This window comes from Paenibacillus pinisoli (genome assembly GCF_003605435.1).
GTDB classification, from domain to species: domain Bacteria; phylum Bacillota; class Bacilli; order Paenibacillales; family Paenibacillaceae; genus Pristimantibacillus; species Pristimantibacillus pinisoli.
On record NZ_QXQB01000002.1, the window covers coordinates 1,035,455 to 1,093,125 of the forward strand.

Annotated in this window: 51 protein-coding genes (2 of these 51 running past the window's edge); 21 read left to right on the forward strand and 30 right to left on the reverse strand. The window is 53.2% G+C overall.

Annotated elements, in window-relative coordinates:
- On the reverse strand, positions 1–142 hold the 5' end (the start) of the coding sequence (deoC, locus tag D3P09_RS11980; RefSeq protein WP_243644140.1) for a deoxyribose-phosphate aldolase. The gene continues 506 nt to the left of window position 1, outside the view; 142 of the gene's 648 nt are visible here — the first part of the coding sequence; the start codon lies at positions 140–142; its stop codon lies beyond the left edge, outside the window.
- Positions 143–424: 282 nt separating this feature from the next.
- Here deoC and D3P09_RS11985 point away from each other — a divergent pair, with 282 nt between their 5' ends.
- Positions 425–1,252, forward strand: coding sequence for a purine-nucleoside phosphorylase (locus tag D3P09_RS11985; protein ID WP_120110051.1), 828 nt, complete (start codon positions 425–427; stop codon positions 1,250–1,252).
- A gap of 386 nt (positions 1,253–1,638) precedes the next feature.
- Positions 1,639–3,414, forward strand: coding sequence for a 5'-nucleotidase C-terminal domain-containing protein (locus D3P09_RS11990; RefSeq protein WP_120110053.1), 1,776 nt, complete (start codon positions 1,639–1,641; stop codon positions 3,412–3,414).
- 122 nt (positions 3,415–3,536) lie between these two features.
- Here D3P09_RS11990 and D3P09_RS11995 read toward each other — a convergent pair whose 3' ends face one another.
- The 18 genes from D3P09_RS11995 to D3P09_RS12075 form a co-directional block, all read right to left on the reverse strand.
- Complete coding sequence (locus D3P09_RS11995; RefSeq protein WP_120110791.1) at positions 3,537–5,255, reverse strand: ABC transporter ATP-binding protein; 1,719 nt, start codon at positions 5,253–5,255, stop codon at positions 3,537–3,539.
- 90 nt (positions 5,256–5,345) lie between these two features.
- Complete coding sequence (gene fdhD / locus D3P09_RS12000; RefSeq protein WP_243644104.1) at positions 5,346–6,155, reverse strand: formate dehydrogenase accessory sulfurtransferase FdhD; 810 nt, start codon at positions 6,153–6,155, stop codon at positions 5,346–5,348.
- Between the two features lie 21 nt (positions 6,156–6,176).
- Entirely contained in the window at positions 6,177–8,534 is a 2,358-nt protein-coding gene (locus D3P09_RS12005) for an FdhF/YdeP family oxidoreductase (protein ID WP_120110055.1), read from the reverse strand.
- A gap of 306 nt (positions 8,535–8,840) precedes the next feature.
- A complete protein-coding gene (gene infC, locus D3P09_RS12010) occupies positions 8,841–9,338 on the reverse strand; it encodes a translation initiation factor IF-3 (protein ID WP_120110057.1) in 498 nt (165 codons plus the stop codon).
- 135 nt (positions 9,339–9,473) lie between these two features.
- Complete coding sequence (locus D3P09_RS12015; RefSeq protein WP_120110059.1) at positions 9,474–10,139, reverse strand: HAD family hydrolase; 666 nt, start codon at positions 10,137–10,139, stop codon at positions 9,474–9,476.
- A 1,115-nt stretch (positions 10,140–11,254) separates the two neighbouring features.
- Entirely contained in the window at positions 11,255–12,796 is a 1,542-nt protein-coding gene (locus D3P09_RS12020) for an MDR family MFS transporter (RefSeq protein WP_120110060.1), read from the reverse strand.
- 56 nt (positions 12,797–12,852) lie between these two features.
- Entirely contained in the window at positions 12,853–13,518 is a 666-nt protein-coding gene (locus D3P09_RS12025; protein ID WP_120110062.1) for a hypothetical protein, read from the reverse strand.
- Positions 13,511–14,227, reverse strand: coding sequence for a hypothetical protein (locus D3P09_RS12030; RefSeq protein ID WP_133304994.1), 717 nt, complete (start codon positions 14,225–14,227; stop codon positions 13,511–13,513). The genes D3P09_RS12025 and D3P09_RS12030 overlap by 8 nt, the downstream gene beginning before the upstream one ends.
- Before the next feature lie 16 nt (positions 14,228–14,243).
- On the reverse strand, positions 14,244–14,867 hold the full coding sequence (locus D3P09_RS12035; protein WP_120110065.1) for a YhbD family protein: 624 nt from the start codon (positions 14,865–14,867) through the stop codon (positions 14,244–14,246).
- A gap of 188 nt (positions 14,868–15,055) precedes the next feature.
- Positions 15,056–16,129, reverse strand: coding sequence for an ABC transporter substrate-binding protein (locus tag D3P09_RS12040; RefSeq protein ID WP_120110067.1), 1,074 nt, complete (start codon positions 16,127–16,129; stop codon positions 15,056–15,058).
- Positions 16,126–16,932 carry an ABC transporter permease gene (locus tag D3P09_RS12045; protein ID WP_120110069.1) on the reverse strand — a complete coding sequence of 269 codons (807 nt, stop codon included), beginning with the start codon at positions 16,930–16,932 and terminating at the stop codon, positions 16,126–16,128. Before D3P09_RS12045 ends, D3P09_RS12040 begins: the two co-directional genes overlap by 4 nt.
- Positions 16,919–17,737 (reverse strand): ABC transporter permease, encoded by an 819-nt coding sequence (locus tag D3P09_RS12050; protein WP_120110071.1) that lies wholly within the window; start codon positions 17,735–17,737, stop codon positions 16,919–16,921. Before D3P09_RS12050 ends, D3P09_RS12045 begins: the two co-directional genes overlap by 14 nt.
- Positions 17,727–18,845 (reverse strand): ABC transporter ATP-binding protein, encoded by a 1,119-nt coding sequence (locus D3P09_RS12055; protein WP_243644142.1) that lies wholly within the window; start codon positions 18,843–18,845, stop codon positions 17,727–17,729. The genes D3P09_RS12050 and D3P09_RS12055 overlap by 11 nt, the downstream gene beginning before the upstream one ends.
- A gap of 93 nt (positions 18,846–18,938) precedes the next feature.
- The gene (locus tag D3P09_RS12060) at positions 18,939–20,633 is read right to left on the reverse strand and encodes a putative bifunctional diguanylate cyclase/phosphodiesterase (RefSeq protein WP_165867407.1); all 1,695 of its coding nucleotides are present in this window, start codon (positions 20,631–20,633) and stop codon (positions 18,939–18,941) included.
- Between the two features lie 25 nt (positions 20,634–20,658).
- The gene (locus tag D3P09_RS27665) at positions 20,659–20,835 is read right to left on the reverse strand and encodes a hypothetical protein (protein ID WP_165867408.1); all 177 of its coding nucleotides are present in this window, start codon (positions 20,833–20,835) and stop codon (positions 20,659–20,661) included.
- 163 nt (positions 20,836–20,998) lie between these two features.
- Positions 20,999–23,026, reverse strand: a complete 2,028-nt coding sequence (locus D3P09_RS12065; RefSeq protein ID WP_243644106.1) for a YhgE/Pip family protein — start codon at positions 23,024–23,026, stop codon at positions 20,999–21,001.
- Positions 23,027–23,237: 211 nt separating this feature from the next.
- Positions 23,238–23,813 (reverse strand): TetR/AcrR family transcriptional regulator, encoded by a 576-nt coding sequence (locus tag D3P09_RS12070; protein WP_120110076.1) that lies wholly within the window; start codon positions 23,811–23,813, stop codon positions 23,238–23,240.
- Between the two features lie 132 nt (positions 23,814–23,945).
- The gene (locus D3P09_RS12075; protein WP_120110078.1) at positions 23,946–24,392 is read right to left on the reverse strand and encodes a GNAT family N-acetyltransferase; all 447 of its coding nucleotides are present in this window, start codon (positions 24,390–24,392) and stop codon (positions 23,946–23,948) included.
- A 155-nt stretch (positions 24,393–24,547) separates the two neighbouring features.
- Here D3P09_RS12075 and ytxJ point away from each other — a divergent pair, with 155 nt between their 5' ends.
- Together ytxJ and D3P09_RS12085 are read left to right on the forward strand one after the other, a co-directional pair.
- Positions 24,548–24,886 carry a bacillithiol system redox-active protein YtxJ gene (gene ytxJ / locus D3P09_RS12080; RefSeq protein WP_120110080.1) on the forward strand — a complete coding sequence of 113 codons (339 nt, stop codon included), beginning with the start codon at positions 24,548–24,550 and terminating at the stop codon, positions 24,884–24,886.
- A 318-nt stretch (positions 24,887–25,204) separates the two neighbouring features.
- A complete protein-coding gene (locus D3P09_RS12085) occupies positions 25,205–26,452 on the forward strand; it encodes an S-layer homology domain-containing protein (protein ID WP_120110082.1) in 1,248 nt (415 codons plus the stop codon).
- A 72-nt stretch (positions 26,453–26,524) separates the two neighbouring features.
- Here D3P09_RS12085 and D3P09_RS12090 read toward each other — a convergent pair whose 3' ends face one another.
- Positions 26,525–27,334, reverse strand: a complete 810-nt coding sequence (locus D3P09_RS12090; protein WP_165867409.1) for a YheC/YheD family protein — start codon at positions 27,332–27,334, stop codon at positions 26,525–26,527.
- A 239-nt stretch (positions 27,335–27,573) separates the two neighbouring features.
- Here D3P09_RS12090 and D3P09_RS12095 point away from each other — a divergent pair, with 239 nt between their 5' ends.
- The 4 genes from D3P09_RS12095 (at position 27,574) to D3P09_RS12110 (ending at position 31,378) form a co-directional block, all read left to right on the forward strand.
- Complete coding sequence (locus D3P09_RS12095) at positions 27,574–28,797, forward strand: phenylacetate--CoA ligase family protein (RefSeq protein WP_120110085.1); 1,224 nt, start codon at positions 27,574–27,576, stop codon at positions 28,795–28,797.
- 15 nt (positions 28,798–28,812) lie between these two features.
- A complete protein-coding gene (gene sbnA / locus D3P09_RS12100) occupies positions 28,813–29,802 on the forward strand; it encodes a 2,3-diaminopropionate biosynthesis protein SbnA (protein WP_120110797.1) in 990 nt (329 codons plus the stop codon).
- The gene (locus D3P09_RS12105) at positions 29,790–30,764 is read left to right on the forward strand and encodes a 2,3-diaminopropionate biosynthesis protein SbnB (protein WP_120110086.1); all 975 of its coding nucleotides are present in this window, start codon (positions 29,790–29,792) and stop codon (positions 30,762–30,764) included. Before sbnA ends, D3P09_RS12105 begins: the two co-directional genes overlap by 13 nt.
- A gap of 143 nt (positions 30,765–30,907) precedes the next feature.
- Positions 30,908–31,378: a MarR family winged helix-turn-helix transcriptional regulator gene (locus tag D3P09_RS12110; RefSeq protein ID WP_120110087.1), complete on the forward strand. Its 471-nt coding sequence runs from the start codon at positions 30,908–30,910 to the stop codon at positions 31,376–31,378.
- Positions 31,379–32,153: 775 nt separating this feature from the next.
- Here D3P09_RS12110 and D3P09_RS12115 read toward each other — a convergent pair.
- A complete protein-coding gene (locus tag D3P09_RS12115; protein WP_120110088.1) occupies positions 32,154–32,843 on the reverse strand; it encodes a class I SAM-dependent methyltransferase in 690 nt (229 codons plus the stop codon).
- A 137-nt stretch (positions 32,844–32,980) separates the two neighbouring features.
- Between D3P09_RS12115 and D3P09_RS12120 the strand changes: the two genes are divergently transcribed.
- Positions 32,981–33,610, forward strand: coding sequence for a TVP38/TMEM64 family protein (locus D3P09_RS12120; protein WP_120110089.1), 630 nt, complete (start codon positions 32,981–32,983; stop codon positions 33,608–33,610).
- A 115-nt stretch (positions 33,611–33,725) separates the two neighbouring features.
- Positions 33,726–34,490 carry a peptidylprolyl isomerase gene (locus D3P09_RS12125; RefSeq protein ID WP_120110091.1) on the forward strand — a complete coding sequence of 255 codons (765 nt, stop codon included), beginning with the start codon at positions 33,726–33,728 and terminating at the stop codon, positions 34,488–34,490.
- Between the two features lie 197 nt (positions 34,491–34,687).
- Here D3P09_RS12125 and D3P09_RS12130 read toward each other — a convergent pair whose 3' ends face one another.
- Together D3P09_RS12130 and D3P09_RS12135 are read right to left on the reverse strand one after the other, a co-directional pair.
- Positions 34,688–36,328: an AraC family transcriptional regulator gene (locus D3P09_RS12130; protein WP_165867410.1), complete on the reverse strand. Its 1,641-nt coding sequence runs from the start codon at positions 36,326–36,328 to the stop codon at positions 34,688–34,690.
- Complete coding sequence (locus D3P09_RS12135; protein WP_120110095.1) at positions 36,303–38,090, reverse strand: sensor histidine kinase; 1,788 nt, start codon at positions 38,088–38,090, stop codon at positions 36,303–36,305. Before D3P09_RS12135 ends, D3P09_RS12130 begins: the two co-directional genes overlap by 26 nt.
- A 205-nt stretch (positions 38,091–38,295) precedes the next feature.
- On the opposite strand from D3P09_RS12135, the gene D3P09_RS12140 reads away from it, so the two are divergent.
- The 6 genes from D3P09_RS12140 (at position 38,296) to D3P09_RS12165 (ending at position 44,685) form a co-directional block, all read left to right on the forward strand.
- Positions 38,296–39,717: an ABC transporter substrate-binding protein gene (locus tag D3P09_RS12140; protein ID WP_207892476.1), complete on the forward strand. Its 1,422-nt coding sequence runs from the start codon at positions 38,296–38,298 to the stop codon at positions 39,715–39,717.
- 72 nt (positions 39,718–39,789) lie between these two features.
- Entirely contained in the window at positions 39,790–40,731 is a 942-nt protein-coding gene (locus D3P09_RS12145; protein ID WP_120110096.1) for a carbohydrate ABC transporter permease, read from the forward strand.
- A 12-nt stretch (positions 40,732–40,743) separates the two neighbouring features.
- Complete coding sequence (locus tag D3P09_RS12150; RefSeq protein ID WP_120110098.1) at positions 40,744–41,586, forward strand: carbohydrate ABC transporter permease; 843 nt, start codon at positions 40,744–40,746, stop codon at positions 41,584–41,586.
- Positions 41,587–41,625: 39 nt separating this feature from the next.
- Positions 41,626–42,564, forward strand: a complete 939-nt coding sequence (locus D3P09_RS12155; RefSeq protein WP_165867411.1) for a dihydrodipicolinate synthase family protein — start codon at positions 41,626–41,628, stop codon at positions 42,562–42,564.
- Between the two features lie 364 nt (positions 42,565–42,928).
- Positions 42,929–44,176 (forward strand): lytic polysaccharide monooxygenase, encoded by a 1,248-nt coding sequence (locus D3P09_RS12160; protein WP_120110101.1) that lies wholly within the window; start codon positions 42,929–42,931, stop codon positions 44,174–44,176.
- Between the two features lie 86 nt (positions 44,177–44,262).
- A complete protein-coding gene (locus D3P09_RS12165; RefSeq protein WP_120110103.1) occupies positions 44,263–44,685 on the forward strand; it encodes a DUF4395 domain-containing protein in 423 nt (140 codons plus the stop codon).
- Between the two features lie 27 nt (positions 44,686–44,712).
- Here D3P09_RS12165 and D3P09_RS12170 read toward each other — a convergent pair whose 3' ends face one another.
- The 3 genes from D3P09_RS12170 to D3P09_RS12180 form a co-directional block, all read right to left on the reverse strand.
- A complete protein-coding gene (locus D3P09_RS12170) occupies positions 44,713–45,474 on the reverse strand; it encodes a protein-glutamine gamma-glutamyltransferase (protein ID WP_243644108.1) in 762 nt (253 codons plus the stop codon).
- A gap of 98 nt (positions 45,475–45,572) precedes the next feature.
- Positions 45,573–46,352 carry a Cof-type HAD-IIB family hydrolase gene (locus tag D3P09_RS12175; RefSeq protein ID WP_120110104.1) on the reverse strand — a complete coding sequence of 260 codons (780 nt, stop codon included), beginning with the start codon at positions 46,350–46,352 and terminating at the stop codon, positions 45,573–45,575.
- A 65-nt stretch (positions 46,353–46,417) separates the two neighbouring features.
- Positions 46,418–46,867 carry an SRPBCC family protein gene (locus D3P09_RS12180; RefSeq protein WP_120110106.1) on the reverse strand — a complete coding sequence of 150 codons (450 nt, stop codon included), beginning with the start codon at positions 46,865–46,867 and terminating at the stop codon, positions 46,418–46,420.
- A gap of 109 nt (positions 46,868–46,976) precedes the next feature.
- Between D3P09_RS12180 and D3P09_RS12185 the strand changes: the two genes are divergently transcribed.
- Together D3P09_RS12185 and D3P09_RS12190 are read left to right on the forward strand one after the other, a co-directional pair.
- Positions 46,977–47,786 (forward strand): AraC family transcriptional regulator, encoded by an 810-nt coding sequence (locus D3P09_RS12185; RefSeq protein ID WP_120110108.1) that lies wholly within the window; start codon positions 46,977–46,979, stop codon positions 47,784–47,786.
- A gap of 135 nt (positions 47,787–47,921) precedes the next feature.
- Positions 47,922–48,743, forward strand: a complete 822-nt coding sequence (locus D3P09_RS12190) for a hypothetical protein (RefSeq protein WP_120110109.1) — start codon at positions 47,922–47,924, stop codon at positions 48,741–48,743.
- A gap of 192 nt (positions 48,744–48,935) precedes the next feature.
- Here the strand turns inward: D3P09_RS12190 and D3P09_RS12195 are convergent, their stop codons facing one another.
- From D3P09_RS12195 to D3P09_RS12205, 3 genes are all read right to left on the reverse strand, one after another.
- Complete coding sequence (locus D3P09_RS12195) at positions 48,936–52,799, reverse strand: discoidin domain-containing protein (protein ID WP_120110111.1); 3,864 nt, start codon at positions 52,797–52,799, stop codon at positions 48,936–48,938.
- 220 nt (positions 52,800–53,019) lie between these two features.
- On the reverse strand, positions 53,020–53,412 hold the full coding sequence (locus D3P09_RS12200; RefSeq protein ID WP_120110112.1) for a hypothetical protein: 393 nt from the start codon (positions 53,410–53,412) through the stop codon (positions 53,020–53,022).
- A 309-nt stretch (positions 53,413–53,721) separates the two neighbouring features.
- Complete coding sequence (locus D3P09_RS12205; protein WP_120110114.1) at positions 53,722–54,000, reverse strand: hypothetical protein; 279 nt, start codon at positions 53,998–54,000, stop codon at positions 53,722–53,724.
- 243 nt (positions 54,001–54,243) lie between these two features.
- On the opposite strand from D3P09_RS12205, the gene D3P09_RS12210 reads away from it, so the two are divergent.
- Positions 54,244–55,854 carry a bifunctional metallophosphatase/5'-nucleotidase gene (locus tag D3P09_RS12210; protein WP_165867412.1) on the forward strand — a complete coding sequence of 537 codons (1,611 nt, stop codon included), beginning with the start codon at positions 54,244–54,246 and terminating at the stop codon, positions 55,852–55,854.
- A gap of 151 nt (positions 55,855–56,005) precedes the next feature.
- On the opposite strand, the gene D3P09_RS12215 is transcribed toward D3P09_RS12210, so the two are convergent.
- Positions 56,006–56,374, reverse strand: coding sequence for a DoxX family protein (locus tag D3P09_RS12215; RefSeq protein ID WP_120110118.1), 369 nt, complete (start codon positions 56,372–56,374; stop codon positions 56,006–56,008).
- 199 nt (positions 56,375–56,573) lie between these two features.
- Between D3P09_RS12215 and D3P09_RS12220 the strand changes: the two genes are divergently transcribed.
- Together D3P09_RS12220 and hflX are read left to right on the forward strand one after the other, a co-directional pair.
- Entirely contained in the window at positions 56,574–56,921 is a 348-nt protein-coding gene (locus D3P09_RS12220; RefSeq protein ID WP_120110120.1) for a winged helix-turn-helix transcriptional regulator, read from the forward strand.
- A gap of 573 nt (positions 56,922–57,494) precedes the next feature.
- On the forward strand, positions 57,495–57,671 hold the beginning of the coding sequence (gene hflX / locus D3P09_RS12225; RefSeq protein WP_120110121.1) for a GTPase HflX. Its footprint extends 1,110 nt past the window's final position; only the first 177 of its 1,287 coding nucleotides appear in the window; it begins with the start codon at positions 57,495–57,497; its stop codon lies beyond the right edge, outside the window.

A 57,671-nucleotide genomic window follows, 5' to 3' on the forward strand; every position in this document is an offset into this window, starting at 1 on the left:
ATCCCTTAAGCTCCTCCGCTGCAAGAGGTACCCAGCCCGCATTCACGCAGACCGTTGCAAACTGATGCTCCCTTGCTTCTTTGCAGATTGTGATGACCTCCGATTTGGTCGCATCCGCCTTTAATATGGTATGATCGATCATCGCTGCTACTTCCGCCGATGACCAGCTTGTCTTTTGTTCCACTGTTTTTCCTCCATTCCCTTATACCCTTGGTGTCTGTCACGTACTATTATACGAAGCTTTCCTGGAAACAACAACAGATCGTCCCCATCACAACTCTATAATAGTAGCCGGCCAAACCCGCTTCATCGGACTGAGGTTTACTTTGCCCCCTCTCTAAGCTATTATGAGGTTGCCTCACATTCCCATTTTGGCTGTATTCCGGTCTCCGGCGCACGGCTATATTCAAAGGAGAGCTTACCTATGGACAATATGCTCGTCAAAATAAAAGAAGCAGCTGCCTACATCGAAAGCAAGCTGCCATCCAAGCCGCAGCTCGGCATGATTCTTGGCTCCGGCCTTGGCGTTATGGCTGATGAGGTGCAGAATGCCACTGTCATCCATTATGGAGATATCCCCCACTTCCCAGTATCTACGGTAGAAGGACACTCCGGGGAGCTCGTGGTCGGGGAACTGGAAGGAAAAACCGTTCTCGTCATGAAAGGCCGCTTCCATTATTACGAAGGCTACAGCATGAAAGAAGTTGTCTTCCCTGTGTATGTTATGAAGCAGCTCGGTATCGGCACATTGCTCGTTACCAATGCGGCAGGCGGCATGAACCGCGCATTCGCGGCAGGCGACCTGATGCTGATTACCGATCATATCAATAATACTGGCGACAATCCGCTAATCGGAGCGAACATTCCTGAGCTAGGCCCGCGCTTCCCGGATATGTCGAGCGCCTACAACAAAGAACTGCGCGCCGTGATCGCCGAGCAGGCACAAGCGCTGGACATCAAGCTTCAGCAGGGTGTGTATGTGAGCATTACAGGACCAACTTATTGCACGCCTGCAGAGCTTACGATGATGGCCCGTTGGGGCGCCGATGCAGTCGGCATGTCTACAGCGCCAGAAGTCATTGCGGCGAATTACTCCGGCATTCGCGTTGCGGGCATCACTTGCATTACCGACATGGCGATCGGAGATGAGCTGGAGCCGCTGACGCACGAGCAGGTCGTCAAAGTAGCGAATGAGACGCGCCCAAAATTCATCTCGCTGGTCAAAGCATCCGTTCGCGCCTTTCAAATTTAAGCCGAGCCTCTGAGTTTAAGGCAGCTTAAGGCAGCTTTTACAACAATCCGGTGATAGTTAAATCTCAGCTGTTATCTAACCTGAGCCCCATCTCCACCAGTCAGTGGATTTGAGGGCTCTTTTGCACCATAAAGAAACTCTCCCGGACACACGAAAGAAAATTCCCTCATACGCATAAAAGAAACTTCTACAGCCGTTCCCCGCATTGCAGTATCCCCAAAAAATTGTTCCAAGAGCGCCGAAGTATATGCCGCCGTTCCCCCATACCTCCGCCATTTTACAAAACATTTGAATTTTCGATACAGGATATCCAAAGCGCGTTGCCGAATATCTCCCTGTTCCAATATTCACACTATACGAATAGGCGATGGAGGGATGATCCGCTCATGAGAAAACAATGGAAATGGCTGCTGTCCAGCATGCTCAGCCTGGCGCTCCTACTGGGGCTTGTAAGCGGCGCGGCGGCAGACGGCAATGCGGAGCAAGCCAGCAAGCATCTTACGATTTTGCACACGAACGACATGCATGCACGGTCAATCGAAAATGGCGCAGAGATGGGATTTGCGAAAGTAGCCGGTATTTTCGACAGCTACCGCAAAGCCAATCCGAATACAATTGTCCTTGATGCAGGCGATGCGATTCACGGTACGACGTTCGCTACTCTCGTAGGCGGTCAAAGCGTAGCCGATGTTATGAACCTGATGGGCTATGATGCTATGACGCCGGGCAACCATGAATTCAACTACGGCACCGACAGACTGCTCGAGCTGGCCAAAGGCTTGAAATTCCCCGTCATTAGCGGCAACGTCCGGGACAAGCAGAATGCTCAAGTGTTCAAGCCGTATATCATCAAAGAAGTTGATGGCATCAAGGTAGGCATCTTCGGCCTCTCCACTCCGGAGACAGCTTACAAAACCCATCCGAAAAACGTCGAAAACATCACCTTCACGGATCCAGTCAAAGAGGCGCAAGCGATCGTGGACGAACTGCAGGATCAGACGGACATTATTATCGCGCTCGGCCATTTGGGCATGGACAAATCCAGCGAGGATACCAGCTTTAAAGTGGTAAAAGCAGTCAAAGGCATCGATGTCTTCATCGACGGCCATAGCCATACCGTGCTGGAGAAAGGCCTCTTCTCTGACAACGATACGCTGATTGCCAGCACAGGCGAATATACGCAGCATGTCGGAGTTGTTGATATTTGGTTCCAAGACGGAAAAGTAACCAAGCGCGAAGCGAAGCTGATTAATGGAGAAGCAGCCGCGGATATCGCGCCGAACGAAACAGTCGCTGCCAAAGTATCGGAGATTGCGAAGGCGCAGGAAATCATCCTGGCCGAGGAAGTCGGCAACACATCCATTGCACTTGAAGGTGCCCGCGAGAAAGTGCGCGCAGGCGAGACAAACCTCGGCAATCTGATCGCGGACGCTCTTCTATTCGTCACCAAAGCGGATGTAGCTCTGACGAATGGCGGCGGCATTCGCGCATCCATCGACCAAGGCGTCATTACGAAAGGTGAAGTCATTACCGTTCTTCCATTCGGCAATCAGATTGTGACGCTTAAAGTAAAAGGCGCAGATATTAAAGCGGCGCTGGAGAGCGGCGTATCCGATTACCCGAACGCTAAGGGCGCCTTCCCTCACGTTGGCGGAATGAGCTTCAAGATTGACCCTGCTGCGGCGCCAGGCTCGCGCGTGCATGACCTGAAGATCGACGGCAAAGCAGTTGACCTGAAGGCGGAATATACGATCGCGACCAACGACTTCCTGGCAGCAGGCGGCGATGAGTACACGATGTTCGGCCAATACCCGCAAGCGGGCATGTTCGGCTCCCTCGATGAGGCGCTCATTGCGTATATTCAAGAGCTGGGCTCTGCGAACCCGAAAGTGGAAGGCCGTATCACAGAATATACCGCTCCGGGCACGACAACACCGCAACCGGAGCCAAAGCCGGAGCCGAAACCTGAACCAAAACCAGAGCCGAAACCGGAGACAAAGCCTGAAGCGGCGCCGGTCTACATCGTCAAGAAAGGCGACACGCTTTGGGGCATTGCGCGCAAGCACGGCACTACGTGGCAGGTGCTTCGCGATCTGAACAAATTGAAGAACCCGAACCTCATCTTCCCGGGTCAAAAGATTATTTTGCCTGCCAAAGCATAGCAGTTGATCGCAGGCAGGATCATACAAAAGGGCGAAGCAGACTGGAGTCTGCTTCGCCCTTTCTCTTGGCCCCACATAGATTGGGGCTTTACCATTGTACCCGCACCGCACAGGTCTAGAATCTAGCTTCTGCTGAACTGCGCCGTATGCAAGCGGCTGTAGATGCCTCCCGCTGCCACAAGCTCATCATGGCGGCCCTGCTCGGTAATGCCCTGCTCCGTCACGACAACAATGCGATCCGCGTTCTTGATTGTAGCCAGCCGGTGCGCAATAACGAGCGTCGTACGTCCTTGCGACAGCTCTGCCAGCGACTGCTGGATGGCTGCTTCCGTCTCGGTATCCAGCGCCGAAGTCGCCTCGTCGAGGATCAGAATCGGCGGGTTCTTCAGGAACATCCGCGCAATCGCAAGCCGCTGCTTCTGGCCGCCGGACAGCTTCACGCCGCGCTCGCCGATCACCGTACTCAGCCCGTCAGGCAGCGATGCAATGAACTCCTCCAGCCTTGCCCGCCTTGCCGCCTCCATAATGTCCCAATCGTCGGCGCCAAGCTTGCCGTAAGCAATGTTCTCCCTAATCGTGCCTGAGAACAGGAATACATCCTGCTGCACGATACCGATACTTTTGCGCAGCGACTCCAGCTTCAAATCACGGATATCATGTCCGTCGATCGTAATGCTGCCGCCTTCAACCTCATAGAATCTTGGCAGCAAGCTGCACAGCGTCGTTTTGCCCGCTCCGGAAGGTCCAACGAAAGCGACGGTCTCCCCTGCGTGAATGGACAGGTCGATGCCTTGGAGCACCTTAGCTTCGCCCTCATAACCAAAAGTCACGTTGTTATAGCGGATATCGCCTTGCAGGCGGTCTACCGCAATCGCATTTGGCGAATCTGCGACATCCGGCTCCGTATCCATCAGCTCCACGTAACGCTTGAAGCCAGCAATGCCTTTCGGATAGCTTTCAATAACGGCATTAATCTTTTCAATCGGCTTGAAGAAAATATTCGTCAGCAAGACGAACATAATGAAATCGCCGTACGGCATGCCTTTTTGCAATACGTAATATGCGCCTGCAATCAGCACGAACAATGATACCAGCCTCATCAGCATGTAGGAGATCGATGCGTTCATCCCGATAAGCTTGTATGCGATCAGCTTCGCCTCGCGGAAACGCAGGTTATTGCTTTTGAACAGCTTGCCTTCATGCTTCTCGTTCGCAAAAGCCTGCACGACTCGGATGCCGCCAACTGTATCTTCCACACGCGCATTGAAGTCTGCCATGTCGGTGAACAGGCGGTTCGATGCCTTGGTCATCCGTCTGTTGAAGTACAGCACCAGCCAAATAATAATTGGCACGATAATAAAGGTCATAATCGCCAGCTCCGGCTGGATGAACAGCATAATGCCGAACGCGCCGATCAGCGTCATCGCGGCGATGAACATATCCTCCGGCCCATGATGCGCGACCTCGCCGATCTCGAACAGGTCATTCGTCAGCCTGGATAACAAATGTCCGGTCTTCGTATTGTCAAAGTAACGGAAGGACAGCTTCTGTACATGGTCGAACAGCAAGCGCCGCATATCCGTCTCAATGTTAATGCCCAGCATATGCCCCCAGTAATTGACGACATAACTCAAAAACGTATTAACGACATAAATGACAAGCAGTACGGCGCAGGCCGTAATAATAAGTCCCCAGTTCTCATCGGGCAGCAGCTCATTGACGACATGGCCGACTGCGATCGGGAACGCCAGCTCCAGCACGGCCAGAATAACCGCGCAAGTAAAATCGAGGAAAAACAGCCGTTTATACGGCTTGTAAAATGAGAAGAAACGTTTTAACATCTTGAACTCCAATTCTGTCCTTCTTCTAGCACGGGACTAAATGATAATGATTTTCAAACAGGAAAATCATAACCAATCCCTTTTATAGTGTCAAGGTAATGAATGGTTTATAACAATACGTTCAGCATGCGTATAGACTGTAAATTGACTGCCCCGGATAAACCCCACGCATGTAATGCCCAAGTCATGGGCCAGCCGAAGCGCCAAATCCGTTGGGGCCGACTTGCTGAGCAGCATGCCGCAGCCCATCTTGGCCGCCTTCAATACCACCTCCGACGACAGCCTCCCGCTGAATACGATGGCCTTGCTTCCTGTGCCGATTCGGTGAAGCAGGCAATGGCCGTACAGCTTATCCAACGCATTATGGCGGCCGACATCCGTCATGACAGCCAGAAGCCCGTCTCCATCGGCTAGAGCGGCATTATGAACGCCTCCCGAGCTGTGAAAGTCGCTGGACCTGCCCTGCAATTGTTCCATCAGTGAAATGCATTGCTCTGGCGTCCATATCCCTCTGGTCACGATCGTTCGCGCGGTCAGCATATCGTTGTGAAAATAAAACTGGCGGCTCTTCCCGCAGCAGCTTCCGATGAACCGCTTCGATACCTTCTCCCGCGCCACAGACGGCTGGCCGGCCAGCTCTGCATATGCAAACCCGCTATCCTCGTCAATGTGAAGACGCTTCACCTGAGCAGCCTCACGAATCATTCCCTCGGATGCAAGAAATCCGTAAACCAGCTCCCGAAGATGGGACGGCGAACAGACAATCGTCGCGAATTCCTCCCCGTCCAGCTTTACCGTCAGGGCAAATTCAGTCGCGATCTGATCGTCCAGCGCTTCGAACTGTCCCGTATCGCCCCGGTACCGCATCGCTCCCCATAACGATAGATTGCCTCTGTCCATCGAGTCGCTCCTCCCCATAAGTCAAGCTGGCGGCTCCATGTCCAGCTCCTCTACCGCCTTCTCCGCATATCGCGTATCCTTGTGCGCATAGTACCGGTCCGCCCGTTCGATATGAACAGACGCGTTGTATTCCGGGATGCCGGCATGAGGCTCGTAGACGCCTCGCTTGAACAGCATATTGCTCTCCGGCCAGTACAGCTCAATATTGCCGCTTGCGACCGGAGCCAGCTTCGCGCGGCCGTGGAAGAGGCCGTGCCGGTTATGCACCACGATGTCATCCCCGTCCTTCAGGTCCAGCCTGCCTGCATCCTCGCTGCTAAGCAGCACATCATGCCGGGCCGCGGCGTTGAAGCTGTCCTTCTCTCCATAAATCATGGAGTTGAACTGCTTTCCTCTTCTAGTCGTCGCATACATCCGCCCTCCCGAACGCAGCAAATCCGGAATCGCGATCGGCAGCAACTGCCCTTTGCCATCCGGCGTCGGACATTGGCCTCCCTCGCATAGCCAGGCATTGCCCCATTGGAAGACGTCGCCCCGATGGCGAAGCGTCTGAATGCCGTCATAGTTTGGCGCGGCTAGCGCAATCTCCTTACGGATGTCCTCCGCGCTGCGGAAGCGGGCCAGCGTTCCCTTCTCTCCGCTAATGCGCTCCGCAAGCTCGCCGAATATGTCCCATTCCGCCCGCGCTTCCCCGATGCGCGGACCTGCGATCTCCGGAGAGAAATAGACCATCCTCTCCGTCGATGTCGATGTGCCTCCCCCCGGCTGCTCATAACGGGTCATGGCCGGCAGCACAATCACTTCTTCGACGGCATCGGCAAGCGCCGAGCTATTCAGCACGATGTCCTGATGCACACGCAGCTCGACCGCTTCCAGGCAAGCTTGGACATGCTGCGGGTCCGGCATCGTCTCCAGGAAATTCCCGCCGGATGTATAGAACAGCCGCAGCTTTTGCTCATGACCCTCCGGCAGCAAGGCGTTCTCCAGCGACACCCCGACGATATCTCCTTGCCACTCAGGCAGCGGGAATTGCCAGACCGCTTCGATTCTGGCCCGGTCCTCCGCAGAACTCATCTCTCCGCCCGGCAAGCTGAACGGGTCCGCCCCCATCTCCCCGGAGCCTTGCACGCCGCTATGTCCGCGGATCGGCATCAAGCCACAATGCTCCCTGCCCAAAAAACCTCGCAGCAGAGCCAAGTTGGCGACCTGCGAGATATTGTCCGTGCCGAATCGGTGCTGCGTCAGCCCCATGCTCCATACGAAGACGCCGGAACGCGCGCCGGCAAGCAGTCGGGCCAGCTCCTCCATCCGGGGGCGCGCAAGTCCCGAAGAACGCTCGATATCCGCCCATGCCAGAGCTTCCACATGTATGCGAAGCGACTCATATCCGTTCGTATGGAGACTGACAAACTCATGGTCAATGGCAGAGCCGCGCTCCGCTTCCTCCATCTCGAACCAGCACTTCATAATGCCATGCATGAAGGCAATATCCCCGCCGATGCTTACTTGGTAGAAGTCGTCCGCAAGCTTCGTGCCGAACAGGGCCGATTCTGCGATAGACGGAATCCAATACCCGTCCATCGCTGGCTCGCGATACGGATTGATGACGATAATTTTCGTCCCTTTGCGCTTCGCGGCGTACATATATTTGGTTGACACCGGCTGATTGTTCGCCGCTACGCTGCCCCAGAACAGCAGCACATCGGTCCCGATCCAGTCCTTGTAGCTGCAAGTGGATGCGCCCACGCCAATGGAGCGCTTCAAGGCAGTCTTGGACGGCGAGTGGCAGATGCGGGACGCATTGTCGATATGATTCGTGCCGATCGCCCTCGCGGCTTTCGCTGCCGCGTAATAGGTCTCGTTCGTAATGCCTCTCCCCGTCAAATAAAACGCAATTGCCTTCGGATCAATCGCCTGCGCCTTGCCTGCGATCCGCGACAACGCCTCATCCCAGCTTAGCCTGCTGAAGCGGGATTCGCCTCTTCGGCGAATCAGAGGATACGGCAGTCGCCCGAGCTGCCTCAGCTCCGCGCTGCTCAGCTTCCTTAGCTCCGCAATGTCCGCATGCAGCCAGCGCTCTTTCATTGCCGGCATCGTATTAAGCCGAAGCACATTAAGGCGCGTCGTACAGACATGAGGCCCTTCCAGCGTCTGGTCATAGAGGCCGGACACGCCAAGCGCGCAGCCGTCGCATACCCCTTGCGTCAGAATCCGGTAAGCATAAGGCAGATTGTCGCGGTTATCCCATACCGTCTTGAACGTATCGCGAATATGATGCGGCTTGACAAGGCCGAGCCCGAACGGCCGCTTGCTTACCCACAGGCGGGAGTCCCAGCTCTTCGGCAGCCTGATCCGCCCTGTATGTTTTGTTTTGCCCATGCCATTCCCCTCCCAATCCCAATCTATCAAGCAGCGATAGAAAAAAGACCACCTTCTCAATGTCCCCAAGTGTCTCCACTCCAAAGCTCATTTTCCAGCAGTCGTTATCATTCGTTCCTACAACGGTTCGATTCAGCCCAGTTTACCAAGAAAACGGTTACATGACAATGCAAAACAAGGCAGCCTGGATCAACAGACTGCCTGTATAAGCTGTATAGAAGTTCCCTGGCCGCTTCTGCCGCTTGCCGCCTTAATCTCTGCCCGCAGCAGCATTCTTATATCGGTCCCGTACAGCACTATGCCCAATTACTTCGGCAGCAGCTCCAAAGCCGCCTGCTTGCCGCTCAACTGGACGCCGGTCTTGCGGGTCCCGCTCGCCTTCAAATCATTGGCGAGCCCCTCCAGCAGCGTCTTCGCCGCAGGTCCTTCCTTGCCCTGGATACGAACCACCAGCAGAACGCCATGCCCTGATTCCAGCAGCTTCTCTGCTTGCCGGCGCTTGGTCTCGTAGTCATGCTCCTCAATGCTTGCGGACAGACGGATTTCCTTCACTTTGATCTGCCCGTCCTTCTGGCGCGCTTCCTTCCCCGCCTGGTCCTTCTCGCGTTTTGCAGCGCCGCGGCTGACCAGCCGGCAAGGCGGCGGGCTGCTCATCAGCGAATCGCAGACCAGATCAGCCTTCAGCTGCTTCGCCAAGTCGAGCGCCTCCTGCCTGGAGACAACACCAAGCTGCTCGCCGTCCAGCCCTGTCAGCGACACCTCAGCCGCCTTAATCGCTTCATTCATAATCAGTTTGGATGCCATCGTTATTTCTCCCTTAATCCATATATGACCGCCGCAGCTTCACCCGGCGATACCTTGCCCCTATTATGGGCAAATCAAGCGGCAATCGCAAGATCGTGAAGCCGCTCCCTCATCCCCCCGGCCATTCGAAATTCATTATCCGGCATGCGCGCCCACAAGGGTTTGGAAATCAAGCTTTGTCAGCGACTCCGCATGAATGTAACGTGTCTCTTGGTCAAAGGTAAGCATCTGTGTCAACGGGTTCGGAACGATAACACATGACATGCCAGCCGCCACCGCTGCTCTGGCTCCATTTGGCGAATCCTCGATGGCGATCGTTTCTTCCGGCTTGACGCCTAGCTTCTCCATCGCCTTCACATATAGCTCCGGATCAGGCTTCACCTGGCTCACATCGTCGGCCGTACAGATCACCTCGAAGTAATGGGCAATTCCGAGCGCTTCCAGATGCCGGTCAATCCACGCTTTCCCGGAGCTGGAAGCCAGGCCGATTCGAAGACCGGCGTCCTTCGCTAGCTTTAAGTAATCCAAAATGCCTTCGCGCACCACTTCTTTCTCCAGCAGGGCTGAATGATCGGCATGAATCTTCAACCGAAATTGCTCCTTGTCAATCGGCAGGCCCAGCTCTGTCATCAGATACTCATAAGGATTAAAAGTATTGTTATTCGTGCCTACGCACTCCGAATATTGATCAATCGTCAGTTCAACGCCATGCTCCTTGTAAGCATCACGGAAAGCATAAAACCAAGGTGTCTCTGTATCCAGAATCGTACCGTCGAAGTCAAAAATAATAGCTTTTACCATAGGTGTGCTCCTCCCCGTCATCTAGCAATCGTAATGTTAACAAGACGGTAGCACGACAGCATAAGAACGTCAAGACAAGCCATCCCATATCGCCGCCATACGCAACCGCCGTTCTCCTTCACAGCAATCGGCGATAGCGATTTCCCGCCTCTAACGCCGCCCCGCATCGTTGCATCGTCATTTCTGCCAATTTCCCGCCTCTAACGCCGCCTCGCACCGTTGCATCGTCATTTCTGCCAATTCCCCGCCTCTAGCGCCGCCTCGCATCGTTGCATCGTCATTTCTGCCAACTCTACGCCTCTAACGCCGCCTCACATCTCTGCATCATCATTTCTGCCCATCCCCCGCTTCTAACGCCGCCTCGCATCGTTGCATCGTCATTTCTGCCAATTCCTCGCCCCTAACGCCGCCTCACGTCGCTGCATCGTCATTTCTGCCAATTCCCTGTCTCTAACGCCGCCTCGCATCGTTGCATCGCCATATCTGCCAATTCCCCGTCTCTAGCGCCGCCTCACACCGTTGCATCAACATTTCTGCCAATTCCCCGCCTCTAACGCCGCCTCGCATCGTTGCATCGTCATTTCTGCCAATTCCCCGCCCCTAACGCCGCCTCGCACCGTTGCATCAACATTTCTGCCAATTCCCCGCCTCTAACGCCGCCTCGCACCGTTGCATCATCATTTCTGCCAACTCAACGTCTCTAACACCGCCTCACATCGTTGCATCGCCATTTCCGCCAGTCCTAAACCTCTAACGCCGCCTCACATCGTTGCATCGCCATTTCCGCCAATTCCCCGCCTCTAACGCCGCTCCGCACCGTTGCATCGCCATTTCCGCCCATCCCCCGCTTCCAACACCGCCACACGGCGCTAATCGCACCAAAAGCACGGGATTTCCCAGAATAAATACTAGATTACTAAATAACTGTACGCTCTTTTCTATATTGCAAGACGAGCCAAATACCAAAAAAGGCGATGCAGGGATCGCACCCTGCACCGCCTTCACTTCAATTCATCAACTGAGATGTCTCATCAAGTTAATCTTCTTTTAAGACAGCTCCCGTTCTATTCTCCTATATCCTTGGCGATCATTCACCTCATCAATTGTTGACCCTGTTAATGGGAAGCATGCTGACCCTCTTCGCCTTTTGCAATAGCCGATACATCCAGCTTGCTTCTGCCCATAAAGAATGCTACGCAAAGCGCGAGGGTTGCCGGAATGGCAGCCAGAGCGAACGTCAATGTAATCGACGACGACAAGGCGCTCGTGATCGTGTCCAGCACCTCCGCCGGGAAGCTTGCTCGCGTCTCCGGCTTCAGCAGCTCGCGCGGATCGCCGAAGGCCATATCGCCTCCGCCTTGGCCGCCAGCGGCGAACGCATCCGCCAGCTTGTTCGTCAGCGCATTGCTTTGGACAATGCCGAATACCGTAATGCCGACGGTCATGCCAAGCGAGCGGATGAACGTTAGCGTCGAGCTCGCCGTTCCGCGCTGCCGCGCAGAAATGCCGTGGATAGCGGCATTGCTAAGCACGGAGAAGGAAGCGCCGATGCCAAGTCCAATCAGGATCATAAACAGCGTTACTTGCAAGCGGCTGGAGTCCGGCGACAAGGTCGTGACCAGCAGCGTGCCCGCGACCAGCAGGATCAGCGTTGATACCATAATGTTCCGGTACGGCATCTTCGTCATCAGGAAGCCGCCGAGCGAAGCGGTGACGACAGAGCCTACCATCATCGGGAGCAGCACAAGTCCGGAGTTGGTCGCCGTTCCGCCCAGGACGCCCTGGATGAAGATCGGAATGTATACCGATGCGACGATAAACGCCGCGCCGCTGAAGAATGAAGTCAGGATGCTCGTCGCGTATACGCGGTTTTTGAACAGCGCATACGTAATAATCGGCTCCTTCGCCTTCGTCTCTACATACAAGAAGATCGCCAGCAGCACTGCGCTTGCCGCGAACATGCTGATAATCTCCCAAGAGCCCCAAGGGAACGTCTTGCCGCCAAGCTCCAGGCCCAGCATCAAGCCGATAACCGCCCCGATCAGCGTAGCGGCGCCCAGCCAGTCGATCGGCTGCTTGGACCGGTCATGCGACTCTTTATAAAAGAATGCGATCATACAGAACGCAATAACGCCGAGCGGCAAGTTAATATAGAACACCCATTGCCACGCAATGTGGTCCGTAATATAGGCGCCAAGCAGCGGCCCGAATATGCTGGACATACCGAATACCGCGCCAAACAAGCCGCCCAGCTTGCCGCGTGATTGCAGCGGCACCGCATCGAACATAATGGTGAAGGATGTCGGGATCAGCGCGCCCGCTCCAATGCCTTGAATGGCCCGGAACAGGGCCAGCTCCGTTATCGTGGACGCGGTGCCGCATAGTGCCGAGCCGATCATAAAAATAATCAGTCCGAACACGAAGAACCGCTTCCGCCCGTACATATCCGACAGCTTGCCGAAGATCGGCATCCCAGCCATCTCCGCCACCATATAGGCGGAGGTGACCCATACGAACTTGTCGAGCCCGCCCAGCTCTCCTACGATATTGCCCATAGCTGTAGCAACGATTGTATTGTCCATCGACGCCATTAGAATGGCGAGCAATAGTCCGGCAATGACGACGCCGAGACGATTTTGTTGTGGTAATGCTGACATGATTTGCGTTCCTCTCTTCTTCCTCTAGCATTGAGGCTCATGACGAGCCGATTTCCTTATACGCGGTATTCCGCCTCTGCCTTGGCATTGCCGCTCTTCTCGTATGAATCGCGATATTCAACCCTCCCAATGACACAGCCTTGTCCGATGCGTACCGAATTGCCGCGAACGACATCCGCAACCGTATGCTCGAGATCAAGCCGGTCGCCTTCAATCAGGCTGGCCCGCAGCTCCGCAGCGGAGTCCTGCTGGAACAGCTCTTTAAGCAGCACGCCTTTGCTCCTGCGAACCGTAACAAGGCCGCCTACGACTTCACTGGCCGCTGAAGGGCCATATAACTTAATGAGCGCCTGCCCGGCATTCACGCTGCCGCCCGACAGGGCGCCGCGAAGCTCCAGCTTCTCTGCTTCAATAGCTCCCTGGGAGGATAGATGACCGGACATGCGCACCTGATTGCCGCGGAAATTCCGCCCCAGCCTCAGCTCCCCCTTCCCCCGCAAGCTTCCGCAGCTCATCGGGCCGTCAACCGCCACTTCGCCGGTAAACTTCAAATACCCGGAATCCAAGCCTCCTTTAATATGCGAGGTTCCCGTCAAATAAAATCCTTCGCAAGCCACATCGCCTGCCAGGATCGCATCGCCGGTAATCCGCACGCGCCCGAACTGGCCGCCTAGCGACTCCGTATCGCCGATCAATCTGATATCACTGCGTTTCTCAGCCATACGTTCTCTCCTCCCATCCAATCTCCGCTTCCGGATGCTTGGTCAATTGATCGCGGTACTCCACCCGTCCGATTCGGCAGCCTTTGCCAATCGTCACCCGCTGTCCTCTTACAATATCCGCATGCGTATATTCCAACTGGATGTCGTCACCCTCAATGACATTCGCCAGCAGTCTTGTCTCGCTGCCCGGCATGATCCACTTCAGCAGCCACTTCCAGCTGCTGCCTTGAAGACGGCGCACGCGAATCGATTCTCCGCCAATCTCGCCGGCTCTGCTCTCCATATGGGTGAGGCCAAGCTCCATCTCACCTGCGTTGATCAAACCATCCACTTTCAAAGCGCCGTGCAACTGAATCTTCTCTGCCTCCACGTTGCCGTCAGTCTTAAGAATGCCGTGCACCCGTATTGTTTCTGCTGCAACGTGGCCCTCCGATTTCACAATCCCATTGATGTTCAGCATAGCCCCTTTAAGGATGCCCTCAATGTTAAGCTTCCCGTCAGCTCTGAGCTCGGGCGCCTCCAAGCTCCCCTCGACTGTCAATACCCCGTTCACCCTGGCAGAAGTCGCAGCCTTTACATCTCCGGCAATACGGCCGACTCCATCCACGTGGACACGGTCATAGGTTCCGCCAGCCGCACGAATGACGCCATTCATTCTAAGATTCGGCAAACCGCCCGGCCAAGCATGCTTCATTTCCTGATACATCATTTTCTCCTCCTTTCTTCTATACCAACCGTTCAACCAGTTTCTCCGACCAGTCTGTCAGGGGCGCTCGGGCAACCACCTTCACGCCGTTGTCGAAATACAATTCCGCAGAAGCGGATACGAGAGCAAAGGAAGCAATCCCCATACGTCTGATGAACACCAACTCGCAAGGCCTCCCATTGAAGGAAGGGTAATGCTCGCGAAGCACGCTGATCAGCGCATCTCCTTCCTCGATGCTCATCTCTCCCGTCTGCAGCAGAGCATCCGCTGTATATAGATAAAGCATGTCATGAAAGGCATACCTTTCATTCTCATCCGCAAGACCAGCCCATCGTTTCCATACCATGTCCGAAACAATCTTCCGCGCGGCAAACTCGCTTTTTGGCAGCTCAATGCCCCCTTGCTTGCCGGCCAGCTTATCCGCCAGTTCATCCAGAGATAAATCATCCTTCAGATTGACGATTTTATCGATTCTCGCCAGTATTAACTCCCGTGGAAAAAACGTCTCCTGTCCTGTAAAAGCAGACTTTCGGATGAACCACTCCTCCGGGATCAGCTGCTTCCTCTTCCACCGGTAGAGCTGTCCGTAGGATATACCCGTCATCTCCAGCAGCTCCTTCTTGGATATGAGCTCAATATCCATTCATGCACCTCCTGTCACACGAAGAGTGTAACATAACATTGTTACGCTACAAATCGGTCTCGAGGCGGAGAGCGGCTGCAACTGCGGGTCGGTTTTTGACGAGCAGCCCTGCTTCAGGCTGAAAAGCACAAAAACCGGCGTCCCAATAAGGAACGCCGGTTGAAACGGGCAGGCATAGCAGAAGCCAATTACTTCCGGTGCATCTTGAACTCCAGGAACAGCTCGTTATAGTGCGACAGCATGCGTGGTCCCAGGTTATCGTAAACCTCCAGACGCTCCGTCAGCTCCTCGTCCGGATAGAACCGCTCATCGCCGGATATATCCTCAGGCAGCAGCGTCAGCGCATCCTTGTTCGGCGTGGAGTAGCCGACATACTCGGTGTTCTGCGCGGCAACCTCGGGATCCAGCATAAAGTTGATGAACTGATGCGCCCCCTCCAGATTGCGGGCCGTCTTCGGAATGACCATATTGTCAAACCACAAATTGGAGCCCTCTTCCGGCACGATATAGTCGAGGTCTTCATTCTCGTCCATAATCTCCGACGCATCCCCGGACCATACAAGACCGGCTGCCGCTTCTTCGTTCGCCATCAGCATCTTGATCTCGTCGCCGACAATCGCCTTCACGTTCGGCGTCAGCTTCGACAGCTTCGCAAGCGCCTCTTGCAGATGCTCCTCGTTCGTATCGTTGAGCGAGTAGCCCAAGCTGTTCAGCCCCATGCCGATCACCTCGCGTGCGCCGTCGAGCAGGAAGACATTGTTGCGCAGGCTCTCGTCCCAAAGATCGTCCCAGCTGTCGAAGGTCAGATCGCCGACCAGATTAGGGTTGAAGACAATGCCGACCGTTCCCCAGAAATAAGGCACGGAATAGGCATTCTCAGGATCAAAGGACAGATGCATGAAGCGGGAGTCGATATGCTCCAGATTCGGCAGCTTCGAATGATCCAGCTCCAGCAGCAGATTGTCTTCCTTCATCTTGCTGATTGCATATTCAGACGGAATCGCCACGTCGAAGGTGGTGCCGCCTTGCTTGATCTTCGTCATCATCGCTTCGTTGGAGTCGAAGGTTTGATAAATAACCTTGATGCCCGTCTCCTCCTCGAACTGCGCGATCAGCTCAGGATCAATATAATCGCCCCAGTTGTAGACGGTCAGCGTATTGCCTCCAGAATAGCCGGCGCTGGAGTTCAGCTGCGATGTCACGTACATTAAGCCGAATGCGGCAAGGAAGACCAGCAGAAACATGCGGACTAGCTGGCTCATGCGCGCACCCCCTTGCCTGCCGGACGGTTGTTGCGGCGGTTAATAAAGTAATAGCCGATCACAAGCAGCACGGTGAACAGGAAGATAAGCGTAGACAAGGCGTTGATCGATAGCGAGACGCCTTGCCGCGCCCGCGAGTAGATCTCGACCGACAGCGTCGAGAAGCCGTTGCCCGTTACGAAGAACGTCACTGCGAAGTCATCCAGCGAATACGTTAACGCCATAAAGAATCCCGCAAATATGCCAGGCTTGATATAAGGCAGAATAACCTTCGTCAGCACCTGCCAGGAGCTTGCGCCAAGGTCGCGAGCTGCGTCGAGCAGCGAGCCGCCCATCTCCTGCAGCTTCGGCAGCACCATAATGACGACGATCGGGATGCTGAACGCGATATGCGACAGCAGCACGGATACAAAGCCGAGCTGAATGCCCGCAATCGTGAACAGAATCAGGAACGATGCCCCGATAATGACGTCAGGGCTTACGATCAGGACATTGTTCAGCGTAAGCAGCGTGCCCTTCGGCCGGTTGCTGCGGATATAATGGATCGCAATAGCGCCCATAACCCCGATAATGGTCGAGATCGCCGCTGAGAGCAGCGCGATCACGAATGTATTCAACACAATAATAAGAAGCCGCGTGTCCTGGAACACTTCGCCGTAATATTCCAGCGTGAAGCCTTCGAAGTTCCTCATGGCTCCGCCGCTATTGAATGAGTAGAACATCAGATAGAAGATCGGCGCATACAGGATGACGAACACGGCGATCAGGTACAGATTGGACAAACGCCATTTACCTTTTGACAATGTCGATCAGCCCTCGCTTTCGATTCCCGGTCAGCAGCATCAGAATCGCCATCGCGATAATAAGGAACACGGCGATCGTCGCCCCCATGCCCCAGTCCTGCGTCACAAGGAAATGCTGCTCGATCGCTGTGCCGAGCGTAATGACGCGGTTGCCCGCAATCAGTCTTGTAATCATGAAGAGGGACAGCGCCGGAATAAATACCGCCATGCAGCCCGCCTTCACGCCGTCAATCGTCAGCGGGAACACGACCCGCCGGAACGTCATCCATGGGGATGCGCCCAGGTCGCGCGCTGCGTCGATCAGCGTCGGATTCATTTTCTCCAGCGCGTTGTAGACCGGCAGAATCATGAACGGAATAAAGATATAGACCGACACGAACACGAAGCTGAAGTCGGTGAACAAGATTTGTTTGGTGCCGATGCCCGTTACTTCCAGCACCGTATTCACGAAGCCGTATGTACCGAACAAGCCGATGAATGCGTATGCTTTCAGCAGCAGGTTGATCCAGCTTGGCAAAATAATAAGCAATAGCCACAGCGCCTTATGCTTCGTCTTCGTAAGCAAGTAGGCCGTCGGATAAGCCACCAGCAGCGAGAACAGCGTAATCAGAAAAGCATACCAGAACGAGCTAAGCGTCATGCGCAGATAGACTGGCGTAAAAAACTTCTGGTAGTTCTCGAACGTGAACTGCCCTTCCACATTAAAGAAGGAATAATACGCGATCAGCAGAATCGGCGCGATAACGAACAGAACGATCCAAAGCACATAAGGAACGAGGTACAGATTGCGGGCTCTAGCTTCCATGGCTGTCCCCACCGCCGCTTTCCTCGTACGACTCCAGGCGCTTGTCGAACTCCTCTTCCGTCTCGCCCAGACGCATGACGTGAATCGCTTCCGGCTCGAACGTCAGGCCGATCCGCTCTCCGACTGTCGCCTTGCGCGTCGAATGGACAAGCCACTCATTGCCGGTATCGTCATAGCAGCTGATCTCGTAATGCACGCCGCGGAACAGCTGCGTGTCTACACGCACTTGAAGCTTGCCGCTCTCATGCGACGTAATCTCCAGATCCTCCGGACGGATGACGATATCAACCGTCTCCCCTTCGTTCAAGCCTTGGTCGACGCATTCGAACGTCTTGCCTGCAATCTCGACCTCAAAGTCGCGCAGCATGCGGCCTTTGACAATATTGGATTCGCCGATAAAGTCCGCTACGAAGCGGTTGATCGGCTCGTCGTAGATGTCGGTAGGCGTGCCGGATTGCTGGATCGTGCCTTCGTTCAGGACGAAGATCTCGTCCGACATCGCAAGCGCTTCTTCCTGATCATGCGTAACGAAGATGAACGTAATGCCAAGGCGGCGCTGCAGCTCGCGAAGCTCATATTGCATCTCCGTCCTCAGCTTCAGATCAAGCGCCGACAACGGCTCGTCGAGCAGCAGGATTTCCGGCTCGTTCACAATCGCGCGGGCGATTGCGACACGCTGGCGCTGGCCGCCAGACATCTCTGTAATCTCGCGGTTCTCGTAGCCGCTAAGGTTGACGAAGCGCAGCGCTTCGAGCACTTTGGCTTTAATTGCCTCATTCTTGAGACCTTTGATGCGCAGGCCAAACGCGACGTTCTCGAACACGTTGAGGTGCGGGAACAACGCGTAATCCTGGAATACCGTATTCACTTGCCGCTCGTTCGCCGGCACCCGGTTAATCACTTTGCCGTTGAAATAAATGTTGCCCTTCGACGGCTCCGTAAATCCGGCAATCAGGCGCAAGATTGTCGTCTTGCCGCAGCCTGACGGCCCCAAAAGCGTATAAAATTTGCCCCGTTGAATCTCAAAGCTTACATCTTTGAGCACCGCAGGGTCGTTATGGTCATATTGTTTAGTCACATGTTCGAAACGAATGATCGTCTCTTCCAATCCCACCAGCCCCTTCATCCTGTATAAAAGAAATCATAGTGATTATACAGCATCTCCGCAAAAGGGCAAGTGGAAACAAAATAATCAACCAATTCAAACCTTTGTGTTATGCAAATGTTTTAAATCCAATAGCCGCTCAATCTCATTTGGCGGAGAGGGGCGGTGAAAATAATAGCCTTGCCCGAACTCGCAGCCGAACTGCAGGAGCGCTTCAACTTCCTGCTTCGTCTCAATGCCTTCGCATATGACTTGCAGGTTCATGCTGTGTCCAATATCGACAATAAGCTTCACAATGGATGCGGAGGATGCTGCGCCCGTTAATTCTTTTGTAAAGGAACGATCGATTTTCAGGTAATCCAGCGGGAGCTGCCCCAGAACGCTCAGGGAAGAATAGCCTGTTCCGAAGTCGTCTATAGAGATTTTGATGCCATGGCTCTTAAGCTCGTTCAAGATGGGAACCGACTCCTCCAGGCTTTGCATCATGCTCTCCGTAACTTCCAGCTCCAGCAGAGCAGGATCAAAATTCGTCTTCTCCAATATGTTCACCACTTTGGAAGAGAAGTTCAGCGACTTGAACTGACGAATCGAGAGGTTGACGGCTAACGCGAGCCTTGATACTCCTGCTTCATGCCATCTCTTAACCTGACTGCATGCCTCCTCTAGCACCCATTCCCCCAGCTCCACAATTGCGCCGTTCTGTTCGGCAAGCGGAATAAAGTGAGATGGCGCAATCGGACCCATTTCGCTATGCGTCCAACGGAGCAGTGCCTCCACTCCGCGGATTTCTCCCGTTTCAAGATCTACCAGCGGCTGGTAGTGTATCGACATTTCGTTTTTGGTTATGGCGCTGCGAATGTCGTTCGCCAGCCTGACTTGACGCAGCAGCTCCTCGTTTTTGATATCAGAGAAGAAGCGGTAACCGTTTTTATCGCCGCGCTTTATGCTATACATCGTTTTGTCCGCATATTGGATAAGCGTCTCCCCCTCCTCCGCATCCTCGGGGAACAAGCTGATTCCTATGCTGGTCGTCGTATAAATGTGCTTGTGACCGATATGGAACGGGTTCTGAAAGGAGCGGACAAGCCGTTCCGCCAGATCCGAAATCTCCTCCTTCCGCCCATAGGAGCATAGCAGCACGAACTCGTCCCCGGCATAACGGGCAACGAAGCAGGACGGAGGCGCGAACTGGCGAAGATGGCCGGCAACGTCCCGCAGCAGTTGATCTCCCGCGCCATGGCCCATCATATCGTTCACATGTTTGAACTGATCAAGATCCAGAAACAGGACAGCCTGCGGCTTTTTTTGAACGATGGCCATATCTATATGCTTCATAAGCGATTGGCGGTTGGGCAGACCGGTAAGCATATCATAATAGGCCATATGCTCAAGCTGCTGGAAAGCTTCGTTAAGCTTGGCATTCAAGCTTGCGTTGGCCACATTTTCTTTCTTCAAGTTCCGGAAGTAAAAGGCCAGCAGCGAATAAAGAATCATATTAATGACAACGCCGCCCAAGATTGCCTGCAGCATTTCCGGCGACTCCTCGGGCCAGCTAACAGGAGTAATGTAAAGGTAGTAACCCCCTGCCGCAAACACAGGGATCGGAGACGGCAGCAGGAATGCCAGTATCACGAGCGTCAAATACATGACGCTAATCAGCTTGTCGAACGCAAGCTCCGGCAGCGCATTGAAAAAGGAGACAAATGCAACAACGGCAAGGAAGTATTTGAGCCACAGCGGTTGGACCAGAATGGAAGCAAAGATGAATAGGGCAAATAGGAGAGCAAACATACGGCCTTGTGGGCTGCTGACGGAGCTAATCATATTGAGGCTTAGGGATATCGCCGTAAGGAAGATGACGATACGGGGTATTATCCGCATAAGGCGTTTTGTCCAGGCTTGCATCCAGTTCATCGGTCTCGATGCCCCCTAATCGGCTATTATAAGCGGCTTTCTCCAAGCGAAGCGAGAATCGTTCACTTAAAATTTCCATATCGCATTGGGGATTCCTTCTATTATTTTGCATGCACGATCATATTTGCAAAGCGGGTGACCACAATATTAGACAATAATAAAACGGCACCTGATAAAGGTGCCGTTTGCGCAATTTAGATGATGCAGCGTTTTATAAACCGAATCAATGGCTGATCTTCTATTTATGCAATAGAAGTTGATCCTTCTTCTCTTGTGCCGCCGCCTTCCTTGCGATGGCTGGCGATGAAGTAAGCCAGCGTCAAGCCAGCGAAGACGAGAGCGTAGATGCCGAGCAAGCCGGCGTCTCCCCACATGCGGGTCGTTTCGCCGCTGGAGATGACGTCCTTGAGGCCTGCCACCGAATACGTCATCGGCAGCCATGGCGTCACATGCTGCAGCCAGCCCGGGATCAATTCCAGCGGGAATGTGCCCGCGGAGCTGGTCAACTGCAGGATAAGCAGCACGATCGCTACGAAGCGGCCCGGATTGCCCATCGATGCCACGAAGAATTGAATCAGCATCATGAAGGTGATGCTTGTAATGATCGAGAACAGAATGAACAAGCCCATATTCTGTACTTCAAGCTTCAATAGGAAGATCAGCGCTGCGTCCGCGATCAGAGCCTGTATGGTTCCGACCAGCATCAGCGTCAGCGCCTTGCTCCAGAACCAGCTCCAGCCGTTCGCCGGGCGGATCGCCGGTTCCTTAACGGAATACACAATTGTAATCAACAGCGCGCCTACATATAAGCCTAGCGACAGGAAGTAAGGGGCAAAGCCTGTGCCGTAGTTCGGCACTTCCGTTACTCTGTCCACATCAAGCTGGATCGGTTCTGCGAACATGCCGACCATCTCATCTGTCATGGACAGCTCCGATGTCTGCGACGATGCGTCGCTCAGCTTCGTGGAAAGCTCATGCGTGCCGTCCTCCAGCTCGACAAGGCCGGATGTCATCTTGGTTGCGCCCTCTTCCAGCTGTTCCGCGCCGGAAGTCATAGAGCCTACCGAATCATTAAGCTTGCCAAGTCCTTGAGACAATTCCACTGTGCCGCCCGACAGCTTCGTCAGTCCGCCGGTCAGTGTGCCTGCGCCAGTCTTCGCTTCACCCAATTTGGTTTGCAGCGTGTCTGCGCCTGCTGTCAGCTGCTTCAATCCGGCTTCCAGGCCGTTAGCGCCTGCCAGAAGCTCCTGCTGGCCTGCGGACGACTTCTCAAGTCCGCCGGCAAGCGCTTTGCTCGCCGCGATCAACGCTTGGAAGTTAGGATCGGCGGCTAGCGCCTCATTCTGGGCAGCAAGGCCTTGCAGTCCGGCAGACAGCTTAGCTGCGCCTTGCTCCAGCTCCGCCGTACCCGCTGCGGATGCCGTCAAGCCTCCCGCCAGCTTCGATGCTCCATCTTGAGCGCCAGCTGCACCATTCGCCAATTGTCCGCCTGCATCAGCAAGCAAGCCCATGCCGTTCTCAAGTGTTGCAGCACCATCCTTCAGCTCAGCAGCGCCGCTTTGCAATTGCTTGCCTGCCGTGTTCAGCTTGGATACTCCATCCTGCAGCGTAACGGTACCGCTTGTCAGCTTGCTTAGATTTTGCTCCAGCAGCTGCGCTCCGTCCTTCGCTTTGGTCGTGCCGTCGGCAATCTTGCCTGCGCCGTCGCTTGCTTTCACAATACCGTCGGCGGCCGACTCCAGCTTCTCGAATACGGTTCTTGTATATACTTCCGTTACTTCTTTGTTCAGCATGCCTTTCATTTGCTCAACCGCCGTATTGCCGATCTGCGCGGCCAGGAAGTTGTAGCTCTCATTAGGAAGGAATACCAGCTTGGCCGGTTCCGGCTTGTCTGAGGTCAGCGATGTAGTTTTCTCCGAAAAATCCGCCGGAATCTCGATCGCCATATAATATTTGTTGTCCTTCATGCCTTGGACAGCTTCTTCCTTCGTTACAAAAGCCCAATCAAACTTTGGATTTTCTCTTAACTTTTCCTCAAAATCATCGCCAATATGCATTTGCTTGCCTTGGAACTCCGTGCCTTGGTCGGAATTGACGACCGCTACCGGCAGCTCCTCCATCTTCGCGTACGGATCCCAGAACGCGCCAAGGAACATCGCTGTATACATGACCGGAACCGTCAGCACCGCAATAACCGGTATCAGCACCTTCTTATTGCGCGCGATCGCCGACAGCTCTTTGCCGAATTGCCGCAAGCCTTTCAACTTCATATTTTCCACTCCCTGTTTGTCTGTGTATGTTTGGCAGCATTGCCAATACGAAATGACCACTTTGGACAATTGGTCATTCTAAGCCGTGAGAAAACCTCTATCGAGGCCTTTCAAGATGAGCGACCGCGTATAGAGGTAGGTTTTATCGCCAAATAGAACGAGTAAATCCGCTATACTAGGAATTCTATTGTGGTAAAAAAAGGCATCCCGCTTACGCCGGCGCCAGGCCTTGCTCCAGATAAAACCTTAACCGCTCCGCCACTTCTTCTTTCTTCAGCGGCTCGTGTGTTTTCTTCCAATCCACCGTCAGCGCCATGTACAGCTTCAGCATGACGAACGCCGTCATCTGAGGCTCGCAAGGCTTAATCTCGCCCTTCTCCACCGCAGCCTTCACTTGGCTCGCAATGTAGCCGACTACGGCCCGCTCCAATTGCTGCAAGCCCTCCAGCGCCATCGGCGTGCCGATCTCCCGCATCTCCTGCGACAGCTTCAGCGCCAGCTCATGTTCCTCGCGGAAGTCAAGCAGCAGCTCCAGCGCCGCATTCAGATTATCGAAGAACTTCCTTCTTGGATCAATCGCCTGCTCGGCGAGCCGCTTCATATCCCCGATCATCCGGTTCATGATCTCCTGGAACAGCTCTTCTTTGTTCGTAAAGAACGTATAGATGGTGCCCTTGCCGACATTGGCGATCTTGGCTACCCCGTCCATGGTCGTCGCTTTGTATCCGAATAGCGAGAATGACTTCGCTGCCGCATCTACAATGAGCTGTCGTCGATCAATGGCCACTTGCAACGCCTCCTTCTTCCTCTGACTTCGTGACCGAATGACCAAAATACTAAAACGGTCATTTCGTTGATGTACACATATTATCACGAATTATTTTCGAAAATCAACCCCAAGCTGTGATTTTTTTAACACTTAGATCGATATCCTTTTTGCAAAGCTGATATAATGCCGCCCTTCGCCCTCATAGTCCTTTTCAAACGACACTGTAAATCCCATTTTCATATGAAATTGAATGGATCCCTCATTGACCGCCGACGTGATGCAGCGAACCGTGCAGCATCCAAGCTCATGCACCTGGCCAAAAAACCTGTCATATAACTGCTTCGCCATGCCTTTATCTCGATAATCCGGATGAACGCCTGCGAAGTGAATGTATGCTTCATCGGCTTGCGATTGCGATACAAAACCGATCAAGAATGCAACGATACGACCCTCTTCTTCCATTACAAAGCTTGTGTTCTGAAAATGGACAAAAAATAGCCGCTGCAATAAATGGTCTATCTGGCGCCCGCCCCACCATTCATTAACTACAGGTACAATTTCAAAATAATCGGATTCGCGAACGGACCGGATCATCATGAGCGCTTCCCCTCCCGATCATAAATGGCATTAATTCCCGACATTATAACATAACCATCATCACCAGAAGATTGGCGGACAGATGACTTTAATCCCTCACTAGAGATATAATAACGACAGGAGCAACCACTTATAGATGAAGGAGTGTCACGCATATGACATACAGAGAAATTACAACTGCCGAAGAATGGGACAACGTCTTCCAGGAGTCCGAGTCCAAGCCGCTTGTGGTGTTCAAGCACAGCACGACATGTCCAGTGAGCGCCAATGCGCATGAAGAGTTCAGTAACTACCTTGGCGGCAGCCCGAAGGACAATATCGACTATGTGCTCGTAAAGGTAATCGAGTCCCGCCCTGTCTCCAATAAGATTGCCGAAGATACAGGCGTCAAGCACGAGTCTCCTCAGATTATCTATATCGATAAGAAGAAAAAAGTTTGGACAGCGTCCCACTGGTCCGTTACCAAAGCCCACATTAGCGCAGTATTGGACTAATCGCGATTACCTACTTATAGGACGGCTTCGAGAGCCCGAGCGGCTCTTGAAGCCGTCTTTGCTATTCAGGCTTATGCATGGACATCACCCCTAAGTACCTATTCCTGCTGTTCGTTATTGCGTCTTATGACCCCGTATCTTTTTGCCAATTATATGTAAATGAGACTATAGCTATCGCCCTTCGCTATGCTTAAAGAGCTAGCATTGTAGTGCTTTATCAGCCGCCAAGGTTGCATCATTCTGCCCATTCTCAATAACGTCCGGATATGGTTATCTAGAGGATGTCGGAATAAATCGATTTTGGGAGGACACGGATAGATGAAACGATTGGCACTACTTATGATAGGCATCACGATGTTTTGGGCGGCTATTATGCCCTCTTCAGCATATGAGAAAGCGGTTGCGGCAGCGGGAGCCTCTCCATTCAAAGACACAAAAGGCCATTGGGCGGAGAAAACGATCATCGACATGGTCAATCGCGGCATATTGGAAGGCTACCCGGACGGGACTTTCCGACCAGAAGAGACAGTGAAGGTGGATCAATTCGTCAAAATGCTCATTCTCTCATACGCCGATCTGCACCAGAACGGATCACGCAGCTGGAACACCGGTTTCATGAACTCTCTGAGTCTGGAGAACCAGGCGATTCTAAAGCAGGATTACCGCTACTTTACTTTCGCACCGAATACAGTCGGTTACTGGGCCAAAGACTTTATTGATATTGCAAGCGATCTTCATTTCCTGAACAAAACCCGCTATGCTGATTTCCAAATGGATATGACGCGCGAGAACGTAGCGGAAGTCGTCTACTATACGCTGCAGGAAACCGAGTTTCTGGAGGACAGCATCTACGGTCAAAAAATGGCGCAAGCCTTCGGCGATATTAAAGGAGCTACCGAGCGGGAGCAGCGCTTCATCGCGGAGACGCTTGTGAAAGGCATCATGGAGGGTTATCCGAACGGCTTCTTCGGCGTCGGACAGAAGGTGACCCGCGCCCAGGCGCTGGTCATTCTGGAGCGTCTGACCGTCAAGTCCAAGCGTCTGAAGATCAATGTATCTCCTGACAAGCTGGAGCGCATCGTGCCTACGTTCGGCGGCGGCAGCAAGGTTATCGTCTTCCCGGACAAACGGATGTGGGACGCTTATGAATCGCTGCTGCTTGTAGGACAGCTTAGAGGCGCCAATCACGATCTGTATGACACTACGCTACGTTTGTTCAAGGACCAGACGGAGAAGGAGAGCGTCCTGAACCGTCCGGCAGGCAGCACAGCCATCAATGAGGAAGCGGCAATCTGGCTGGACCCTCAGTACAATACGTACGGCATTACGATGAGACTGCGCGACGGATCGCTGGCGCGCAATAAGGAAGCGGTCGACATGTTCGCCAACGGGCTGTTCGGCTACAACGCCATCGCCTTCAAACAGCTGTTCAGCGACATCTGCGAGAAGGTAGAGAAAGGCGAGTCGGTTACGCAAACCCACGCAGCCATCGGCGGCGATACGATCAATATTCTGATCGACAGCAAGCAGAAGCAAGTCATCTTCTCGATTGCAGCCAAAAAATAAGGTTCGGCGCTTGCGCGAGAGACATCACAGGGCAGCATGCACATTCGCATGCTGCCCTGTTTCTTATTTCGGTTACAGCGTATTCTTCGCCTTGAAGCAGTTCAATCGGTAATGCCTGCCATACTTGCTTCCATAATCCACAATGCGGCGGATCATCGACTGATCCGGCAGAATCGCGAACGGGCAATGATCCGGCGTCGTATTCACTTCCAAAATCCACGGCCTGTGCTGATTGTCGATCGCGACATCGAGACCGATCTCGTTCAGACGCGGATACTTGCGGTGCAGCCGCTTTATGGTGCTGATCCCGATATTCTCCAACCGTTTCCACAGAGCGCCTTGCTGCGACGGGCCCATATGGGCGCTGAGCACTTGCTCCGCGGTCAAGATCGAGCCGCCTTGGCTGCCGTTGGTCACAATCTTCTCCGGATGGGCGATTCTGGCGACCACCCCCGTCATCTCCCAACCTCCTTGCGGAGCGCGCTGCACGACGACGCGCAGGTCAAACCGTCTTCCCTCGTATTTCAACAGATGGACGCCTCTTTGCACAAGGTAGCTTTTGCCCAGCGTGTCCTTTTTCAGAGAATGGTAAAGCCCGTCGAAGCTGCGGAAGGTCTTGAAGTCGCCTCCAAGCTGATAGGAATATTCACCCGGACTATGCTTCTCAACTCGCATGACTCCTCGTCCCAACGATCCGTAGGTCGGCTTCACGTAGACCATCTGATGGGAATGGAGGAGATTGTGTAGGGATAGACGGCTTAGCTTTCGGGTCGACGGGATATATCCCCGCAGCCCTTCATCCCGCAACATGACATTTGTTTTGGCCCACTTGTCGGATACCCGGTACGGTTTTCCGCTGGCTTTCACTTTAAGTTTAGCCATTGTCCTCAACCTTGCTCCCTTCACGCCGCCCGCGTGAACGGCGATATTATTTTGTCGTCTCCGGCTCCTGTCTATAGACTTGTATCTCTCCCAATCTCGTTCTATTACTATCATACGAAAATATATAAAAATCGCTTTAGGCCGCTGTCGTCATAGCCGAACCATCGGTACGCTTGCACATATGCTTTAGTAACGGCATGTGGACGATTGCAGCCGTATTCTAGGAGGATGACTACAGCATGATGGAATGGAAGCTGAACGATCAGCTGCGCCATATTGCGCGGCTGCATCCTTGGTATGAGCCGTTATTGCGCCTATCCGGCATCACTCTCTCAGAGATAGATAGAAGCCCTCCCGCTCTGTCCCAGCTGCCGCTTATAGACACTGAAGCGCTGGAGCGCCACTACTACGGGCAAGCTGAACGTACGGAAAGCGGCTTGTCCGTCTATCGGACATCGGGCACCTCGACCGGCATCCGCAAGGCGATCTACTACTCACCCGAGGATGACCGCCGATATATTGAAGCCAAGACGGCTTCTTATCTGAATTGGCTGGGGAATGATCATGGGATAACGAGGGCAATGGCCGATCTCGGCACAGGCCATGCCGCCAGCACCGCTATTGCGATATTCCGGGATCTGGGCATTGAAGCGGAGGCGATTCCTTTCACTGCGCCTGTAGAGGAGCACGTAGCCAGGCTTGCGCTGTACGGCCCTCAGCTCCTATATACGATGCCATCGATCCTGGAGGCCATAGCGGATGCGCATCCATCTCCGCGTTCCCTCCGCATTCGCAAGATCATTCTGGTCGGCGAGCTGGCCTCAGCGGAATGGCAGGCGAACATGGCTGCCCGCTTCGGCATTGGCGCAAGTGATGTGCTGGATACGTACGGCTCGATCGAGGTTGGCGCAATCGCCGCATTTTCCCATGAGCTGGGGCGTTATGTCTTATCGGAAGATGTGTATGGAGAGTCATTGCCGGGTGAGATGCTGGGTTATGGACCGCTAGGACCTGGCGAGGGGGTCCTGGTGCTCACCTCCTTCTCCCGTACCCTCTTCCCCGCCGTCCGCTACGTCACCTGCGATGTGGTGCGGGATTTTCGCATCATGGCCCATGAAGGACGAACGCTTCATACCTTCGCTTGCATTACGAAGCGCATCGGACCGGAACTGAAGCACGGCGAGAAGATCAGCCTGTATGACATCGAGGAAGCGGTGAACAGGCATCTGAGGGACGCGCTGTTAAGAGTGCGGGTAGAATCCAACAAGCTGAGGCTGTATATCAAGAGCAGCCAGCTAGACGAGCGGACGGCAGCGGCCATCCGATATGACGTCGAGCATCAGATCGGCGATATTGGCATGATGATCCGCAACCGTCTGCTTCAGGGCATTGAGGTTATACATGTAAGCGGGCGGGACCAGCTTCCCGCAGGAGCTGTGAAAGCCAAGAAGCTATATCAATGAAAGGTGCTGCTGACCATGAGGGATAGCTGGTTGGATAGAATCGGGAATACGCCGCTCGTGCCGCTGAACAGACTGTTCGCGAATTCGCGCGGCATACGCGTCTTCGGCAAGCTGGAGCTAATGAATCCAAGCGGCAGCGCGAAGGACCGGCCGGCCCTGCGCATCGTGCGCAACGCTTGGGATGAGGGGCTGATCGGCCCCGGCTCCGTCATGATTGAATCCAGCTCGGGCAATATGGCGATCAGCCTTGCCGCCATCTGCTCCTTGCTCGGCATCCGGTTCATATGCGTTATCGATCCGCGCACCGCAGCCGCCAATATCGCCATTATGAAGGCGTACGGAGCCGAGGTGTCATACGTCGATACGCCCGATCCGGAGACGGGCGAATTTCTGCCCGCCCGCCTGGAGCGGGTCCGGCAGCTGCGGGAGGCGCTGCCCGGCAGCTTCTGGCCCAATCAATACGCCAATCCGAACAACTATCTGGCGCATTACGACGGCACGATGCCCGAGATTGCTACTGCGCTGGGCAAGGTTGATTATATTGCCGGGGGCGTCAGCACTTGCGGCACGATGCTAGGCTGCGCCAGATATATCGCCGACTGCGGGATGGCGACCAAAGTGATTGCCGTAGATGCGGCAGGGAGCGTCATCCTCGGCGGGGAGAAAGGGCCTCGCCTCTTCCCCGGCCTTGGAGCGGGGATCGTTCCTCCTTTTGGCGAGACCCGCTTCATGAACTACGCCGTGAACGTCACCGACCGCGAGATGGCTGCGGGCTGCCGCAGGCTCGCGGAGATGGAGGCGATTCTGGCGGGCCCATCATCCGGAGCCGTAATCGCCGCGCTTGCAGGTATGTTGGACGATATTCCGGATGGCTCTACTTGCGTCGCTATCCTGCACGACCGCGGAGAACGCTATATGGATACCGTGTTCAACGATGAGTGGATGCGCGGGCAATTCGGCGCCTCGATCCTTTCAGAGGGAGGCGATTATGCTTGCTCTATTTAGGAGATAAAGAATTGCGGGCGATCGGCTTTCACTGGCGCGAGCTGCTCGATGTCATTGGGGAAGCCGTACGGATGATCGACAGAGGCGAGTACGCTCAGCCCCTCAAGCCATATCTCCGCTATGGGAATCCCGCGAATCGCATGATCGCGATGCCCGCCTATATCGGCGGCGGCATTCATGCCGCTGGCATCAAGTGGATTGCCAGCTTTCCCGGCAATCTCGCGGGGAGCCTTCCGCGCGCGCATAGCGTCACCGTATTGAACGACGCCGACACCGGCAAGCCTTCTGCGATCCTGAACACCGCCACGGTTAGCGCCGTGCGTACGGCTGCCGTAAGCGGACTGATGCTGCTACGCTGGCTAGCAAGCCGCCCGCCGGAGAGCAGGAAGCTTCGGATTGGCATTATCGGCTGGGGACCGATTGGGCGTATTCATTTTGAGATGTGCCGCTGGCTGTTCGGAAAGCAAATCGACCATATCTATTTGACCGATATTCGAGGTATTGATTGGCAGGATGGTTTTGCGGAGGATGCGAAAATCCCTGCGACTGTGACGGATGACTGGAGAGACTGGTATCCGCAATGCAATGTCGTCATCACCTGTACGGCAGGCTCCGACCGCTACATCGACACGCCGCCCGCTCCAGGCACGCTCCTTTTGGACGTCTCTCTGCGCGACTACCGGTTGGAGGCGATCCGTGCGATTCGCAACATCGTCGTAGATGACTGGACGGAGGTATGCCGGGAGAATACCGACATCGAGCTTCTGCACAGGGAAGCGGGCTTGCACAAGGAGGACGTCATGACGCTAGGCGATGTCAGCTGCCGTGACGCTCTCGCCGGGATTGCCGCTGGCGAAAGCCTGCTCTTCTGCCCCATGGGCATGGCCGTCTTCGACGTCTCTGTCGCGCACTGGTACGCTCAGCAAGGGAAGAAATTCGGCATAGGCACTTGGCTGGATTAGAGGGTAGAGGAACTCCCCATCATTGTTTCTTCGTTGACAAAGCGATGGTCATTCGCTACTATTTAATTTAATGCAATTTAATTGAACCCATTAAAATAGATGATTCGGCTGCTTTTTCAATGAGCTATGTTGGGGGCCTTCTTATGCAAACAGATCAAACTTTGAAGCTGGAAAATCAAATATGCTTTGCCATCTATGCATGCTCTCGGGAGTTGACAAAGCTGTATCGCCCGCTGTTGCAGGAGCTCGGCCTGACGTATACCCAATACGTCACTATGCTTGCTCTTTGGGAGCAAGATCAAGTGACGGTCAGCACGCTTGGAGCCAAACTATACCTCGATTCCGGTACGCTGACTCCGCTGCTGAAAAAACTGGAGGCTGCAGGCCACATCACCCGCACCCGAGACAAAAACGACGAGCGCAATGTCGTCATTGCCCTCACGGAGCAAGGCAGGCAGCTTCGCGAGCAGGCTGTAGACATACCGGAAAAACTGCTGTGCCAGCTGGACGCCTCCCCAGAGGAAGGCGGCTTCCTGCTCACTCAGATGCAAGAGCTGATGGCACGCGTTCAGCAACGTACGAACAGTGCAGCTAATATTAAAGGAGACGAGTAAACTCGTCTCCTTTTTCTTTCTGTTTCTGGCTCCAACCGATTAGTGGGCCTGCATAGTCGATTCAATCGACTTATACCCACCTCGCCACACACTACTATTTCGCTCCAACCGCCGCTTTCGCACCTGTAGCGGTGCCTCGCGGCGCTATTTCGCTCCAGCCGCCGATTTCGCACCTGCAACGGGGCCTCACGGCGCTATTTCGCTCCAGCCGCCGATTCTGCACCTGCAACGGGGCCTCGCGGCGCTATTTCACTCCAGCCGCCGATTCTGCACCTGCAACGGGGCCTCACGGCGCTATTTCGCTTCATCCGCCGATTTCGCACCTGCAACGGGGCCTCACGGCGCTATTTCGCTCCAGCCGCCGATTCTGCACCTGCAACGGGGCCTCACGGCGCTATTTCGCTCCATCCGCCGATTCTGCACCTGCAACGGGGCCTCACGGCGCTATTTCGCTTCATCCGCCGATTTCGCACCTGCAACGGGGCCTGGCGGCGCTATTTCGCTCCAGCCGCCAATTCCGCACCTGCAACGGGGCCTCGCGGCGCTATTTCGCTCCAGCCGCCGATTTCGCACCTGTAGCGGTGCCTCACGGCGCTATTTCGCTCCATGCGCCGATTTTGCACCTGCAAGGGTGCCTCACGGCGCTATTTCGCTAAATTCGCCGATTTCGCACCTGCAACGGGGCTTCGCGCCGCTATTTCGCCCCATTCGCCGACTCAGCAACTTTTAGTTGTGCCTCAGCCGCTACCGCTCCCACTCGCCCCTTCCCCCGCACTCACTCAAACTGCCGCCACCATACACCAGCGCATTCGGGCAAGGTTGTCAGGCGCTCTCGACCCACGCGCTCAGCCAGCTCCTTCCCGAAGAAAAATGCCGTCAGCTCCTCTGCTTGCTCAACCGAATCAAATTGATAGTCCATGCGCAGCCAGCGATGCTGAAAGCCGCACTCCTCCTCCAGCGCCCGATAATAATCCAGCAGAAATTCCGGCGGTTGAGGCGTCTCGCAGCCGGTGCCCATCGTTTCGAAAATAATCGCCGTTCCTCCCGGACGAAGCACCCTGCCGATCTCACTCATGACCTGCTCCAAGTTCTCTCTCCACTCCGCTATGCCAGACGCGCACAAGTAGCAGATGCTCCACCCCGACACAACCAAGTCGACGCAGTTATCTTCCAGCGGCAAGCTACGATGATCGGCAACCGCCGTCCCCCAATGCTGCATGCCAGAGGCCCTCAGACGTTCCCCCGTCAGCTTCAGCATGGCAGCGGATGCATCGGTAGCCAGGATCGACTTCACGCTTGGCGCAATCGCCACTGCCAGCCGCCCCGTACCGGCCCCCATATCCAGCACATCCAGTCCCGCAAGCGGCTTAATCTCATTCATAATCTCCATCAGCTTAGGCTGCGAGGCAATCAACTGGTCATATCGCTCTGCTTCCTTGTTATAAATCTCGTCATGGTTTGGCATCCCGAACGTCCCCCTTAAATATGTGTTTCCCCTACTCTAAACGTTGCCGCAACGTGAAGGTCAAGCCGTGTCTTTCAGGTTATTTCCGGGTAGAGGACATGCTATAATAGGCGGGAGACTATTCCGGAGGTACACTTGTGCGCAAAAAGCTTCTAATGGCGTTGAGCTACATAGCCGTCGCTGTCATCATTTATTTGTACGGGGAGACAATCCTGTCCTGGTTCCAGCAGTCGGAGAATTTGCTTCTAGTCGCCGTGATGGCTACTATGATGGCGCTTTTCCCCATCATTCCCTATCCCGTAATAGGCGGAGTGATCGGCGCCGCGCTTGGACCGGCAATGGGTGCTGCCATCACCTGGGTTGGATCGGCAGCGGCATCTATCCTGATGTTTTTGTTCGTGCGATACGGCTTTCAAGAGTGGGGAGAGCGGGCGCTTCACCGCTACAAAAGCATAGACAAAGTAACGACGCTGTTCGAGCGTAACGCGTTCCTCGCTATTCTGTTCGCCCGCTTGCTGCCCTTCATTCCATCTATCATTATCAACGTATATGCGGCGCTCAGTCGGGTCGGCTTTCTCTCTTATGCCATCGCTTCATCCGTCGGCAAAATCCCTGCCATGCTCCTCTTCGCCATGGTTGGCGACAATCTGATGAGCAACCCCAAGAGCAGCCTGACGACAGTTGCCGTATACGGCATATTTCTCGTCATTTCCTTGGGCGCATACCGTCTGTGGCAGAAGAAGCGCGCCGCGCAAGAGCTCGTATGAGCCTAATGGCAGGTTAGATTTTGGAGCGGGCACTATGGTAGAATAAGGTCGGTGTCCGCCATACAAACAACGACAATTATTGATCTAAAGAACCTTATTGGGAGGAATCCAATCTATGCAACGTTTTAGGCTAAAAAGAAGCTTTGGCGCCGCGCTGCTGCTGTGCATCGTATTTGCGCTGATCGTGTCGGGTTGTGGTGTTGACCAGGGCAAGCCGGCTGACAAGGAGCCGGGCAAAGGCGGCTCAACGCCGACAGAGACGGCTACGCCTTCGCCATCCCCTTCGCCATCGCCTTCGCCTTCCGAGGAGCCGGCCGATGAGCTTGAGCTGCTGGGACCGGAGAAGCATCCGGTCGTAACGATCGAGATCAGCAACGACGAGATCATCAAAGTCGAGCTGTACCCGGAAGTTGCGCCGAATACCGTCAACAACTTTATCTCGCTGATCGACAAAGGCTACTATGACGGCGTTATCTTCCACCGTGTCATTCCAGGCTTCATGATCCAAGGCGGCGACCCGCAGGGCAATGGCACCGGCGGTCCGGGCTACACGATCAAAGGCGAGTTCTCGTTCAACGGGTTCACCAACAATTTGAAGCATACCAAAGGCGTTATCTCCATGGCGCGTACGATGGTGCCGGATTCCGCAGGCTCGCAGTTTTTCATCATGACGGAAGACGCGCCGCATCTGGACAATCAATATGCCGCATTCGGCAAAGTCATTGAGGGCATGGAGGCGGTAGAGAAAATCGTCAATCAGGAGCGCGATGCGGAAGACAAGCCGCTTGAGCCGCTATCGATGAAGAAAGTGACCGTCGATAAAAAGGACATGACCTTCGAGGAGCCGGAGACCATTCCTGTACCATCCTCCAATCCATAACGAACAAAAGCATGTGCGAGCTTTTCTGTTGAAGAAAAGCTGCACATGCTTTTTTTTGCTCCAGACTGCTGCTTGTTCCGGCACTGCCGCAGTGTCTCGCACAGCAATCCGCTCTGACTTTTTGCTCCTACCCACACCCCTGCTTATATCACAGCTGAAGCGTCTCGCATGAAGCAACCCGCTCTTTCTTCATGCTTCTATCCAGGCTGCTGCCTGTTCCGGTACTGCTGCGGCGTTTCTCCCGCGTACTTCTTGAAGGAATAGCTGAAATAATGGGCATTCTCGTAGCCCAGATGCTCGGCGATTTCATGTACTTTCATTTTGGTGTTTTTGAGCAGCTTTTTCGCTGAGCCCATCTTCGTGTCGATGATGTATTCATTAATCGTCTCGCCGGTTTCCCGCTTGAATACGGCGCACAGATAGCTGGTCGACATGTAGATCTCGCTCGCAATATCGGCGAGAGAGATATTGTCCATATAGTTCTGGTTGACGTAGCTTTTGATTTGCTCCACCAGCGCATGATGCTTTTGATTGTATTTGGCGCCATAATAGTCTGCGATGCACAGAAGCATGGCGCTGACATGTTTTTTGATATCGGTCAGCGTTTCGTCGCGCATGATCGATTCCATGGAGGCCGTATAGCTGGCCGTCACCTCCGCCGACTCCCCCTCCGTCTCGCATATTTCACGATAGGCGGTAATAATCAGCTCCAGGAACAATCCCCGTATATAATCCTGTGATAGCTGGGTCGCCCCCGCAAGCAGCGCGCCATATTGCTCAATCGCTTGCTTGACCCGCGGCTTATTGCCTGTCTTGATCTCGTCCAGAAGCTGCTTTTGCAGCTCCCCCAGCTTGGCGCTTCCTTTCAAGTCGTTCAACTTGCCCAAGGCATTCGAGTCAGCGATGTCGTTGAAATGGATAATGGAGCCGTTGCCCGTGTAGAACTTGTAGCCGATCGCATTGCATGCCCGGCTATAGGACAGGCTCGCCGCTTCCATGCTGACGCAATGGCCAACCCCGATCGACACCGTAATTCCATCAAAGTCGAGCAGCAGCTGCTCGATGCTCTCGAATATTTGCTCCATCCGCAATTCATGGCAATAGTCACCGCTCAGGATGATGACGAATTCATTTTCCCGCGCGGTGGTAAAGCAAATGCCCGCCTGATAATTGCTTAGCACCTGCTCAATTAAATTTTTGATCGAAAAGTTGAAAAAATGAACCCGCTCGATCCCCCTGTTTTTCACCTTCAAGTCATACTCGTCAATCTGCGCTACCGCCACGACCATATCTTGACCGGCTTGAAACGGCAGACGGAAATAGTCGAGCCTCTCCTGCAGCTCTTCCTCGCTCCCGACCTGCTCCATCATGAGCTGATTCAAAAACTTATCGCGCATCAGCGCCATATTCTCCTCCAGCTGCTGCTCCAGCCGCTTCAGCACTTGCTCGCGCTGAAACTCCATCTCGATCGCATCTCGCACTTTTTTGAGCACGGCGACAACTTCCTTAAGTTGGATCGGCTTGAGGATATAACCGGCCGCCTGCACGTTCAGCGCGAGTCTGGCGTAATTGAAATCCTGCACGCCGCTAATCAGTACCGTCTTCGTGCGCATGCCGTGCTCCATCAGCTGATTGGCGACCTCAAGCCCATTGTAAAAGGGCATCTTGATATCCGTCACCAAGATATCGGGCTGCCGCTCCATGCAAAGCTCCAGCGCCTCTTGCCCGTTCCCGGCGAGTCCAATGACCTCCATGCCGAGCTCGCTCCAAGGAATCGTATCGCATAATATCTCTTTCACCAGGTAATCATCATCAGCCAGAATAACCGTTAGCATCATTGTCCCCCATGTTGTAGCTGGCCGGAATCGTAATTTCGACCGAAATTCCGCCCGCCGGATTATGACTGTAGCGAAGGCCGAAGCCTTCTCCGAAAGCGTGCCCAAGCCGCCGGTGCACATTGGTAATGGCAAAGGATTGCCCTTCGGTATCGTCGGAAGCAAGCAGATTGTTGAGCATTTCCGCCTTCTCTCGAGTGCCGTTGCCGTTATCCGAGATGCAGACGATGATTTTATCCGCCTCTTGTTTGGCCGTGATAGCGATTTCAAAATCTCCCGTTTTTTGATGAAAGCCGTGAATAATCGAGTTTTCTACCAACGGCTGAATAACCAGCTTCACCGTTTTCGTTTTCCTCAGCTCGCGCGGCACTTGAATGGAATAATGCAATTTGGGACCGAGCCGCATCGACTGAATATCGAGGTAGCTGCTCGTATGGTTCAGCTCCTCCTCAAGCGAGATGATATTCCGCCCTTTGCTGAGCGAATAGCGGTAGAAATTGGCTAAGGAGCCTATCATATCGCTGATAACGGGCGTTTTGTATTTGATCGCATACAGGTTGATCGAATCCAGCGTGTTATATAGAAAATGCGGATTGATTTGCGCTTGCAGGGCTCGAAGCTGCGCGTCTTTCGCCAGCAGCTCGGCTTTTTGCTTTTTCAAGTCGCTGACGTACAGCTTCTCGATCAACTCTTTGATCTGGCGAATCATTCGTTTATATTGTTGAATCAAAAAGCCAAATTCATCCTTCTTGTGATAGGCGATGTCGATATCGAAATTTTGTCCCCGTACGGCGCGCATGGATGCCACCAGCTTCGTAATAGGACTGGATATATTGCGCGACAGCAGGAAAGCGGCCAGCAGCGCAGTGGTCATGCAGATGACCAGAACCAACAGGACAATGCGAGTCAGCCGGAGCTGGTCGGAGTTGATCTCGCTTAATCGCGTCATATTAATAATTTTCCACTCGATGTTTTCCAGCTGCTTGGATGAAAGAATGACCGTATCGCCCCACATATCTGCTCTCTTCAAGCCTGTTGCGGAAGAATCGAGAGATTGGATGAACTGCTCTTCTTCGCCCGAGTACGCATCGCTGCTCATAATAATTTGATTATGTTCATTCAGAATAAAAATCCGGCTTCCATTGGAGGGCTTGTAGTTGGAGAGCATATTGTTCAGACTGGACTTTTCCAATTCAATCGTCAGCACAGCGGCATAATCAAACTTGTCCGCATTTTGCAGGGTGAACAGGCGTCTTGCGATAACGACAGGGGCATCCCCAGGCTGCGTGTAGACGGATTGATTGTTATTGTCCATTTCCCTGTACCACGGTTCGTTCTCGATAGACTCGATGTCCTGTACCTTGTTGGAAATATCGTATTTCTGGTACTCCGGCCTGTCGAGCATGTGGATCGTCGGCACAATGGACGAGTTGGGCGAAGCGTAGTAATTAGATAAATAATAACTGTCGAGCGCACGGTCGAGCTTGATGATCTGCAAGATGTTATCGGACATATTGGTTGTCGGGCTTGCGCTTAATACTTCCTGAATCATCGGATTGAGCGAGATGAGCGTGGTCATTTCATCAATAAACGCCAGTCTCGTTTGAACGATCAGCCTGGCCGACTCGACGTTTTTTTCAATCAGGTCGTTCATTTTTTTCGTAATAATGCCGGTGGAGCTCATATACACAACAACTGTAATAATAATTGACGGAATTAATATGGAGGCGAGAAAATACAGTACCAGCCTGTTGCGAATACTCATATGCACGGTGTCCGATTCAGCCCCTTTCGTCGTTGCATCATTCTAATTCCAGTATAGCAACGCCCATTCATGAACAACAAGAAGAAGGGGCAAACTGCGTAATATATCTAACTTTTTCCCTTAAGTTTTTGTATTTTAACCCTGGAGTAATCTTGTTATCATTGCACTTGAAAGCGCTTCAAACACGACAAAAGGAGGAACTAATGTGATCAGAAAGCGATTCCCGGGACGTGCAAGGGTCGGTCAGACGTTCTTGAGCCTTGTGTTGCTGATAGGCGTCCTGACAGCCTGCAGCGGGAAAGACAACTCTCCGAACAATTCCGCCAATCCGGACGATCCAAGCGCTGCAAAGATGGAGACGGTTCGCGTATGGACCAATGACGCCAGCTATAAGCCGGTCATGGATGCTGCGATCGATGCTTACAACAAAGGGCAAGGCTTGAAGGACGGCATTCACATCGATTACAAAGTGTTCGGCGGAGACTACAACGATGTGCTCAAGGTTGCGCTTGCCGCCAACCAGGCTCCTGAGCTGTACAAGTTCGTAGGCACGGTCAAGGAACCGTTCATTAAATCGGGATGGATGCTGCCGATTGACGATTTGCCGGGCGGACCGGAATTTCTGGAGACTTACAAAGATATTCTGATCAACGGCTATACGACAGTGAACGGCAAAACGTATAGCGTGCCTTACAAAGTACTGACGACCAAATTTGTGTACAACAAGGACCTGCTGAAGAAATCCGGCTTCGAGCAGCCGCCGCAGACTTGGGACGATGTCGTCGCCTACGCCAAAAAAATTACCGCGGACAATAAAGGCAACGCTTACGGCTACGGCGTCCATTTGAAGGATTCGGCCGCATCAGGCAAATGGTACTTTGCCGCTCAGTTCGCCAGCTCCGTCGGCCACATGGGCTACAACTTCAACGAAGGCAAATTCGCTTTCTCCGATTTCAAGACGAACATCGAAAAAATTCTGCAAATGAAAGCGGACGGGAGCATATTCCCTGGCGGGGAAGGCATGGGCAACGACGAGCTGATCGCACAGTTCGCGGCAGGCAGGATTGCGATGCTTCCAGGCGTGAACTGGGATGTGACGTCCATCGATAAGTTCTGGAAAGAGATCGGCACCAGCTTTGAGCTTGGCGTAAGCGATACGCCAGTAATCGACGCAGCCAATAAATATAAGAACTATGCGCAAATCGCCGATGTGCTGTCCGTAGGGCCAAGCGCAAGCAAAATGCCGGAGAAAGCCATGAAGGTCTATCAATTGTTCCATGACGACGAAATCTTGAAAGAAATTCAAAACAATGAATTGGAATTCATCGCGAGAGAGGACATTCAGGCGCAAGCCCCATCCTCGTTCAAGAAAGCGGGCTATGCCGAATTCAGCGACACATCCAACTCCTATTTCACGCTGACGCCGCCAGACGGAGGCATTACCATCGAAGGCCAGCCTTATCAGAATACGCTGATCAATATTATTGCCGGCCCGCCGAACGCAGACGTTGCAGCCGTTCTCGCGGACTTGGACAAACGTTATAACACCGCTCTTGAGAAGGCCATCGCAGGCGGTCTGGATATGTCCATCTATATCGATAAGAACTGGGATACAAAAGCGGAATAAAGCAATTGCAGCAACGGCGAAGAGGATGGCTCCATCCTCTCTGCTTCTTCACAGAAAGGAGGCATCCCAGGCATGTCATTTTTCAAACGCAGAAAAGCCTCGACAAAGCATCAAAGCCTGTACCGGAAAGATGCCATTCAATCCTATATCATGCTTGCTCCTATGCTCATCGGCTTTGCGTTATTCACCATCTATCCGATGTTTTGGCTGATTCAATGGTCGTGGTTTGATTATGACGGCATGAGTACGCCCAAATTTATCGGATTCGAAAACTACATTCGCGCTTTTACGCGCGATCCGCATTACTGGGATTCACTTGAGAATACGTTTATTATCGTCATCGCCAAATTTATACTCGAAATTCCGCTAGCCCTGTTTCTGGCGATCGTGCTCAACGGCAACAAAAAAATCAATTCCTTTTTCCGGACGCTGTTCTTCTCTCCTACTATCGTCAGTACGGCTATCGTAGGCATCGTGTTTTTCCTGATGTTCGAGCCGTTCCTCGGCTCCGTGAACCAGCTGCTGAAGGCGTTCGGCATGATCGACACCAATGTCAATTGGTTCGGCAACAAGTGGCTGGCCGATCTGGTCATCGTTATTGCCAGCGTGTGGAAGGGCTTCGGCATCAACATGATTTTCTTCATCATGGGACTTCAGAACATTCCCCAAGATATCTATGAATGCGCGGATATCGACGGAGTGGGCAAATGGAGCCGATTCACGAAGGTCACGCTGCCTATGCTGGCATCGACCGGGAAGGTCGTCATGATGCTCTTTATCGTCAACAGCATTAAAATGTCCGACCTCGTTCTCGTCTTGACGAACGGGCAGCCTGGCGGCTCGACCGAGGTCGTCATGTCGTACACGTTCAAATACTTCTTCTCTTACGGCGCAGCCGATTCTATCAGCCAATACGGCTATTCCTCGGCGCTTGCTGTTATAACCGCGCTCGTGCTTACCGTAATCGTAAGCTTGTATTTGAGACTGACCAGAAACATGGGAAATCATTACTAAGGGGGCCAACAGATGAAGAAGAGACAGCTGCTAGAAGCCATCCCGAAATATATTTTTCTCTCTTTGCTCGCCGCCCTGGTCATCTTCCCTATCTTTTATGTCGTGGTCAGTTCACTCAAGAATACGGCTAGCATTTTGGCTTCCAGCTCTTTTTTTCCAAAAACATTTTCTTGGGATAATTACGTCCGGGCATGGAACTTATCGAACTTCAAGGTGTATACGTGGAACAGCATTTATATGTGCGCCACTATCGTGCTCGGCACCATCGTCACTTCCATTACATCCGGCTATGTGTTTTCGCGAGGCCGGTTTATGGGAAAGAAACCGCTGCTTGCGCTTATTACGTTCTCGATGTTCATCTCGGCAGGCAGTTTGTTCCTTTACCCGCAGCTGAATATAGCCAAAGCGCTAAATCTCAACAACTCGTTGTGGGGCGTCATTATCATTTATATCTTCGGGATCAACGTGACGAACTTGTATTTGGCGAAGGGCTTTATCGACGGCATTCCAAAGGAGATCGACGAGGCGGCCCGGGTAGACGGCTGCAGCTTCTTCCGGATCTTCTGGAGCATTATTTTCCCGCTTACCAAGCCGCTCATCGCCACCGTCGGACTGCTCGCATTCATGAATTCATGGAACGATTATTTGCTGCCGATGGTGTTCACGTTAGGCAATCCGGATAAGCAGCCGCTCGTCGTCGGCATCGTGTCGATGAAGAGCTCTGGAGAGTCCGTTACGTCCTGGGATCTCATGATGGCGGGCACCGTCATGGCGGTTATCCCGATGCTTGTCGTCTTCATTTCATTGAACAAATATTTCGTTTCGGGTCTCACAAGCGGTGCCGTTAAAGGCTAACAGAAATATATAATCCATTAAAGACAGGGGAACATGACAATGACAAAGCAGCTCATAACAGGTGTGCTTCCGGCGCTTATTACGCCGATGGACAAAGACGGCAATGTGAAGACAGAATTGGCTCAGCCTCTGATCGATATGTATGTCAAACAACAAGCCGACGGCTTGTATATGCTCGGCTGGACGGGCGAAGGCGAGCATTTGGACGTCGGGAAGAGAAAGCAATGGGCGGCAGCGGTGCTCGCCGCAGCGAGGGGCAAGCTTCCCGTATTCGTTCATGTGGGCTACAATCAAAACCTGGACGATTCCGTGGAGCTTGCCGCACATGCCGCCGAGCATGGCGCTTACGCGGTAGCCTCTGTCGGCATATCCGAAGAGTCCTCCCTAGAGGACAATGTCGCTTATTTCAAACGGATTGCGGCTGCGGCGCCGAACGTTCCGTTCTACATCTACTGGGTGGCGATGGGTAAAACGTTAACGGGCGGCAAAGAGATTGACCCGCCTGTATTGCTGGAAGCATTGTCCGAAGTGCCGACATTCCGCGGCATCAAATTTACGGACAATAACTTCTACTATCTGGAGCGGTTCAAAAAACACCGTCCAGACCTTAACATTCTTACCGGTGCGGATCAATTAGCCATCTGCTCGCAATACATGGGCTCAGACGGCAATATTGGGGCACTGCAGGCTATTACTTGCTATCATTTCAAAGTGATGATGGAAAAGATAAATGAAGGAAATTATGCGGAAGCACGAGAGCTGCAATATCGCGCCAACGATGTCGTGGAGGCATATTGCCGCGCAGAAATCGGTTCGATGCCAGGCATCAAGCTGTTGATCGAGGAGATTTTCGGTATCCCGGCCGGCTACTGCTCGCCGACAGGACCGTTCGCCGGCGTCTCGCACACTGCCGAAGGCAGCCAAGCTGCAGTTGAGCTGGTCGAGCTGTTTAAAAAGAACATATTGGTGAAGGAATAATCATCTCAATACGGCGTTGCAGCCGTATCAAGGGAGACTGCCGGCTTATTGCCGTCAGTCTTTTTTAGTGCTGAAGAGAAGACAGCATCTCGGGAACTCCCCCTCTCTATTGCAAAAAATAGTCCAATAATACTATTCATTTAATTACATAATGCCACGATAAAACAGCATTAATTTACGGATATTTTTATATTAATCATATATTTTTAACCCTGCTAAAGATAATATTCACCCATGTAAAAAGCATCATTTACCATTAAAACATGCCCATGCTATACTCTTGCCGGAGGCGGAATTCCAGTCTCTGCCAAACTTTACTTCCGAAGCGAAGTTTTGCTTCACAAAACTTTAGGAGGAATCGATCATGAACTTGCAGACCGCACCACGACGCTCGAATGCCGCGTCAACTCTACTCATGGCGCTAGGCGCATTGGCCTTCGCCCTGCTCTTGTCTATCGTGTTATCCGAGAGCGCCTCCGCGCATGGCTATATGGAGACCCCGGCCAGCCGCGCCCTTCTCTGCAAAGATAAGCAAAATACGAACTGCGGCGCCGTCCAATACGAGCCGCAAAGCCTTGAAGCTATCGGCGGCTTCCCGCAGACAGGCCCTGCTGACGGACAAATTACAGGCGCAGGCATCTTCAAAGAACTGTACGAGCAAACAAATACACGCTGGAAAAAAGTAAATATGACTGGCGGCAAGCAGACATTCACCTGGAAGCTGACAGCGGCCCATGTCTCCGACAACTGGAGATACTATATTACAAAGAAAGACTGGGATCCAAGCAAGCCGCTGACGCGCGCCGATCTTGAGCCGGAGCCGTTCTGCTTCATCGATTACAAAGACGCCAAGCCGCCTTCCACAGTCTCTCACGAGTGCAGCGTGCCAACCGACCGCAGCGGTTACCACCTTATTCTGGGCGTATGGGAAATTGCGGACACGGTGAACGCCTTCTACCAGGTTATCGATGTCAACCTGACTAATGACGGCTCCACACCTCAGCCTCAGCCTGAGCCGCCTAGCGCTCCAGGCAAGCTGGAATCCGCTCTGCAGACGGCAAAATCAATCGTGCTGAGCTGGCTGCCATCCTCGTCGGAGCTAAAAATCCAGAAGTACGATATTTACCGTGACGGCGTGCTTTGCGGATCGACGCCGCACACGACATTTACAGATGAAGGCTTGCAAGCGGACAAGGCCTACACGTATACCGTACGGGCCGTCGACGTGAACGGCAAGGCATCTCCTCACTCCACACCGCTGACTGTACGTACGCTTAAGGAAGAGAATGGCGGCGGCAACGAAGGCGGCGGGAATAACGGCGGAGAGAACGGCAACAGCCAGCTTCCGCAATGGGAGGCCAAATCCATTTATCTGAAGGGCGACAAAGTCCAGTACAAAGGACTGGAATACGAAGCGCAATACTGGACGCAGAACAATGCCCCTGACGCCTCCGCAGCATGGAAGCTGCTGAGCAATGTTACCGTGGATTGGAACAGCTCCAAGGCCTATCTGGGCGGTGACCGCGTCACGTATAACGGCGTGACTTACATTGCGCGCTGGTGGACGCTGGGCGACAAGCCCGATCAATCCGATGTATGGCAAAAAGCCTAACTCAGCCTTATTTTTTCAATTGTAATTGCCCCTCCCCTGCCCTATAATAGGATTAAATAAATCCTATCGGAAAGGTAGGTAATAATATGAAAGAAATTCCTCTCGCTTATGTTCGCAGCAACCAGGCTGGCATCGTCGCGACATTGCTGATCGCCATCACCCTCCAATTGCCGTGGCTGATCGTTGCGTTATGGATCGTCCAGCTGGTCGGCTTGCTGCTAGGTGCCAAAGCTAATTTATTTATCGTAATTGCGAAGCCGTTCGTTGCGAAATATGCGGCATCCGGCGCGGCCGAGGCGGCAGAGCTTCAGCGCTTCAACAACTCGCTAGGCATTGTGTTCCTGACTTGCTCGCTGCTCAGCTTCCTGCTGGGCTGGAGCGCCGCAGGCTATGTCTTCGCGGGCATGATGGGAGCCGCAGCGCTTGCCGCTCTGCTCGGCTACTGCATCGGCTGCACGATCTATTTCCAATACAAACAGCTTCGCGCAAGAAGGCTGAGCCGCGGTTAATCCGCTGCCCAGCCTTCTTCATGTCCGTTACACAAGCGCCTCTTCGTCCTCGCGCATCGTCAGCATGCGCACCGCTTCGAAGTCTGGCCTCAGCACCAAATCCTGCAGATACGCAGAGATCATGCTGCCCGGCACTCTCGCCCTGTTGAGTTGAGCAATAATGTCCTGTCCGGTGCCAATGCCGATTCCATGGCCGAAGAACAGATTGTCATCAAGCTTGATCACATTCTCCCCCTGCCATTCCGGCGAGCCGGGGTCATGGTCGGGATTTTTGAAGTACATGACATCTCCCGCATATGTCTCGTTCAGATTGTTGTTCGTCGTCAGGCGAAGATCCTTGTCGTATTGCCAGTCCCGCAGAAACAGATTTTGAAAATGCCGGTTGAACGCAGCCTCTCCAATCGTCTCCAGCACCGCTTTGTACAACATAATAATAATGGCCCCGGCGCATTCGAAGGCATAGTAATGCCCTTGCTGGAATATATCGTTCACCCCAACGGAAGGCGGCACGCCCGGCCTTAGCAGGAAGCCTCCATCCGGTGTACGAATCCAGTACCTCGGGTTGGCGCGGGAGTTGCTGAAGGTCGCGAAGCTGACACCGCTCTGGTACATCGCCTTCGCCGCCTCCACGATATTCGTCCTCATCTTCAATTCGAAGAGCAGGGCCTCCTGCGACGGATACCAGTACATAACGGGACTAGCCTGTTTCTGCCGCAGTGTCTTCTTCTCAAGCTCCGTCAGCATCCGCGGCGGGAACTGTACGGGGCTGCCGTCCGAGATTACGATCACGTCATTACCCCCAAGCTGTTGGTATGATTAGGTTATTGTACGTGGGAAATCTCGTTTGGTGAGTCCTAAAAAACGGCGAACAAGCGCAATCCGGCAATTTATGCCGTTAACAGTCCCGCTTTGATCAGTCCATTGCGTATGCCTTTCTCGTCCACATGCGTCGTCACGAAGTTGGCAAATGGCAGCAATTCCGGATGCGAATTGCCCATCGCCACCCCGAAGCCGACATACTCCAGCATCTCTTTATCATTCAGGCCGTCACCGAAAGCTACAGCATGCTCCGCCGTATAACCCAGCTCGTCCAACAGCGCTGCGATGCCTTGCGCCTTGGAGCCGCCGAGCGGCAGTACGTCCATTGCCTGCGGGTGCCAGCGAATAAGCGTAAATTCGGATTTCAGCGACTCGTATAGATGCTCATCATGGCTCTCGCAATGCAGGAACACCTGGAATATACCATTCTCCCGCCAAAACTCCGGCTCAAAGGACGGCATATCGATTTTCAGCGATTGGATCGAATCCGTTACGAAGGGATGATTGTCCCGGTCAGAGCAGTAACGGCTCTCCCCTTCGAATACGAGGCCATGGTCATGCTGCGCCGCAAGCGCAACAAGCGTCTCCAGCGACGGCTTCTCAATCTCCCGCTTGTAGAGCGTCTGGCCCTTGTACACGACATAAGCGCCGTTCATGCACACATACGAATCTATGCCCAGCGCGTCAGTCAGCGGCTTAATGAAATACGGCGCTCTGCCCGTTGCAATAACAGGCTCGATGCCCTTCTCCTTCAATTCGTTAACCGCCTTAATCGTATCTGCCGGAATTTCCTTCTCCTCGTTCAACAACGTACCGTCAATATCAAAAAATACGAATTTGTAGCTCATGCTGCCATTCTCCTATCCCTTTTTCCTCCTAGTATAAAGAATAGTAGAGATGACGGCTACCCCTGTTACCAGCCAAAATCTAGCGACTTGCCCGTCTCGACATACGTTTTCAGGCTGCTGAGAATGATCGCCCAGCTTTCCGCCGCCTTGCCTACGCTGGGATGATTGTCCGAATATTGATCGTTGACCAGCGTCAGCTTCGTGCAAGACCCGGCCTGCTCCAGCGTGTAGATAATGCGGGAAGTCAGCTCCGCATGATTCTCGTAATAAGATGGTCCCGGATGCTCCAGCATCACCAGCCTGCTGCCTTCCTCAACCTCTAGTATTTCGCCGTATACATGCAGCGTCTCCGGACCGTCATTGCCTGGGCCAATATAAGCGAACGGACTTCCCGGCTTTAAATCGGACTCCAATATGCAATCGAAGTAAATGCGACGCGTTCCTTCCGGCTGAATTAAGGCTTCCCATACCTTGGACGGTTCCGCTCCGATATAAGTAACAAAAGTATGACTCATGGCTGCACGCTCCTCAATCTGGATTTAATGGATATACGACAAGTATAATAAAGTTGATAGAGGCTGTATTGTAAAAATGCGACAGACCATATAAGGAGTGATCCAGACGATGACTTCCCCGCTCCAACACGCCAGCATGGGCGTTCTGAAACCCACCGAGGCGGAGAAGCGCTTCCAGCTGCTCCGATTCCCTCCATCGCCCGAACTGGCCCCATTCGTCAAGCATTATTGGATCGTTAGCTGGAATCTTGGAGAAGGTGTCCACTATGGCCAGGATGTCATCCCCAATCCCTGTGTGAACATGGTAGCCGAGCATTCCGGCATCGCTGTATACGGCGTATCCAGCCGAATGTATACGAAGCATCTGGAGGGCGCGGGCAGAGCTTTCGGCGTGAAGTTCCATCCCGGAGGCTTCTATCCCTATATCAAGCAGCCGCTTTCCTCGTTAACCGACAGCTCCATGAGCATGATGGATGCTTTTGGCACAGAGGGAGAATCATTGCTATCCGCTTTGCGAAGCGGAGAGACTCCGGAAATACTCATTGATCATGCCGACCGTCTCTTGCGGGACGCCCTGCCGGAGCAAGATCCTATATCCGCGGTGATTCTCGAAATTATAACCTATATTCAGCAAAATCGTGATGTGACCCGCGTCGAGCAGCTGAGCGCCTATTTTGGCCTGCATGTCCGAAAGCTTCAGCGGCTATTTCACAAGTATGCCGGCGTCAGTCCCAAATGGGTGATTCAGCTGTACCGGCTCCATAATGCGGCTGAGATGCTGGATCGCGGAGAAGCCGATGACTGGGCGAAGCTTAGCGCGGAGCTTGGCTTCTTCGACCAATCCCACTTCATCCGCGCTTTCAAGGCAATGCTCGGCATGACGCCGGACTCTTATTATTCTATCCCTGCCGAGAGTTGACCGTATCCGGAGGATGCGGTATAGTAAGGAAAAATAAGGTACGGAAATGCAGGAAGCACCTGCAAGGCTTGACATTCATGTCAGCCTTGCAGGTGCTTTTTTTCGTTTTCGCCTCAATTGCCCAAGGAGGAATGTATGTTGAGAATCCCGTTCATGCTTCGTGTTTGTTGTCTCATCCTTGCTCTGTCGCTAGCCGGATCGGCAGCGGTGCGGGCAGCGCCGTTCGAATTTTCGGCATCGGCGAAGAAGTCGTTTGACCAGATCGTGAATAACGCCAGCGCTTCCGCCGCCACGCAGCTCAAGAAGAACTATGGGGAGCTTCAATCGCTGCAAAAACAAGATGTTGGCATGGACACCAAGATTAGCGCGCTCCGTTACAAGAATCAGGAGAATGATACGCTCATCCGCAAGCGGATCAAGGACATCGACAAGAGCAAGATCGCCTCGCTGGAAGGCGATGCCGCCAAGGCCAAGCAGCGGTACCAGCCGCTATTCGATCTGTACAATACGCAGAGATCGCAGCTCAGCCTGGCCAAAGCCGCCAAAAACAAAGAGCTGACCTCCATCATGAACACCAAGGTCGAGGTGTCCAAAATCGCCGTCCAAGCGGCCAAAAAGGACATTAGCGCGAAGGAAGCCGCCGTGAAAAAAGCAAAGGCGGACGCCACCGCCAAAACAAAAGCCGTGCGGGGCATCCTGGATGCCAACAAAGCGACAGAATCGCGGATCAAAGCGGCCAAGAGCGCCGCAAGCCATACGAAGAAGCTGTTCGCCGCCGAGTCCAAGGTGCTGCTGCAGACTGTGCGCAGCGGCGACGCATACGGTACCTCCTCCTCTCTGTCCCGAATGCTGGTGCATATCAGACAAATCCTGATCTATAAAGCAAATATGCATTATTACGAGACCCAAATCGCTTCCGTCATTGCCAAAGCGGAGGCCAAGCTGAAGAGCTATTAGCTTTGCCCTTGTTTCCCGATAGATAACCGCTATATGTCCTGATTGCTGCTGTTCTGAATCGGCCGAGCTGCGTTTCATCTGTGGTCTGTTATTGGCTGGCTGACCATGAAGCTTTTGAAGCCTTTGTCTCTGCATAGCCGCAAAAGACGGCTCAAGCCGCTTTCGCGTACTGGAGCCGCCCCTACAATGCATTTACGGATTAATAATGATGTTGAAGGTCGATGTCGTATTTTTAATATCCTGATGGTTATTGATGAGCTTCAGATTGTTGAACGTGACGGAGCCGACGGCTGGACCCTGGCCCGGCTCAGGCATCTCGTTGACCCAGATGCCGAAGCCCGACTTGGCATCGTAGGCGTCGCCGCTCTTCTGCGCCCCGGATATCGTAATGTTGCTGAAGATCGTGTCGGTAACCGGATTTTCCGGCTGCGAGCCTGTGTACTTCGTCTGGAACATGATGCCGGAGTAGGTCGGGTCGATAATGTCGACATTATTGACTCTGATGCCCTGGAACACCTTCGATGCCGAGAATATCCAGATGCCCGGGAACGTCTGGCCGTTCCAGAAGTGGCCGCCTGCCCTTACGATCGAGATATTCTCGAAGTTCGTAGTAGGCGAAGCTCCGAAGCCGTTCATCGGATAGCCGAAGTCCAGCGAGCTGATCGTAATGCCGGAGTACGTCAGCGTGTCGGCAATATAGATATTGCGGAAGGTATTGCCGTAACCGCCGTATACGGCTACGCCTGCTGCGCGCCAAGGCAGTATGGCTGACAGATTCTCGTAGACGTTGCTATGCATATCTGCGCCGCCTGCGTCGATAGCCGAGAACAACGCGAAGCTGTCGTCGCCCGTTGATCTGGCTTCGACGTTGGACACCAGATTATGCGTGCTTCCATTTGTCATGTTGATGCCGTCCGCATACATATTGCGGATTCGCGAGTTGGTAATCTTCATATAGTCGGTATTGGCTCCCCAATAGAGACATACCATATGCTCCGCCCAGATGTTATCGATTGTAATATTTGCTACGTTGCTGAAATCGAATACTTTGCCCGGCCCGTCAATACGCTGCACATAGTTGCCGAAGTAGGCAAAGCCTTTGAACGTAGAGCCGTTCGCCGAGCTTTCCGCCCGGAAGCCGATATCCGTATTCGTCTGGCTCGACGGCGCATAGAAGCGTGTATACCATGGGCCTGCTCCTACTACTTGCACTGGCTTGCCGTATACCTGGAATTTATTCGCCGTCTCATAATTGCCCGGAGGCAGGTAGACGCCTATAAGATTGCCCGTCGTATCCATACGCACCTGATCCAGCGCGTTCTGCACCGCTTGATGCGTGAAGCCCGATGGGGTCACATATTTCGCAGGGTCAGGGTTGGCGATTGGCGACACATGCTCCAGATTAATAAAGTCGACAGCATAGCTGGTCGTGTTGGCAGCATCCTTCTGCAGCCGGATCTTGCTGCCTGACGGAATGACCGTATCGAACATAATGTTCGCCTCGTCATAGATATGGCGCGGCGATCCATCGGACGGGTTGTTGGAAGGATTCGCTTCATTGCCGTAATGCCAAGTATGCTTCGATGTAAGAGGGATTGCCTTCGCAAATACGCCATCCACGTATACGTTCAGCGTGGAGTTCTGCCCCTGCCCGTTCGCGGAGTCCGGAATGGAATATCTCACGACAAGCGTATTCGTGCTTGCTTTGGATGTAAATTCCACATAGCTTCCTGTAGAATTCAGCGTAACCGCTTTGCGGCCGGATGCTTCGCCAGCCAAATCGCCGATAATGCGGTTCGGACCGACAACGGATGCACCGCCGCCAATAGCCGCATCCTCCGCTTCATACATGTCATACGGCATGTTCGCGCCGCGTCCGACAAAGAACGGCTGAGTGCTGCTGTTGTTGCCCTGCTTCACCGGAAGCTCATTGGCATCAACCGCGACCTGTACGTTCACGTTGTATTTGCCGTTGCCTGCCGTCCATGTTCCCAAGGCGACCGGCGCTGTCGTTACACCGCTGCCAATTACGCCTGTATACGCCCCTGTCAGCGTCTTTAGCACAGCATTGGTCGCGGCATCCGTTATCGTCAGCGTAATGTTATGCGCGCCGCCTGCCGATGCGATCGTTCCTTGGTTTTTCAGCGCGACAGAGAAGGATACCGTATTGCCCGCCGATGGATTGCTTGGCGACCAGCTTACGGACGCTGCGACCAGGTCGGAGCTTGCGACCGGACTGACGGCAAGCTGCGTCTGGCTTGTGAAGCTGTTGTTGTTTTCATTTATCTCAATGACGCTGTTGGCCTCATCTACCTTGGCCGTTACCGAATAGCCCCCTGCATTGCGGGTTCCGATGTTTAGGGATACATTTGTCGAAGCGCCTGCGTTCAGCGCACCTACCGGCGCGCTTCCGACAAGCGTCGTACCTAGATAAAAATTCACATGGGTTGCTCCCGAGGCTCTTGTGCCTATATTGGCAACTGTCGCTTGCAGCGTAACCGGATTGGTCTCAACCGGTGATTGAGGCGTCCATGTCAATCCGGTTATCGTCAAATCCGGATTCGGAGCCGGCGAGCCGATTACCTGAAACTCCGCCACTTGGCCTGCGCCCGATCCGGTATTGGCGGTGAAGCGCAGCCGCACATCCTTCACTGTCGCCGTAACCGGAATCGTTACTGTATTGCCCGTTGCCGGATTAAACGTATAGTTCGCTGAAGGAACGATTGTGGTGAAGCCCGAAGCGCTTTGCTCGCGGCCCTGTACCTCCAGCGTCTGTGTTCTTGTGCCCCATGCAGAGCTAGGATTCAGCTTCAACACAATAGATGTCACATTCGCATTGGCGCCAAGATCAACAGTGAGCAGATTCGGGTAAGAACCGCCCGCTCCCTCCCAATAAGTGTTCACGTCATTATCGTTGGCATTCGCAGCGATGAACGTATGCACATAGGAAGAGCCTGTGATCGGCTTGCCTGCAGCCAGGTTGCTGCCCGGTCCTGGGGTCGGCGTCGGTGTTACTGTTGGTGTTGGTGTCGGTGTCGGTGTTGGTGTTGATGTCGATGTTGGTGTTGGTGTTGGTGTTGGTGTTGGTGTTGGTGTTGGTGTTGGTGTTGGTGTTGGTGTTGGTGTTGGTGTAGGCGAAGTCGAAGCGGCTACGGTGATGGAGTCCAAATTCACATTGCCGCTATCGCCTGGGTCATATTTGTACATAATGGTGTTGGAGCCGGAATTCAGGGTGAAGGTTTCCTTTTGCGTTGCCCATTGCGACCAGGAGGATTGATTGGCTAGCGTTGTTTGCTTCACCTTGGTTCCGTTAACGTATACGCTGAGCGTCTTGCTCCCGCCCGAGGCGTTGCCGTATCTTAATGTGACTTCGTATTGTCCGGCCGAGGCAGCTTGTACCTGGAACGCAGCAGCCGCTCCTTGCTGCCAGTAGCCGTCTACGAAGCCGGAGCCTGTATAGCCGGCATGATCATTATTGATCTTCGCGCCGCCTGTTAACGCGGCTGCTTCTGCTTCATATACGCCGGAAGCGGTGACAGGCGTTCCGATTACCTCCAGCTCTGACAATTGGCCGGCAGACCACCCGGTATTGGCCGTGTAGTAGACACGAACGAACCTTGTGTCCGTCGAAGGCAGATCGATGTTCACCGTATTGCCCGTATTGGGATTAAAGGTATATGACGAAGACGCAACAATTGTATTGTAAGCGCTGCCATTTGTGCTGCCTTGAATAGCTAATGTTTGGCTTCTGGCTTCCCAGTTGCCCGGAAGCTTCAGCGTAACGCGAGTAATGCTGGACAAGCCTCCAAGATCAACTGCAATCCATTGCGGGAATGCGTTATTCGCGCTTTCCCAATAAGAGCCCTGGTTGCCGTCATTCGCGTTGCCCGGGCCATATGGCGATACGAATGAACTGGCAGACATGGCCTTGCCCGCTGCCAAATTGCTGGCCGCCGACGCAATCGGCGGGTAAAGCGCAAGCTGTGACAACAAAAGCGTGAATGCTAGCAATATAATCAGTATCGTTCGGTGTCTAGGGTAGGAATCCATCCTCATAATGCTCCTCCTCTATTCTTTTTTTTGAAATACCGAGCCAATCCTAACAATTCTTTCTCGCCTGCATGCCCCTTCACTCACGCCTCCTCTCCCATCTGCTCGCCTTCCCGGTCACTTCCACTATACGGCACCCTCACCGTCCATCACTAGGCGTATTATTAAGCTTTGTATGTCTATTCTTACAATAAAAAAAAGGAGCTGCCTGCAGCTCCTCTTGTCCTTATCTTGTTTTCTTGTAGCGCAGTACCGCCGCAACAACCTCTACGACAATACCTATAGCGATGCCGCCTACCGTCACCAACAGAAAAGACAGAAAGCTGATCAAATCCTCCCAGCCATTCTTGTCCGATCCTAGTAAGGCCATCGCAGCGAGCCCGGCAATGAATCCGCCATTCGATATTCCCCATAGCCAGCGTGCCCCGAACCAGCCTGCGGCACTAAAGGCAAATGACACTCCTGCCGCCAGCAGCAGCATCCGAAATGCATGCACCCCCGTAAAGGTCTGACCCATATGCACAAAACGAATAAGCCATAGAGCAGCCCCGGCGATCAAAGTCGATCCAGCCGCGATAGCCCACCACTTGCCGCTTTTTGCCGCGGGAATCCATTTCATCGTTACCTCTCCTTCTCCCATCAGCCTATGCATAAATAGACGCGTCCAAAGTCACAATGTTTCGCTGGTATTCACAATACTTTAGTCCATATGTCTTAGACGGCAATCCGTCTGCTTGTTATTCTAATCCTGCATACCTGCCAAGAACAGGATTCCCTACTTCTCCTAATATTCTTCATAAATAGCCTAAAACCTGTTGCAAGCGATACAGAAGCCAGAATCTTCATTTGTGACTCTGGTCCCTTCGCGTTATTAATGTCCGACTACCTGCATCGCAGTTATTCCTGAGTCTTGTGAACCTGCGGTTCGTTATGCCCGCTTTTCTTTGCGTCTGTATTTCCTCTTCGGGAAAATAGTCTTGTATATCGCAATCGTATGAAGGGCGTTCTTGTCGCAAGAAACCAACGATCCATCCTCTTCCACGACGATAAGCGAGCGAGTCACCTTATTCCGGTACCGGTAACCTTCCGAGCCGCTCCCGTCATATTGCAAATATCCCATTAATGCACCAGCCTCCGCCGGATGCGCTTTTGCCAAAAACAGCTCAATCGGGGCTAGCGGCCCCGCCTTGCTTTCCTGCATGCCCACCCATAACACCTCCAATCCATTAAAAAAGCACCGTGACTAACAGAACCAAGTTCTGAGGTCACGGTGCTTCCGTACAATTCGTTACTAATAATGTAACATGATTCCAATTCGCCCGCAACCGCCGCCGCCACGCCATTTTAAATGATTGTAAATGCTTAATATCCTAAAGGATCGGATGGCTCGGCGGCGAATCCGAAAAAAGGCGTGAAAACGCCCCACCCAATACGAATGAAGGTGCTTCAAATGACCAGCTCGAATTCTGCAACGTTTACAATATTAACGACCAGCGACATCCATGGCTTCAGATGCCCGCCGGATCGGTCTCCCTCGCTGTGCGACTGGAAGCGCATGTGCGCGCTGACCAGTCTGATCTTGGATAAGAAGCGGCAGCACGGAAGCTCGCTATTATGGATAGACAACGGCGACTTATATCAGGGTTCGCCGATATCCGATTATTTTATGAAGCAAATCCGAGACCGGAAGACGGGGACCCATCCCATGACGCAATGGCTTGCAGCAGCAGGCTGCGATGCTTTTGTACCCGGCAATCATGAGTTCAATTTTGGCCGCGGCGCGATTCAGCTGGTCTCCGCGGGTGCTCCTTGTCCATGGCTTTCTGCAAATATTGTAGTCCGGGAAACTCTCGAACCGTTCTTCGGGAAGCCTTATCGAATATGGACGAGCAAAGCGGGCATCAGAGTTGCAGTGCTTGGCTTGACGACCGCTTATATTCCCCATTGGGAGCTGCCTGGCCATATTGAAGGCCTTGCCTTCCTGCCTGCAGTGGAAGCCGCCCGGAAATGGGTCCCCTATCTTCGGGAGAAGCAAGGGGCCGATATTGTGATCGTCTCTTACCACGGCGGCTTGGAGAGCGATCCCGCTACAGGCGAGTCAACGGAGCCATGTACTGTTGAAAATGAAGGCTGCCGGCTGTGCACCGAGGTTAATGGCATTGATGTGCTGCTGACCGGCCACCAGCATCGCCGTATAGAGGGCCAGGCAATTAACGGCACCGCCATCGTTCAGCCAAGCGTATATGGCTCTTATCTGGGCGAAGCCCAGCTTATGCTTGCCAGGTCAGACGATGGCCGCTGGACAGTTCAGGGGGCGTATACGCGGCTCATTCCGGTTACGGCAGCAGACGATAGCGAGGCGCCCGAATGGCTTAAGCCTCATATGGAGGAGCTTAATCAATGGATGGACCGGCCTCTCGGCCATATGGCAACCAATATGCTTATTGCTAACGCGCATGAAGCTAGAATTAGCAAGCATCCTTTTATCCAGTGGCTGAACGAGGTCCAAATGAACGCCGCCGGCACTAGTGTCGCGCTTACCGCACTAATGGACAACCATGCGCCAGGCTTTGGCTCGATGGTGACGATGCGCGATATCGCGGCTAATTACCCTTACCCTAATACACTAACGGTGCTCAAGCTAAACGGTCATCAGGTGAAGCTGGCTTTGGAGGAGACCGCCAAGTATTTTGCGCTGGACGACAAAGGCCAGATTATCGTTCATCCCGCCTACCTGTCACCGAAGCCCCAGCCGTTCCATTACGACATGTGGGAGGGTATTGAATATACGCTGGATATCTCACGTCCGCCGGGAGAGCGGGTCACGCGTCTTCTGTTCGACGGCGCTCCTTTGACTACGGACCAGGTGCTGGAGGTTGCGATGAACCATTACCGCGCAAGCGGCAGCGGCGGCTACGCAATGATGCTCGAAGCACCCATCGCAAGGCAATATAGCGTGGAAATAACGGATTTGATGGCTGAGGCTCTATTGTCGAAGGATGTGTGGCATGTGGAGCTACATGTGAATTGGCATGTCACTGGAGGATCCATTTCCCGCTGAGGTTCCCCATATGATTAATGGTAAATGATTTTCAAGCTGTTTTGGCGCCACAACGGCCGTGCTGCTCTGCACAACAAAAAACTCCAGCCTGCTGATATAGCAGTGCTGGAGTTTCCGCATTGTATGCATTGTCCCGTGCAGGAACGATTGATTAGAAAGGTGCAATCCACAGTCGGCCCGCTACAATGAACAAGGCCAATAGCAGCAGTATAACGTTCATGACCAAGGCTTGATTTTCATTGCGCTTAATATGGAACACAATCGCAAGCACCATAATGACGGCAATACCTAGCGCCGCGATTGGCGTAAGAATCGTCGCAATACCCAGCGCTCCCGGGAGAATAAGCCCCAATCCCCCAAGCAGCTCCGAAATGCCGATAAAGCGGACATAGCCGTCTGAATACTCCTTCGCCCACGGCAGCTTTTCCTTTGACTTCTCGTTAATTGCAGATTTCATAAAACCGGCCATAAGAAACATAAGTCCGAGAAAAATTTGAACTGCCCATAATGTGATGTTCATTGTCATCCTACCTCTCGTTTCGCCGCATAATTAACTTACTATTTGTAACTAAGTTTATTATAGTAACAACCATGCGTCAATCCTATTTTTCACTATTATCTATTCTCGGTTCAGCCCATTAATGCCGCTTAGAATTGCCTTGCATTGTCCCTTTTGCGTGCTGGTACTATAATAGGAAGTACAGAGAGGGTGTTCACGTATGGAGCAAAAGCAGCTTTGCGCACGATTTGAGAAAGCCGTCGAACTTTTAAGCAAACGATGGGTCGCATTTATTATTTTCCGGTTATTGTCCGGTCCCCAGCGTTTTTCCGATATCGATCACAGCCTGCCTAATCTGAGCGGCAAGGTTTTGTCCGACCGGCTCAAGGAGCTGGAGGCAGAGGGGCTGATCCGCCGCGATGTCTACCCGGAGATGCCTGTTCGCATCGAATATTCGTTAACTGAGAAAGGCCAGGCGCTGTCCCCGCTATTCGCCGATATCGCAGGCTGGGCGGAGCAATGGATTGACCCCGCAGACGCTGATTCCCCGGCAGAACCTAAATGTTAAAAGAAGGCGGCAGAGCTTGCTCGGTCGCCTTTCTTTCATGTGATGGCCGGCCCTCATCATGCTGAGAAGCATCAGGATGCAGCAAGACCACCCCCCACCTAGAGCAAGGTAGATTTGATTATAATTAAACTCTACGGCGATTTGTCTTGTCTGCCAGTTGCATCCGGATTTGCGATTATGCTACACTTGGTTCATTCCAAGGAATGGGGGTTACGTGGTGATAGATTACATCCGAGTTAGGTCTTTGCGCGGCTAATTGAATAGCGCCGAAGCTCTGCCTGTACGGGAGAGGACTCAGGATTGGTCTGTCTACATTCAAACGTAACCAGCTATAGCTAACCATATGGAGCAGCTGCTCCCTTTGCACTCGATTTGTCACGCTTGTTATGCAAGCGAGGCTGTTGTTGTAAGGGAATAACGCCTGCCTATGACTTGCTATAGAGGACCATTCATTTATCCGTGATAAGGGGTTATTTCCTTATGGCGGGTCTGATCTCCTCTTGCGATATGTGAACACAGGCTGAGTGCCTGTGTTTTTTTGATACTTTGAATGATTATTAGGAGGTTGAATATATGCAAGAATTAACGGAACAATCGGTTCAAAAAGCAATCGTAGTCGGTGTCCAGCTTCAGAAGGACACGGACTTTGAATACTCCATGCTGGAGCTGCGCAATCTGGCCGCCGCACGTTATATCGACGTCGTGGATGAATTAAATCAGAAGGCGGAGCGGATCAATCCCACCCACTAT

Coding starts and splice junctions, on each gene's coding strand:
- fdhD (WP_243644104.1), bottom strand. CDS start 6,155: ATGGACAGAGGCAATCTATCGTTATGGGGAGCGATGCGGTACCGGGGC.
- sbnA (WP_120110797.1), top strand. CDS start 28,813: ATGAGGGATAGCTGGTTGGATAGAATCGGGAATACGCCGCTCGTGCCG.
- D3P09_RS12150 (WP_120110098.1), top strand. CDS start 40,744: ATGAAGAAGAGACAGCTGCTAGAAGCCATCCCGAAATATATTTTTCTC.
- D3P09_RS12050 (WP_120110071.1), bottom strand. CDS start 17,737: ATGGAAGCTAGAGCCCGCAATCTGTACCTCGTTCCTTATGTGCTTTGG.
- D3P09_RS12065 (WP_243644106.1), bottom strand. CDS start 23,026: ATGAAGTTGAAAGGCTTGCGGCAATTCGGCAAAGAGCTGTCGGCGATC.
- D3P09_RS12195 (WP_120110111.1), bottom strand. CDS start 52,799: ATGAGGATGGATTCCTACCCTAGACACCGAACGATACTGATTATATTG.
- D3P09_RS12020 (WP_120110060.1), bottom strand. CDS start 12,796: ATGTCAGCATTACCACAACAAAATCGTCTCGGCGTCGTCATTGCCGGA.
- D3P09_RS12125 (WP_120110091.1), top strand. CDS start 33,726: ATGCAACGTTTTAGGCTAAAAAGAAGCTTTGGCGCCGCGCTGCTGCTG.
- infC (WP_120110057.1), bottom strand. CDS start 9,338: ATGGCATCCAAACTGATTATGAATGAAGCGATTAAGGCGGCTGAGGTG.
- D3P09_RS12115 (WP_120110088.1), bottom strand. CDS start 32,843: ATGCCAAACCATGACGAGATTTATAACAAGGAAGCAGAGCGATATGAC.
- D3P09_RS12185 (WP_120110108.1), top strand. CDS start 46,977: ATGACTTCCCCGCTCCAACACGCCAGCATGGGCGTTCTGAAACCCACC.
- D3P09_RS12180 (WP_120110106.1), bottom strand. CDS start 46,867: ATGAGTCATACTTTTGTTACTTATATCGGAGCGGAACCGTCCAAGGTA.
- D3P09_RS12215 (WP_120110118.1), bottom strand. CDS start 56,374: ATGAACATCACATTATGGGCAGTTCAAATTTTTCTCGGACTTATGTTT.
- D3P09_RS12200 (WP_120110112.1), bottom strand. CDS start 53,412: ATGAAATGGATTCCCGCGGCAAAAAGCGGCAAGTGGTGGGCTATCGCG.
- D3P09_RS12095 (WP_120110085.1), top strand. CDS start 27,574: ATGATGGAATGGAAGCTGAACGATCAGCTGCGCCATATTGCGCGGCTG.
- D3P09_RS12035 (WP_120110065.1), bottom strand. CDS start 14,867: ATGGATATTGAGCTCATATCCAAGAAGGAGCTGCTGGAGATGACGGGT.
- D3P09_RS11985 (WP_120110051.1), top strand. CDS start 425: ATGGACAATATGCTCGTCAAAATAAAAGAAGCAGCTGCCTACATCGAA.
- D3P09_RS12110 (WP_120110087.1), top strand. CDS start 30,908: ATGCAAACAGATCAAACTTTGAAGCTGGAAAATCAAATATGCTTTGCC.
- D3P09_RS12175 (WP_120110104.1), bottom strand. CDS start 46,352: ATGAGCTACAAATTCGTATTTTTTGATATTGACGGTACGTTGTTGAAC.
- D3P09_RS12015 (WP_120110059.1), bottom strand. CDS start 10,139: ATGGTAAAAGCTATTATTTTTGACTTCGACGGTACGATTCTGGATACA.
- D3P09_RS12040 (WP_120110067.1), bottom strand. CDS start 16,129: ATGAGCCAGCTAGTCCGCATGTTTCTGCTGGTCTTCCTTGCCGCATTC.
- D3P09_RS12085 (WP_120110082.1), top strand. CDS start 25,205: ATGAAACGATTGGCACTACTTATGATAGGCATCACGATGTTTTGGGCG.
- D3P09_RS12210 (WP_165867412.1), top strand. CDS start 54,244: ATGACCAGCTCGAATTCTGCAACGTTTACAATATTAACGACCAGCGAC.
- D3P09_RS12135 (WP_120110095.1), bottom strand. CDS start 38,090: ATGAGTATTCGCAACAGGCTGGTACTGTATTTTCTCGCCTCCATATTA.
- D3P09_RS12220 (WP_120110120.1), top strand. CDS start 56,574: ATGGAGCAAAAGCAGCTTTGCGCACGATTTGAGAAAGCCGTCGAACTT.
- D3P09_RS12030 (WP_133304994.1), bottom strand. CDS start 14,227: ATGATGTATCAGGAAATGAAGCATGCTTGGCCGGGCGGTTTGCCGAAT.
- D3P09_RS12165 (WP_120110103.1), top strand. CDS start 44,263: ATGAAAGAAATTCCTCTCGCTTATGTTCGCAGCAACCAGGCTGGCATC.
- D3P09_RS12025 (WP_120110062.1), bottom strand. CDS start 13,518: ATGGCTGAGAAACGCAGTGATATCAGATTGATCGGCGATACGGAGTCG.
- D3P09_RS12155 (WP_165867411.1), top strand. CDS start 41,626: ATGACAAAGCAGCTCATAACAGGTGTGCTTCCGGCGCTTATTACGCCG.
- D3P09_RS12130 (WP_165867410.1), bottom strand. CDS start 36,328: ATGATGCTAACGGTTATTCTGGCTGATGATGATTACCTGGTGAAAGAG.
- D3P09_RS27665 (WP_165867408.1), bottom strand. CDS start 20,835: ATGGAAATTTTAAGTGAACGATTCTCGCTTCGCTTGGAGAAAGCCGCT.
- D3P09_RS12160 (WP_120110101.1), top strand. CDS start 42,929: ATGAACTTGCAGACCGCACCACGACGCTCGAATGCCGCGTCAACTCTA.
- D3P09_RS11995 (WP_120110791.1), bottom strand. CDS start 5,255: ATGTTAAAACGTTTCTTCTCATTTTACAAGCCGTATAAACGGCTGTTT.
- D3P09_RS12075 (WP_120110078.1), bottom strand. CDS start 24,392: ATGATGATCCGGTCCGTTCGCGAATCCGATTATTTTGAAATTGTACCT.
- D3P09_RS12190 (WP_120110109.1), top strand. CDS start 47,922: ATGTTGAGAATCCCGTTCATGCTTCGTGTTTGTTGTCTCATCCTTGCT.
- D3P09_RS12090 (WP_165867409.1), bottom strand. CDS start 27,334: ATGGCTAAACTTAAAGTGAAAGCCAGCGGAAAACCGTACCGGGTATCC.
- ytxJ (WP_120110080.1), top strand. CDS start 24,548: ATGACATACAGAGAAATTACAACTGCCGAAGAATGGGACAACGTCTTC.
- D3P09_RS12145 (WP_120110096.1), top strand. CDS start 39,790: ATGTCATTTTTCAAACGCAGAAAAGCCTCGACAAAGCATCAAAGCCTG.
- D3P09_RS12005 (WP_120110055.1), bottom strand. CDS start 8,534: ATGGGCAAAACAAAACATACAGGGCGGATCAGGCTGCCGAAGAGCTGG.
- D3P09_RS12060 (WP_165867407.1), bottom strand. CDS start 20,633: ATGTTTGCTCTCCTATTTGCCCTATTCATCTTTGCTTCCATTCTGGTC.
- D3P09_RS11990 (WP_120110053.1), top strand. CDS start 1,639: ATGAGAAAACAATGGAAATGGCTGCTGTCCAGCATGCTCAGCCTGGCG.